Source organism: Phycisphaeraceae bacterium (assembly GCA_019636795.1).
In the GTDB taxonomy this organism is placed as follows: Bacteria; Planctomycetota; Phycisphaerae; order Phycisphaerales; family UBA1924; genus JAHBWW01.
This window is the reverse complement of sequence record JAHBWW010000004.1, coordinates 403,700-444,846: the sequence shown is the minus strand read 5'-3', so window position 1 is coordinate 444,846 and position 41,147 is coordinate 403,700. Positions and strand designations below refer to the sequence as shown.

Below are 41,147 nucleotides of genomic sequence, written 5' to 3'. Positions count from 1 at the left end.
CGTCACCGCCGCCCCGCGATCGGCCTGCACCAGCCGGTCCAGATCGTCATACGTGTAGTTCCAGTCGCGATTCGGCAGGTGCGCCCCCGGCCGCGCATCGTGCTTCGAAATCCGATTCGAGGACGCGTCGTAGGCATACACCTCGGCCACAATCGGAGGAATGTTCGGCACCGCCGCGTTGCTCGCGTGCTCGTCGAACCCGCCGTCCACCCACATCTGCCGCAGCACGCGGCCGTGACGGTCGAACCCGGGATACACCCCGCTCTCGCGCTCACCATTGAGATGGACCGTGCGGTCAAGCCCGAAATCCGGCACGGCATAGTCCACCACAGCAAAGATGCCCATCCCCACATAGTCGTACAGCACAATGTCCTCGACGCTGGTGTCGTCGTCGATATCCATGCGCAGTTTCGCGATGCGGCTGACGCGGTCGCCAATGGTGCCCGAGCCGTAGCCATAGAAGACCGTGGGCGCGCCGTCGCTCGCTGGATATCCGAGTGATGCGAGACGACTGTAGTTGCCGTTCTCCCAGTCGGCCTGGTCATAGTCGTATGTCACCACGCGCGTGTCGCCGGTGGGCGTGCCGCTCGATTCGGTCACGGCGCTGTTGTGGTCCTGGAACACCTTCTCCACCTGCCACAGCCCGTTGTAGGTGAACTTGACGCCGTTGATCGCCGTAGTGCCGGACGTATCTGAATAGGTCGTCACTTCCCTGAGCCTCCCGAGCGGGTCGTACGAGACCCCGAGGCGCCGTGCCCAGCCGCTGATGCCGCTCCCGAGCGTGTCGGCGATGTCCGCCGTGACGCGCCCGATGGCATCGCGCTCGTAGACATGAATCGTCCCGTTCTGATCCTTGACACCGCGCAACTCACCCAGCCGGTTGTAGCCGTAGAACACCTTGTAAGCGTCCGTGGTTCCCGGCTCGCCGGTCGATTCATCGGGATAATGCACTTCCCTGAGGAGCGAACGACTGGCGATCAGGGAATCAATCGCCCCGGGACTGGCGGCGTTGGTTGTGCCGTAAACATATCGAGTGACCTGGACTTCCTCGATCGTGTCGTAGCCGTCCTGCACGGCGAGATGCGCAACCTGCTTAACAACGTTGCCGACCCCGTCGTACACATACGAAGTCACCCGATTGGTGTCCATCCTGGCATGATCCAGCCCGTCAGACACAGTCCACCGCCCGTTGCCCGAATCCCAGGTGATCTCGAGTTCGGGATCGGATTCCGGATCGAAGTTCTCGATGCTCGCAGCCGTGCGCCCAAGATCATCCCGAAGCAGCCGCGTTACCTTACCGGCCGGATCCACAGCGTCAAGCATCATGCCGCGCGTGTCATATGTGACCGATTCGATCAGCCACTCCGGGTTCGTCGCGCGATCCGGCAGCGATGTCAGCAACTCCGGCGCTTCGCCGCTGATCTCGAACAGATCGTTGGCAGTGTTGGTGCCGTACTGCACCGTACCGATTCTGCGCAGCGCATCGTCGTACACAAACCCCGTGTACATGGCAACAGCGCTGTTCTCATCCAGAGCCCCGGTGCCGCTGGTGTCATCGTGCCGGCGCAGGAAACGGGACACCCCGGTGACGCGCCCGGCGGGCGAGTACTGGTACTCGGTCTGCTCGATGATGTGATCGCCCGCGACATCCACAGCGTCCGCATAATTTCCCGATGCGCCCGGCAACTCGTCGTCGGCCCGGTCGGTGACATACACGACCGTGGCCCTGCCGTGCGCGTCATAGGCTCGCTTGACCGCAGGCCCGTTGGCACCCCACTGCGCAATCACCCGACCCTGATCGTCGAACCAGGTGTTCGATTCAAGAAAGTCCGGCGAGCCGGCCGCGGGATTGATCGCCGTACGCTCCTTATAGACAAGCCCCCGCTGACTGTACATGCGCACCATGTACGAACCCCGGTCCGTATTCGTCGTCGCGGGGTCGATTTCATCCAGTGCGTGCGCATGCCCGGCCGCGTAGGTCGCCTGGACGATGAGCCGATCGAGGTTGTCGTACTTGAAGACCTGATCGGGAGTGTTTGCGCCGCTTGGCGCTTCGACCGCGATCAAACGATCGCGATGGTCGAAATACTGCTTCGTATCTCGGAAAGTAGACCCGTTTTCGTGCTGCCGCACAAGCGTCAGGCTGCCGTTGCCGACCCCCGAAGTCGTGGTCTGGGCGCTGTCGTAGAAGTGCTCCAGTACAGTCACCGGATCGTATTCTGAGCCGCTTTCATCCCGGCCGACGCGCACGCGTGTGACGCGATCCATCACATCGTACTCATGCTCGGTGATCGTGCCGTTGGGATCAATTCTGCGCGCCAGGCGACCGAGACTGTCGTATGACAACGAAGTCGTATTCCACGCCCCGCCGCTGACATCTTCCCACTCTTGAATCTGTGTGACCAATCCGGCAATCGAGTGATGCACAACGCGCCGCGAGACCTCGCCTTGCGGAGCATCGGTGAGCGGAGTCTGCCCGATAGGAGTTGATTCAAACTCGTAGAGCCCAGCGAGCGGGTCGTACTCTTCCGTGGGATCGAGCGTGTAGTCGCTGCTGCGGATCGCCTGGCCGCCTGCATTCACCCAGTTCACGCTCGCCAGACTGTCAAACGAGTCATCGAGGAGGCGGTGAGGAAGATCAATCGTGGCCAGATAGAGCGTACCGCTCCGTAGCGAGTTGCATCGCATCTCTCGCCTGGTGTACCGCGCGACTCCACCAGGAGCAATGATCCGTGTTACCCGCCCGAGCAGGTCTCGATCATACACAGTGACCAGTTCGTCACTGGCATCCGAGGCTGTTCCCCAGCCATCCGTTGATAACTCCGCGTGCGACGTCGGCAGGTCATGCGCTCCGCCTTCCGATCCAAGTTCGCCGGGATCTTCAGCCATTGCGTTGCGAACGACAGCCGACAATCTCCCGGATCCTCTCATGTAACGGCGGTGCGTCAGCGTCAGTTCTTCCGGGGCCGCACCCGGGTGCGCAGACCAGACGTTGTTTCCCCTGGCGTCAAAGAGCTCATATCGCGCAACTGTGTTCTCTGTACCAGAAGGACCGTTTTCAGCCTCGATCTCGCGCTCAACTTCGGCCTTGACATAGGCCAGTGCGTTCTGTTCCGTTTCAAAGAACCCATACGAAAACGAAGTCACTTCAATGTCGTGGTCAGCTGTGCCGCCCGCCACGCGATATCTCTTGATCGTCTTGATCAAGTCGGTTCGGAAATACTGCGGCTCCTCTTCGACATGCCATTCATAGTCCTCGGACTCCACGTACTCGCGCTCTTCAATCAGGTCGTAGCCACCACTTGCCTTGCTGACCCACAGTTGAGCGCGGCGATTCTCCCCGTTGTAGCCGAACGTGTAGGCAAGACCCGCGGTTGAGTCCGCTGTGAAATCGGGGGCTTCGTCAACTTCATCGCAGGGCACATACGACGTCACTGCCGATGGAGTGTACTGAACCAGCAGATTGCCATATTCACTGTTGTCGGCTTCCTCTCCGAGATCCCAGTCCACGTAGTCCCACGCCTTCGCCCAGATGCGAGACGTCTCGCCGGATGAGTCCGCGATCGCGCGCGACACCATGTACGCGGGATACGGCTTGCCTTGCACGTTAGTGCCGCTACGAAGCCGCTCGAAGTCATAGTACCAGGTGCGATACTCCAGATAATCCCCGGTGCCATCGTCAATGCTTTCGGTAATGCGGGCTGTCATGCCCGGGCGGCTCGACCCGCCAGCCCAGTCATATGAAAAGTAGTCGTACTCCAGCTGCACACCCTGTGCCGCACCGCCGCCGCATCCGCATGAACTCTGCACCCATTGGCGAGACACACGATTCGAAGCGTTGTCGTAGTCGACAATCTTGGCGCAAAGATCGATCAACTCGATTCCCGTTCCTTCCAGATCCGTTGCATCATCCCCGACGGTGCGGAGAATGTCAGCGGCTTCCTGCATGGTCTTGATTTCAGACTCTTCAATCCCCCAGGCGTTTGCGAAGAACTCGATCTGCTCCGGCTGAATAATCATCTCGAGCTGCATCGACTGGCCGCGGGCGTTGAGACGATCGTCCAACTCAGTTCCGGCGGTTTCGGTCTCGTGATAACGGTACTGAGTGATCCTCGTTCTCCACGAGTCCTCTTCAGAGGGGTCGCCGTCAAGCAGCGTGCGATGCACCACCTCGATGAGCAGTCCGATATCCGACGCACCCACATCACCGTGAGACGCAACCCCCTGCTGGCCTGCATATCGGTACTGGCAGGTTTGCGTGAGAACCCGATGTCCCTGGGCGTCGAACCGGTAGACTTCGATCGAGCCAAGCCGGCCGCGAACCGCGGGGTTCGCCTCGGACACGATCCAATCGAACTCAACCACGGCCTCCGGAGCATCCGGCCCAAGAAGAACACCAGGCGTGCCATTGAGATAAATTGTGCTCAGGCGAATCGTCGAGGCCAAATCTCCAAACTGGCGATACTTGTAGATGCGGCGGTTTCCGTACGAGTCGCTCCACTGCGCAATATTCCTTGTTGCCTTGTTGAAATCAAGAAAGCCTCCCCCTGGCTCGGAGAGCCTGTAGACATCGACGACATCGCCATCGATCTCGATATCTTCGAGTTCGAGAATTCCCCAATGAACACGTCGCCCGCCCGGGCCCCACCCAACGATCGTCTGCATGGGATCATACTGAGGTTCAAAAGACCTGAACTTGTGCATCGGTGGACCCGAAAGATGAAGATAATCGTGCGCATCGCGCCACAGCCTGCGAAAACTTGATATCTGCCAGTTGGCTCCAACCAATCCCGGCACCGGACCCGACGAGGTATGTAGATCCGGATCGCTCGAGTAGCCACGCACGATGCGATAATCAGGCCCGGTCACGGGCACAACGACGTCAACAACCTGCTCCACCTTGTGTCCGGTAACGAGGTACACCGCAGCGGTTGTGGTGCCACCACCCTGCGGGTCATCGGGCGAGGGTTCGCCAGCGTCGGCGGGCGAATCAGGGTCCGCACCGCCGTCACCGCAATCAACTTCAGCTTCGTCGATCCCCGCGCCTCCATTGCCCCCGGAGCCGTCTGAAGTCTCACCATTCTCATCGCCGACAAGATTCTCGGGAAACTCATGGAAGGCGGGTTCAATGATTGCTCTGAGCGGGGTCGCCGGTTTGTAACCGACTGCGGCATTACCATATAAAGAGCCATCAACTTCATCTTGGACGAACGCGCACGGAATTCCAGCAAAGAGGTCGAGAGGACCCGCCACATCATTGAGCATCGGGCCGTCACAATCGCCTGAAGTCGAGGCATCAATGACGGCGTAGAATCCGTCGGGATACGGTAATGGAGCCGGAGGAGCCGGAACAGGCAGGTTCGGATCGTGGTTGTCGATTTCAATCATAGCGACATAGAGCTCAACAACATCATCTTCACCGAGATGATCCAAATTTACTATGCGCACACGAGCTCGTGTGGCTCCCATCCTCATCCATACCCAATGTGTTGGATCAACAAGTGGGTCGACCGATCCAGGGTGATAAACGTATGTATATACGGCAGAGGCACTGAGCGCTCCGCTAAGGCATGACGGGTTGGTGCCCGGGCAAGCCCATTCACTATTGTTCCATTCACTCTCAATGTACGCAGATTCCAGCCCTCTAGCCCCTCCACACGATTCGCTGCTTTGTCCTCCCTCAATCCCAGTAACTTCTCGCGAGGAATTGTCACTCTCTGACAAGCAGAGTTGATACTGGCCGGCAACAAATCTTAGTTCTTGCACATTTTCATGAAGCTCATCCAAGATTTCAAGGTAATTTGCATCATCGGCCGGACCGACCGCCAGATCCCCAGTCAAGTAATTGCTGCATACATTCCTCGCAGTGCCATTAATAATAACCTGATCTTCATAATGCCTTCCAAATGGATGCAGAGTTGGAATGATGAAGTGCATGTAGAGGGAAATACTTCCAGATAAAGGATCGCTTTCAAATGCAGCAATTGCATCATTCACCAACTCTGCCTTTTGTTCATCGCTCAGTGCTCCTTCCGCTGAATACCACCCATCTGGCGGATAAGCAGGAGCTGTCGCATCGTCGCTCGGTCGATTCAGCCAACCAATCGAGTTGGGCGCACCGTGGTAATTCGCAATCCATTCAAACCGAGCCTGAATCTGCCGCATCACCTCTTCGACAGGAAAGGCCTGAGCGAGCGCCGAGCCGCCGCAGGACACCATGGCGAGCAGCATTGTCAACAGGGTCATGTTGGTACGATTCATGGTAGTAATCCTCGTGTGGTCAGCCTTGCCTGAGCCGCAGCGTACCAGAATCCCGATGCTCGACTCAGCTTCACAACGGCGCACCGTCTTGTGCACATTTTTTCCACGCCCCTGCTAGCGGAACATCGATTGCTTGTGACGCTCGGCAGATTACGCTATGATGAGAATGAGATGAGCACCTGGTGACGGAGTGTCGTAAATGTTTAAACTCACAGGATTTATGTTGATTTTCGCGATGTTCGTCTGCACAACATCCTTGGCTGTGAATCGCCAACCGAGCTCCTCGCTGTCGACCGGTTCAGACCAAGCCCTCGTGTTGATCGAGGCGGGAATGATGCCTGAGGTTCTGGCCTCGGAAGGCATCAGTGCTACTGGAACACTCGTCATGCTTGCCGCCTTCGAGGGTTGTGACACGCTGTGCTCCGGCTTGATCGCGCTGTATGGGAGCCTATCCGAGAGCCTACAGCAGATTGCCTTGATGACGGATCGCTTAGCATCCAATCCACTTGATGAGGATGCGCAAGTCGCGCTAGCGGCGGCGGAAGCCGCACGCACTGGATTGTCACAACAACTGGTTCAAGCTCGATCACAGCTGCGCAGTCTCATCTGGTCGGAGGTTGGCCGACCCGGACCCAACGCGGCATCAACGTCGTTCCTCGCGGGCCAATCCCGATTGCCGATCGCACTGAGTGCGTATGAATGCGACAGCGCCTCCCAGGCAACTCTTCGACGGGCCCTGGTCGCTGAACGCAGGGCAACGCGCCGCGACGAATCCTTGGAGAGCAGGCATCAGGCTACGCTGCTTCAAGCCCGCTCTGATCTTGCCGTTGCCCAGGCTCAAGTGAATCTGAATGCAAATCTCAACGATGTATCCGTAGTGCTTGACTCGTGGGGGCAGGAGTAATTCGCATCAGGTTTCAACAGGTGTATGGCATGTTTGTAGTTGATGGGTGAGCACTTGATCAACGACATGCCCCCCCAATAGCGGGGCAATCTTCGCGCCCTAACCTAATTGGGGGGTTTCGAAAGAATCGTAACGCAAAGTAGTACACGGACAAAAACTGGGACATACTTGTGCTTAGCGAGCACCGCCTGTAGACTTTACAACTCATGCACACATTGATCTCAAGGTCGACTTCAGCGATGATCGCATCTTTGCCATTTTGTTTGCTGGCCGGATCGATGATCGCTGTTTCGACCGCCCATTCATATTCTCTACCCTTAAACGCCAAATACGTCCAGCCTACTCAGACTCTTCCTGCCGGTCAGGTGGATGTTGCTCGGCTGGTGGATCTTGCGGGTGCTCGGGCGGGGGTGAATATTGAGTATGATGCGTCGGTGGTGCGTGGGTCGGCGACGTTACGTTTTGAAACTGGGGTTGACGATCGCGAACTCTGGGCGCTGATGAATCGCGTTCTTACATCGCGGGGTTTGACCACGGTGCGTCTGACGGGTGAGAGGACGTACAGCGTGGTGCGGCTTGCGGATGCGGCGGGCTTTGCGCCGCTTGAGACTTTTGATGATGTGCGTGCAGCGATGGCGTCGGCCCATGCTGCGGCCGCGTTTTTGCCTGTGGGCGAGGGGCTTGCAGGGGGCCGCGACGCGAACGATGACCACGCAAGGGAACGGAACGCGAAGGAAAACGAAGGAGCTGGAGTTCTGCTCGATGGGCAGCCAGATGTTCCTGCGGGTGCTCAGACTTCCCCGCGCTCGGCGTTCAGCCCCGAGCCGGGGTTTCGCTCGATCGGGTTCGGGCTGCGGCATCGTCCGGCGCGCGAGGTTGTTGAGACATTGACTCGTCTGAGTTCCAAGCCCGGCGGCAGCGTGCAGGCGGTGGGCGAGAGCATGGTGGTGGTGAGCGATCTCTCGTCGCGGCTGGTGCAGATGTTAGAAATTGCGGCGAGGGCGGATGTTCCGTTTGCGTCGGCGCGGGTCGAGGAAGTGGCGCTCTCCAACCTCTCGGGCGTGCAGATGGCGGCGATTGTAATGCAGGTGGCGGCCAAGCGGGAACTTGCAACCGGCCAGAAGATGAAAGGCGAGGTGGTGGCGGCGGCCGATCCTCGTTCGGTGCTGCTGATCGCGACCGAAGACGATCTTAATTCTCTTCGCTTGCTCGTGACCGATCTTGATTCTCGTGAGCGGCTCGATACGGTGGGTTATACACCTTTGCATTTCGCGCCGCGTGATATTGCATCGCTGATCGAGCAGACGGTACGTCAGCCGACGGATGACCGCTGGCGGATGGTGATCAATGAGATCACAGGCAGCCTGGTTATAACAACCACACCGGCATCGCACGAACAGATCGCGGCGTTGATCGAGCGGCTGGACTCGGCACCGTCAGCCGCCCGTCGCCCGGTGCGGACGTTTGTCATCCGCAACCGTTCGGTGCTGGAGATGCGTTCGATTCTGGAGCACTTGCTGACCAGTGGCATCCTGGAAGCGGCGGCGGCCGAATCAGAACGAAGCTCAAGCGGCGTGCGTGAAGCGTCGATGCGCGATGACGGCGTGACGCTCGCGCCTCCGCCGATGGGCGGCGAGGCAGGCGTCTCGCCGACACGAGCAGCGTCAGGTTCGAGTGGGCGAACAATGCAGCAAGGTGCGGGCAGCGCGGTGATGTTGTCGGCCGACGAACATACCAACACCCTCATCGCAGCCGGTGAGCCGCGATTGCTCGCTCAGATCGAGATGTTGCTGCGCACCTTAGATGTCCGCCAGTCGCAGGTGATGCTCGATGTGCTGCTGGTGACATTGACCGAAAGTCAGTCGCGCGATCTTGGCGTGGAACTCGAGCAACTGGCGATGTCAGGCCAGACGAGCATCCGGCTGTCGTCGCTGTTTGGCCTGGGCACACGCACGAACGGTCAACTCGACGGCCCGGTGTCCGCCACGGGCTTGACGGGAGTGGTTCTGAATCCGGGCGATTTCTCGATTGTGCTGCGCGCGATCGAGAGCATCTCGGACGGGCGTTCGGTGAGTATGCCGACGCTGCTGGTGGGCAACAACCAGGTGGCGCGGCTCGATTCGGTGGTGCAACAGCCGTTTGCGAGCGTCAATGCGTCGAACACGGTCTCGACGACGTCGTTTGGCGGCACGCAGGACGCGGGCACGACGGTGACGATTGTGCCGCAGATCGCCGAGGGCGATCATCTGCTGCTCGAGTACTCGGTGTCGCTCAGCGCCTTTCTTGGTCCGGCGTCTTCGCCGACGCTGCCTCCGGCGCGACAGCAGAACCGGGTGAGCAGCGTGGCGACGATCCCCGATGGATACACCGTGGTGGTGGGCGGGATCGAGATCGAAGATGAGTCGCAGAGCGTGACGCAGGTGCCGCTGCTGGGCCGGATCCCGGTCGTGGGCGAGGCCTTCAAGAGCAGGAGCCGTGCGAGCAGCCGATCGAAGTTTTATGTGTTCATCCGCGCGAGCGTGATGCGTGAACACGATCTTGAGAGTCTGCGGCATCTGTCGGATCGGCGGGCCGACGAACTCGACCTCCAGACGGGCTGGCCGGTGGTTGAGCCCAGGGTGATCCGGTGAGCGTGGCAGCGACCAGCGACGCGCCGGCTTCGGCGGGTGGTGGTGGACCCGGCAGCGATGCCTTGTCGGCGCGGCCAAGCGATGAGTTTCTTCGCTTGATCGATCACGAGTTTGCACGCCGGCACCTGGTGCTCAGTGCGGGCAGGGCGGACGATGTCGAACTTTTGCTCTTCGCCGGCAGTACGCGACAGGCCGTGCTGCACAATGTCGGCGTCAGACTCGGATGCAAGGTCTGCACGCGCGAGTGCGGCGTCGAGGATCTCGCCATTGCGATTGACCGCGCGTACGCCTCGGAGCGCGATGAAGAACAGGCTGCCGAACGGGCGATTATCCTCGAGGCCAGCGACGATGTGACAAGCGATCTTGATGCCGCCGTGCGTGAGGCCGAGCGCGATCTCCTGAGCACGCACGGCAAGGCTCCAGCGGTGAGGCTGGTCGATCTGGTGCTGTTTGAAGCGCTGGTGCGGGGCGCGAGCGATGTGCATCTGCAGCCGCTGCGTGAACGCACCTTGGTGCGCTACCGGCTCAATGGTTCATTGCACACGATGCGTGAGCTTCCATCATCCGTCGCGGCCAGCGTGGTCAGCCGGATCAAGGTGATGGCGGGCCTTGATGTGGCCGAGCGCCGGGCGCCGCAGGATGGACGCGCGTCGGTCTCGATCGGTCGCGCGGGCGGGCGGCACGCTGCGGCCACGGGTCGGCAGGCGGACCTGCGCATCAGCACCTTGCCGAGCGTGTATGGCGAGCGTGTGGTGCTGCGTCTGCTTGATCCGGCGCGCTCGCCGCATTTGTCGAGTTTTACTGCGCTGGGCATGCCCGATGCGCTTGAGCGTGCGTATCTGGCGCAGATCGCGCGCACCAGCGGCATCGTGCTCTCGACGGGCCCGACGGGCAGCGGCAAGACCACGACGCTCTATGCGAGTCTGGCGTGGATCAGCGCGACCAACGCCGGCGGCTCGCTGCGCGGCTGCGAACTCAACATGGTCACGGTCGAAGACCCTGTCGAATACGACCTGTCGGGTGCCGGGCTTGCGATCAGCCAGACGCAGGTCGATCCGAAGAAGAATGTTACGTTTGCCACAGGTCTGCGTCACATTCTCCGGCAGGATCCCGATGTCATCATGGTCGGCGAGATTCGCGACGAAGAGACAGCCAGGATTGCGGTGCAGGCGAGTCTGACCGGGCATCTGGTGCTCTCGACCCTGCATACCAGTGATTCGGCCAGCGCGATCGCGCGATTGCTCGATCTCGGCGTCGAGCCGTTTCTGGTCTCGTCGTCGCTCAGTGCGGTGCTGGCCCAGCGTCTGGTGCGCACGGTGCACGGCGCGTGTGGCGGCCGCGGCTGCGAAGCCTGTCTGTCAACAGGCTTTGAGGGCAGAACCGGATTATTTGAACTGCTGGTGCTCGATGCGTCCCTGCGTTCGATGATCAGCGAGCGTGCCCCGGCCAATGAGATCCTGGCGCTGGCCCGCTCGCGCGGCATGCGCACGCTGCACGAGCACGGCCTGTCGCTGGTCTCTGCGGGCCTCACCACTGCCGCCGAACTCTCGCGTGTCATTGACGCTGGCGAGGAGCTTGCGACATGAGCCGGCACGAGATCGCGCCTGGGTGGAAGAGACATGTCGCGGTGTGCGGCGTTGTGCTCGTGGCGGTGTCGATCTGGTCGCTGTGGCCACTTGCAGCCGTCGAGTTTGAGATGCTCGCGCAGCAGGCGACCGAGCCGCCCGCCGCCGCAGCGCGCGAAGCACTCGATCAGGCGGCCTTTGCCGCGCCGATCTGGTATGTCGCTCCGCCGCCGGTCGCGGTAGCCGCGCCCAAGCCGCCGCCTCCACCCCCGCCACTCAAACTGCAACTGATCGCCATCATCTACGAAGGCGGCTCGCCGCGCGCGGTGCTCTATGACCCTGACCGCGATGCGATGATTTCGGTGGGCGTGGGGCAGGAGGTGGCGCGAGGCCGCGTCATCGAGTCGATCGATCCGTCCACGGTGGTCGTGCGCGACGCTGAGCGCACGGTGGCCTTGTCACTGCTCGGAGGCGGGTCATGAGCAGCGAGCGAGATGTGGTGTGGCCCACGGACCGCTGCTACTGGTCCGTCATCGAGTGGCCGGTGCGGTGCAAGGACGGCTCTGCGCCCGCCGGAGTGCTTCACGAGGCCGCAGCCGATATCCCGTGCGATGCCGACACGCTGCATGCGGTGGCGGCGTGCGACGGGCGCGGCCAGACCATTGTGTGCGCGGCTCCGACGTCAGATATCGGGCACGTCTGGTCGGACCCATCCACTCGAAACGTCATCTCGCTGCATCCTGCAGCGCTGCCCGACTGGCTTAACAGCGACCTCGATCCATCGCGTCTGAACTTCCTCGTCGGTCGGTATGCACCGCGCAGCCTCACGCGCCGGCGCACCGTCGGGCACGCTGTGTACGCCGCAGCGCTGCTTGTGTGCGCTGCAATGACGGCACTCGGGCTCGAGCGGCGTGCGCAGGCGCATCACGCCAGCGCCAACCGTGGCCAAGCTGCCATCGAGCAGATGCTCGCGCATGCCAATGTCGATGCGAAGGCGCTTGAGCGTGAACTCGTCCAGCGTCAGGATCGCCAGCAACTGGCCTCGGCTCTTGCCCTGCCAGCCGATGCTACGACGACGCTGGCGCTGGTGCTCTCAGCCTGGCCCGATGCGACCGATGCCTTTGTCGAATCGATCAATGTCGCCGAGGCCGACATCCAGATCGCTGTCTCGACCTCGGTCGATCCGGCGACTTTGCTCGAAGCGATTTCGGCCCCCGCAGGCTGGCGTCTTGAAGAGCCGCGTCTGAGCAGCGCCCGCGGCCTGTCGCGCATCGCCCTGCGCTTGCGGCCCGACGACACCCGCTCGCGCCGCGCGGAGGCTCGCCCATGACTCGCCGCATTGTCCTGATCTGGACCGTGTCGATCATGGCATCGGCCGCCATGGTGCTCAGCGCCATGCCGCGCTGGCGAAGCGCACACGAGCAGGCAAGCGCGACAAGCGCGCGCATGCAGGACATTGCCAGACATGTCGAAGCGCTGCACGCACTACCCGAGGCTGATGCGCAGTCACCGACATCCGATCGCCTTCTGGCCAATCGCATCGCCTCGATCGTTGCTCGGGCGGGCCTGACCAGCGGCACCATCATCAGCGTGTCGCCGGAATCAGAACGAGTGCTCAAGACAGTCGGCACGACCCAGGCTCTCCAACGTCGTGCCACGTTGACGCTCCAGGCACCGTCTCTGCGAGATCTCGGGCGCTTTCTCAGTCTGTGGCGCGATGAGGAGCCGCGATGGGTCATCACCGCGATCGATTTGAAGCCGCAGCGATCCGACGCGGCTCGAGGCGGCGATCTGCCGGTGCTGGCAGTGCTCACCATGACCGTGCACGACGCGCGTGAAAGCGAGATCAAGCGATGATCCACAACGTGATGTTCTGGTGTGTCTTGATCACGTTGCTGTGCGGCGGCTGCTCGACCCAGCCTCGCCCTGCTCACAGCCCCTATGCAACACCGACTGAAGCGGCCCGCAACACTGTGCTCGCGCAGAAACTCACAGCACAGGCCATCGAACAGATGGAGAAAAACCAGCAGCGGGCCGAGCAACTTCTGCGCGAGGCGCTCAGTGCCGATCTGTACTTTGGCCCCGCCCACAACAACCTCGGCATCCTGTATCTCTCGAGCGGCATGCTCTATGAGGCCGCCTCGGAGTTTGAATGGGCACGCAAGTTGATGCCCGGCCATCCCGACCCGCGCATGAACCTCGCTCTCGTCCTCGAGCGCGCTGGCCGCACCGACGAAGCCCTCGCCGCCTACGACGCCGCACTGGCCGTCTACCCGGGCCACCTCGAAACCACCCAGGCATTGGCTCGCCTCCAACTCCGCACAGGTCGCACCGACGACCGCACCCCAGGCTTCCTCGACGATATCGCCCTCCGCAGCCAAAGCGAGCAATGGCGAACCTGGGCACTCACGCAAAGGCTCAAAATGCGGGAGACCGACTGACTCGTCTCACTTGATCTTGAACTGGCTTTTCCTCTCTCACTCGCCACCAATCCCAGCCCCGACTTCGCACCCCTCGCCCACCACAATGATCAGTGGCCTCCAATCGATAAACGGCCGACCGTCTCGATGCCTCTCGCGTCCGCACTGCTCGCACGGCTCGCCGAGGTCTTTGTCAAGAACGAACGGCTCAATCGCCGTGGCCGGAAAGCCACACGCCGCACAGCCTGACTCGTGCCTCATGTTCTTCATCCTTCCTTCAAGTTTCGCTAGGCGCTTGTCAAGGCCCATGGCTTTACTCCAATCTCCGTAGGTGTCTCATCCATTGCCGCCTCGAGCGCCTCGATCCGCGCAAGCACATCGATCGCAACCACCGGCCCCAGCACGCGATCGAGGAGCAACTTCGCCGCCGCCATGTCGCCAGCCTTGGCACGCTCAATGACCGTCGCCACCACTTCACCCATGTCCTTGATCGTGACCGACTCAATCATCGCCGAGCGCAATCGCCCGACCCGCGCCGCTTGCGGATTGCCGATGGCGAATCGATTGCCCGACGCAAACCGCCCGCGCGCATCTCGCCCGCCGGAGCCGCCTCGCCCAGCATCGCCAGCAGCCACGATGCCTGTTTCAGGCGAGCTCGGCATCGCGACGGGATCAGCCTTGGCCCCGCGAGGCCGCCTCTTGGGCCCCTTTCCACCGTTAGAACCCGTTGGTGACGGTGACGGCATGGCTCAGCCTCCTCCTTTGACCACACTCGCCACCATCGCCGCGATCCCAACCCGTATCGCTTCCGGCAAGTCGGGCCAAGCGGTGATCAAACTGGCAAGTTCCCGGTCGATGTGTGGACGATTCTCAGCCTCGTTTGCCGATGGGGTGGCAGAATGGTGGGGGGCAAATGTACGATCGTCGTAAGTGCTTGCAGCGTCAGTCGCTTGCGGGGTATGGTGTCCGCCTTCCAAGCTGAATGTTGACGGTTCGAGTCCGTTCGCCCGCTTTTCTTTCGCTGCGGCGGCCCATGCGCTGCTTGCGGCGGTGCGATCGCGCTTTTATGGGTTGCCTTTGGCTGTGGCTTCGGCCTTGGCTGCGGCCCAGATTTCTTCTGCCGTCATGCCGTACTTCTCCAGCCAGTATCCGTCGCTGTAGCGGCCTGCGCGGCAGTCGGCGTTGATTGTGGTGATCGCGTCCCTGTCGATGTTGCGAACGATGTAATCCAGAAAGGTCGCTGCGGGGAAGTAGGGCTGGTCGTAGTTGGCCCGTTCCCAGTTGAGCCGGCGCCGCTTCTCGACCGGTTCGAACTGATACCAGCGGATCTGATCGGCGATTCCTTCCACCAGCCATCCCGGCGGGCGCTGCCCGCGCGGCATGCCGCGATACTGCTGGGCCACATGCACGAGTTCATGCACCACGCTGCCGACCGCTTCGGTCCTGAGGTTCGCCTTGTACCACTCGCCGGCACAATAGATATCCTGGCCGCTGGTGTGCGCCACGCCGTCCATCTGCGCGCGGAAGATGATGCGGAAGTCGTCGGGAGGCGAAAAGCCGTCGCTGGCCAACTGGGCCGTGATCTTCGGGTACCACTCGCTCACCACCGGCATGAGCGTCTCCTGCACCCATGCGCGCAGCTCGGGAACCTCGGTGGTGTCGAAGGTGATCGTGGCTGAGCCTTGAATGGTCAGCACATCGAGCGCGGCTTCGGTTTCGATGGCCTCGGGCTCGGGCACCGGCTGCGGGATCGGGCCGTCCTCGTCGGGCAGGCGCAGCACCTGGATCGAGCGGATGCTGACGATGCTCTTCGGGTCGTGCTGCTGGAACGCGAAGTGCCCGGGGCCGAACTGTCTGGCGAAGTCAAGATACTCATACAGTTCCTGCCCGTTGATCGAGACCCTGATGCGGGTCATAGCGCGGCCGCGCCAGACATCATCGCGCACGCCGATCTCATAGACAAACCACGCATCGGGCTCGACGAGCCTGGCATACACATGACACATCCCGTAGAGCGAGCCGGTGCGGATCGGGTCGGTGTGCGTGCTGGCCACCTGGGCCTCATAGCCGTCAAGGAAGCCGGGCTCGGGCGTCGTGCGAAAGTACAGCCCCGAGTTGCCGCCGTCATTGATCTTCATCTCGACGCGGTAGCGAAAGTTCCTGTACGGCCCGGTGGTCGAGACGAGCATCGACGGCTGGCCCGAGCCGACGATCGCGCCGTCGACGACGTCCCATTTGGTCTGCTCGGAGCCGACGACCCTCCATCCGTCGAGCGTGCGGCCGTCAAAGAGGCTGACCCAGCGCTGCGGCTCGCTGCTGCGGGCGGCGGCGGAGGGGACAGTGCGCGGCAGAGCGGCGAACAGGCAGATGAGACACAGGATTCGGGTGAGCATGGGTGGTCCTCCTTCTCTACCGTAGCTGGCAAAAACCTGGTGGCGGCGCGACCGCGGCGTGCTGACTCGCCGACAGCATAGCCGCTCGTGGTTGTCCACCGCGGCGCCGGGCCCGATTCTGCGACGGTATACTCGGCCACGATGAGCAAGTATCACGCGCTGCGCGACTTTCTTGTGACGTGTGCGGGCGAGGAGCTCGCCATATCCTTTGACGATCTCGAACGGGCCACCGGCATCACGCTTCCCTACGCCGCCCGTCACCATCGGCAGTGGTGGTCCAACGGCACCAACGCCCACACGCAGGCGGTGGCGTGGATGGAGGCGGGCTACAGGGTGACGGATCTGGACCTCAAGGCCGGCACCGTCCGCTTCGTGCCCGACGCTGGCGCGCCGAGTGCCGCTGGCCGCGAGCGCTTCGACCGCGTGCACCGCTATGAGCACCGCAAGTCGACTCGCTCGCGCCGCTGAGCCGCCCGCTGCGCACGGAGCCGACCACGGAGCAGGAGCGGGCCCGAAGCCGCCCCGAGGCACCGATGGCGCTGCGGCGGGCACCGGCACGCCTCCCGAAACGCGTGCTGAGATAACAATTCATCGACGCCACGCGAGTGAAGCCCGTGCTTGTGTCGCGCCAACGCGCGATTGTGTCGCGCCAACGCGCGCTTTTGTTGCGCCAACGCGCGTTATTGTCGTGTCAACGCGCGAAATTATCGTGTCAACGCGCGAAATTGTCGTGTCATCGAGCGTTTGTATCGTGTCAACGCGCGAAATTGTCGTGTCAACGCGCGGAATTGTCGTGTCAACGCGCGCTTTTATCGTGTCAACGAACGCTTTTGTCGTGTCATTGGCCGCGTGTGCAACCGTGTCGCGCGGCTCCACCGCCTCAGACCGACAAAAAGAGGCCTGACAGGCCCAATAACCGCGTTGGCCACGCGATCGCTCACACCGATAGACTCTGCCATGATGCACACTCGACTCATCGGACTGGTGGCAGCCGCTCTTGTCCTCCTTGCCGGACCTGCAGCCGGCGATGAGCCGGTCTGGACGACGATTCAGGAGCGGGCCAGCGAGCAGTTCGGCGAGGCCGGCGGGCGCGCGGCCGCGTTTCTTATGGCCCATCGCCCGCAGCGCGACGCCCAGATCGACCCGGACCTGGTGATCGAGAACATCGGCCTGGCGCTGCATGCCCGCACCACCTATCCGTGGGCCGCCGAAGTCCGCGAAGAACTTTTTTTCAACGACGTCCTGCCCTACGCGGTGCTCGATGAGACCCGCGAGCGCTGGAGGCCGCGATTGCACGAACTGGCCAGCGCGATGGTCGTCGACGCCAAGACCGCAACCGAAGCGGCCCAGGCTCTGAACCGGGAACTGTTCAAGAGCGTCAACGTCACGTACAGCACCGGCCGCCGCAAAGCCAACCAGAGCCCGCTCGAATCGATGGAACTCGGTCTTGCGTCGTGTACCGGGCTGTCGATTCTGCTCGTCGATGCCTGCCGCAGCGTGGGCATCCCCGCGCGCGTCGCGGGCATCGCCTCGTGGACCGATCGCAACGGCAACCACACCTGGGTCGAGATTCATGACGGCGAGCAGTGGCGGTTCGCGGGGGCGGCTGAGTATGACCCAAGCGGTCTTGACCGCGGCTGGTTCGCGGGCCCGGCCTCGCACGCGATCGAAGGCCACGAACTGCACGCGATCTGGGCCTCGTCGTGGCGGCGCACGGGCGACCGCTTCCCGCTGGCATGGAACATGAGCGATCGCAGTGTGCCGGGGGTCGATGTGTCGTCGCGTTACACCCGCGCGAAGGCCGCAGCGGGCACTGACAGGAGCGTGCTCACGATCCGTCTGTGGGAATCGCGCGGCGGGAAGCGGCTCGCGGCCGAAGTGACGGCGCTCGAAGCCGAAGAGGCGATTCGATCGCGCACCTTCGCCGACCCCGACGACATCAACCGCGTCGCCGAACTGGCCGACACCGGCCAGCGGCCATTGCGCATCGCGCTGGTTCATGACGGCCAGAGGCGCACGGCAGTGCTGAGCGAATCGCACGCGCCCGGTCGCGTCATCGAACTGTACTGGAATGAACTCGGTCTGTCGAAAGAGGCAGCGGTGGCGACAGCCGCGAGCGTGTGGGCCCAGCACGCCGCATCCGTGCGCGCCCAGCGCCAGGCCGAACTCGAAGCCCTGTCGCTTCGCTGTGGCGATTATGACATGCGACTCATGCGCCGCGACTTCGGCTCGGCGCCGGCGAGCGGAGCGAGCCTCTGGATCTCGATGCACGGCGGTGGGGGCGCGCCGCCCAGCGTGAACGATCAGCAATGGAGCAATCAGGTCAATCTTTACACGCTCCCTGAGGGCATCTGCATCGCCCCGCGCGCCCCGACCGACACCTGGAACCTCTGGCATCGCCCCGAGATCGACTGCCTCCTGGATCGGCTCATCGAATCGGCGATCATTGCCTGGGGTGTCGATCCTGATCGTGTGTATCTGATCGGGTACTCGGCCGGAGGCGATGGTGTCTATCAACTCGCACCGCGTCTGGCGGATCGATTCGCTGCCGCCTCGATGATGGCGGGGCATCCGAACGATTCATCGCCCCTGGGTCTGCGCAATCTCCCGTTTGGTCTGTTCATGGGGGCCGATGACGCCGCCTACAACCGCAACACGGTGGCGCAGCAATGGGCCGACCAGCTCGCTCAACTGCGTGCAGCCGACCCCGATGGCTACGAACACATGGCACGCATCTATCCTGATCTGGGACACTGGATGAACCGCAAGGATGCCGAGGCGATTCCGTGGATGGCGCAGAAAGTTCGTGATCCATGGCCCCGCTCGATCGTCTGGCGACAGGGCAATACCACGCACGAGAGGTTCTACTGGCTCGCGGTGCCGGATGAAGAGGCTGTTCGGGGGCGTGTGATTCGCGCCACAGTCGAAGGCCAGACGATCACGATCGAAAGTGATGCTGTGTCGCGCGTCGAACTGCTGCTCAGCGATGCGTTGCTGGATCTGGATGAGGTAGTCACCGTCATTCTGAACGGCCGCACCGTGCATGCAGGGCCCGTTGAGCGTACGGAGTCGGCCATTGGGCGTTCACTCAGCCTTCGTCCTGATCCGCGCATGATCGCTACCGCGGTGCTCAAGGTCGGTCTGGATGAGGATTGAACCTGCATGCGGGGCTCGGGATGGACCGCGCTTCGTGCATGCCACCCCAAACAGTTCCCTTCGTGTGATTTCGAGCCCAGTGCATTGAGATGTTGAGCCCCGCTTGCTGCGATTGTCTGTATACTGGACATCGTGCTGGCGAAAAGTCAGTGTGCGAGGGCATTGGGTGTCATGCGAACATATTCACTGGGTCTATCGTGGGTGTGGTCCGGCGTTGTGCTCATTGGAGCGAGCGCGTTGGTTGTCAGCCTTGCCGCCCGGCAGCCGGCGCCCGTTGATGCAGTTGATGCAGTTCCAACTGCCAAGCGGGTGCTTGAACCGGTGCGCTACGGTCGGGACATTCGGCCGATTCTCTCGGACCGATGTTTTCAGTGTCACGGGCCTGATGCGGGGACGCTGGCTGCGGATCTGCGCCTCGATGTGCGCGACCATGCGATCGCGGCACGCAAGGACGGCCCGCCCGCGATTGTGCCGGGCGACGCGGCAAGCAGTGAACTGTTCCGTCGCATCGCATCGAGCGATCCGATGGTCCGCATGCCTCCACCCGAGAGTCATAAAAACGCACTGACCGCGGCTGAACAGGATCTGGTGCGGCGATGGATCGATCAAGGCGCTCGCTATGAAGCGCACTGGGCCTTCGAGCCTCCGGTACGCCCGCCCGTGCCTGAGCGTGCGCAGGACTGGGGAACCACGCCGATCGACGCATTCATTCTTCAGACGCTGGAGCAGGCCGGGATCACCCCCTCGCCCGAAGCCGATCGCGTGAGCCAGTTGAGGCGGTTGTTCTTTGATCTCACAGGTCTTGCACCAACGCCCGACGAGATCGACGAGTTTCTCAGCGACCACAGGCCTGACGCATACGAGCGTTGGGTCGATCGGCTTCTGACCCGGGAGCCGTACCGCACGCGATACGCCGAACGCATGACCGCGCCGTGGCTCGATCAGGCACGCTATGCAGATACGACCGGCATCCACATGGACGCGGGACGGCAGATGTGGCTGTGGCGTGATTGGGTCCTTCACGCCTATCGCGATAACATGCCATTCGATCAGTTCGTGATTGAACAACTCGCAGGCGATCTGATCCCGGGCGCTTCGACATGGCAGGTTGTGGCCAGCGGATTCAATCGCAATCACGTCATCACCGATGAAGGCGGCGCCATCGACGAAGAGTATCTTGTCGAATACGCAGTGGATCGCGTTTCGACCGCGGGCTCGGTGCTGCTTGGGCTGACACTGGGTTGTGCACGCTGCCACGACCACAAGTTCGATCCGATCAGCATGGAGGATTTCTACTCGTTCTTCGCGTTCTTCAACTCCAACGACGAGCCCGGGCTGTATTCGCAGACGCCCGACGCCAACCGCGCTTACGAGCCGTTCATCCTTGTGCCAACTTCGGATCAGCAGGCAAGGCTTGATGCGATTACGCGTGAAATCGAGGGTTTGAAGGCGACGCTCGAGACAAGAACGCCCGAAGAGCAAGAGCAGCGCGAACGCTTCGCTGGCCAGATCCAGGAGTCTGCCGGTGTGCGCTGGTCGCCAGCGCATGTCGTGAGCGTTACTTCGAATGGCGGCGCGACGATGGATATCCTCGATGACGGCTCGATTCGCGCCTCGGGCACTTTGCCTGAGCGGGACGACTACCACGTCACAATCCGCACCAGCGGGTCAGGGCAGAGGCTCATTCTGCTCGAAGCCCTCGAAGAACCGACCGCACCCGATGGCCGCATCGGGCGGGCACACAATGGCAACGTGGTCGTCACCGGCCTGCTCGCATCATGGTCTACACCGGACAAGCCTGAATCGAAGAATGACATCACATTCTCGTGGGCTTACGCCGACTATGCGCAGGAGAACGGCAACTTCGCGGTGACAAACCTGCTCAGCCCGAACAACGCCGAGGGCTGGGCGTTGCGCGCGCACGAACGGCGGGGACCGCGTTACGCGCTGCTGCTCGCCGACGAAGATTTCGGGGTCGAAGGTGTCACCGATCTCCACCTCATCATCCGACAGCAGTCTATATACGCACAGCACACGCTCGCCCGTTTTCGCATCAGCGTCGGCACGATCAGCGACGTCGGTGCGGACATGCTCCCAAACGCGTGGGGTCGATGGCATGTCGTCGGCCCGTTCGCGGGCGATGAGCAGAACCGTGTCTGGGAGCCGGAAATCGGACCCGAACATCAAACTCGCCTCGACCTTGCCGCCACATTCGGCGAACAAGGTCTTGCGTGGCGCTTCGATGAACGACTGCGCGACGGCATTGCACTTCCTCTCTATGACGGCCGCAACATCACATATCTCGGCAGGCAGGCTTTCGCACCGACGCCGAGGTCCGTCGAAGTCTCGCTTGGCAGTGACGATGGATTTCGGCTTTATGCGAACGCGACCCAGGTCGCACAGCGACAAGTCGATCGCGGCGTCGCGCCCGATCAGGATTCAGCCACAATCCCACTGACATCAGGCGAGAACGCAGTCGTTCTCAAGATAGTCAACACCGGAGGCATTGGCGGGTTCTATTACAAGCAGGCCGAGACCGCCACCTTGCGAGGCGATCTTGTCTGGGCACTCATTCCGCACGATCGCCTCTCGGCTGAGCTTGAATCCCGTCTGGATCGTGCCTGGAGCAGCGCATTTCTGCCGCGATATCTTGAGGCCGCAGAACGTACAGCGGCGCTTGACCGCGAAAGCATCTCTATCAACGCCGTCGTCCCTCGCACCATGGTGATGAAGGAACTGCCCGAGCCTCGCCCGACATTTGTACTTAGTGCCGGGCTGTATGACAAGCCCGATCACTCTCGCCCCGTAGGTCGCCGAGTGCCCGCATCGCTTGGCGCAATGCCCGCTGACGCACCTGCCAACCGGCTGGGACTTGCCGAGTGGATCGTTTCGGACGACAACCCGCTCCTGGCTCGCGTCACCATGAACCGACTGTGGGAGCAGTTCTTCGGCACAGGTATTGTCGAAACGAGTGACGACTTCGGGCTTCAAGGCGCCTGGCCAAGCCATCCCGAATTGCTCGACTATCTCGCGGTCGAGTTTCGCGAGAGCGGCTGGGATCTTCAGCACATGATTCGCCTGATCGTCACGAGCGCGACCTATCGCCAGAGTTCCAGGGTGCGCCCGAGTCTGAAGGAACTCGACCCAGACAACAGGCTGCTTGCGTTTTTCCCGCGGCGCCGCCTTGCTGCCGAGCAGATTCGCGATCACGCTCTGTACGCTTCGGGCCTGCTGGTCGAGAAGCTCGGAGGACCATCGGTCAAGCCGTATCAGCCTCCTGGACTATGGCAGGAAGTGGCAATGCCACAATCAAATACGCGCATCTATCAGCAAGGCACCGGAGATGATCTCTGGCGGCGCAGCATCTATACCTATTGGAAGCGTGCCGTGCCGCCGCCATCAATGCTCACGTTCGATGCTCCGACACGCGAGTCGTGCGTCACACGCCGCATCCCCACCAGCACGCCGCTTCAAGCGCTCGTCCTGTGGAACGACGAACAGTTTCAGGAGGCGTATCGCGTGCTGGCGCAACGCACGCTCGCCGAGGTCGATCACGATGACGCTCGTCTCACACACCTGTTCCGTCGGTGCATCGGGCGTGCGCCAGAACCACGCGAACTGACCCTCCTGCATGATGCCTTGGAGGAATATCGTGCCCGATATCGCCAGGCACCCGACGACGCTGCCGGTGTCATTGCGGCCGGGCAGTCTTCGCGACCCGCGGATGCCGACGCTGCCGAACTTGCAGCGTGGACCATGATCGCCAGCAGCGTGTTCAACCTCTATGAATCCACGACGCAGGAGTAATGCCGGTGCATCCTCTCGAAGAACACTATCTTGACCTCACTCGGCGACGTTTCTTCAGCCTTGCCGCTCGCGGGCTGGCGGCCGGCTTGGGAGGCACGGCACTCGGCTCAATGCTCGGAGCCGAAGCCACCAAGCGCGTCATCAATCCCGGCGATCCCGCCATCAGCGACCTCTTCCCCGGCATCGGAGCTCACTTCGCACCCAAAGCCAAGCGCGTCATCTATATGCACATGGAAGGCGCTCCAAGCCAGATCGACCTCTTCGACTACAAACCGGCACTGCACGAACGCTTCAACGAAGAACTGCCCGACTCCATTCGAATGGGACAACGTCTCACCGGAATGACCAGCGGTCAGGCACGATTCCCCGTCGCACCATCCATGTTCAAGTTTGACAAGTATCGCAATAACGACAGCGGGCTCTGGATGTCCGAGCTCCTCCCACACACCGCATCCGTCGCGCACGAACTGTGTGTCGTCTACTCGATGCACACCGAAGCCATCAACCACGAACCAGGCATCACATTTTTTCAAACCGGCAGCCAGCAGCCCGGGCGTGCATCGTTCGGGTCATGGGTCAGTTATGGCTTGGGCAGTGCGAATGCCAATCTACCAACTTTTGTCGTGCTCATCACCCAGGGCGTGGGAAACATGCAGGCGCTCTCCGCGCGCTTCTGGGGCTCGGGTTTTCTGCCCAGCGAGCATCAGGGGTGCAAACTTCGCGCGGCTGAAGACCCCGTGCTGTTCCTCAAGGATCCGCATGGCGTCTCGCGCAACGATCGCCGCCGCATGCTCGATCTGGTCGGGGAACTCAACGCCCTGGAGAACGAGCGCACGCTTGACCCCGAGATCCGAACACGCATCGCTCAGTACGAAATGGCTTATCGCATGCAGATGTCCGTTCCCGATCTCACTGATTTTTCCAACGAAGATGCCGAAACTCTTGCGCTCTATGGCCCCGATGTTTCTCGCGCCGGCTCCTTCGCCGCCAACTGCCTCCTTGCACGAAGGCTCGCCGAGCGCGGAGTCCGATTCATCCAGCTCTACATGCGTGGCTGGGATCAGCACAACAATCTGCCCAACGAGTTGCGGGCCCAATGCAAGGCGGTCGATCAGCCTCAGGCCGCGCTCATCAAGGATCTTCGTCGTCGCGGGCTCCTCGATGAGACGCTCATCCTCTGGTCTGGCGAGTTCGGCCGCACCGTCTACTCGCAAGGTACGCTCACAGCCGACAACTATGGCCGCGACCATCACCCACGTTGCTTCAGCCTCTGGCTCGCGGGTGGCGGTATCAAGCCCGGCATCACCTATGGCCGAACCGACGATTACTCATACAACATCGTTGAAAACCCCATGGAAGTCCACGATCTTCACGCCACCATGCTGCACCTGCTCGGCATCGATCACGCTCGGCTGAAGTTTCGAAGCCAGGGACGCGACTTCAGACTCACAGACGTCTTCGGCAAGGTGAATCGCGACATCATCACATAAGCACGCACCACACTCATCTATCCACCATGGAAGCACTCATTCAGTTCGCCGGTCGACTCCACCCGCTCCTGCTTCACGCGCCAATCGGCTTGCTCATCGGGCTTGCTGCACTCGAGTTGATCTCACGTCTGGCCAAAAAACCGCTGACGCCGTTCGTCCGGGCCGCACTGATCTGGCTCGTTGCACTCTCTGCTGCAGCGTCGATCGCATCTGGTCTCATCCTTGCAGAAGAGGGCGGGTATGCGCGGTCAACGCTGCAACTGCACAAGTATCTTGCGATTGCGGTTGGTGTGGCAGCACTTGCCGCTGCATTGGCCAATCACTTTGCCAGGCCGCGCACCTATGGCGTGCTGCTCGCATTCGCGCTCGTGCTCCTCATGCCCGCTGGTCACATCGGTTCCACTATGACTCATGGCCCAAGATTCCTCACAGAGCCCTTTGCGACACGCCCCACAGAGCCGGTGGTTGTTCCGGTTGATCTTGAGCCGGGCCAGAGTGTGTATACGCACGTCATTGCGCCCATACTCACTGCTCGGTGCGTCGGCTGTCATGGCTCCGATCGTGACAAGGGCGGCCTGCGGCTTCACACACCCGAAGCAATCACCCTCGGCGGTGAATCGGGGCCGGTTTTCGTCGCTTCGGATCCAGGCCAGAGTGAAATACTCAAACGCATGCTCCTGCCGCTCGATCACGATGACCGCATGCCGCCCCGATCCAAGCCTCAACCAGCCCCGACAGAAGTAGCCGCGATCGAAGCGTGGATTGCCGATGGTGCTTCATTCGTTGCGACTCGCTCGCTGGCCAGTGCGATGGCGCTTGCCGAACACACCACGACGCCCGACGCACTCAGCACCGATCCAGGACCGCCTTCTGCCGCCGCGATCCACGCATTGCGCGAGCACTTCGTTCATGTCGAGCCTGTCGCGGCCAACACGAATTTTCTTGTCATTGATGCCTCGACTGCAATGCCCGCAATCAGTGATGAACGCCTTGAAGCATTGCTCATCCCTCTGCGAGAGCATGTCGCCGATCTTTCTCTCGCTCGCACCAAGGCGACCGACGCGATCATGCCTCTGCTTGCGCAGTTTCCCAACCTTGTGCGACTCGATTTCTCATCAACGAGTATTTCGAACATTGGCCTTGCGAATCTGACTGAGCACGCATCGCTCGAAACGCTGCTCATCGCGCAGTCGCCAAACGTTACTGATGAGACAATCTCGATTTTGAAAACTATCCCGCGCCTTTCTCGCGTCTACCTCTGGGGAAGTGGTATCTCAGCCCCTTTGATTGCCAAGTGGCGCCAGGATCAGCCGCAGTTGCGGATTGACGCCGGCGACGCGCCGCTGTCCGATCCGCTCGACGCTACCGCCTCGACCGATGACACATCGGCTGCGATTGCTCGTGCGGTCACCGATGCCCTCACACCCATTAATGCCATGTGCCCTGTGTCGTCCAAGCCAGTTGATCGCCGCTACGCTGTGGTGCACAATCAGCGTGTCATCGCGTTCTGCTGCGCCAACTGTCTTGATTCATTCGTCCGCGATCCCGACCGGTTCGCTCAGGCTCTCGGCCCCTGACCGCACGCTCAACTCCCGCCACGCCTGTACGGCGGAGTACACATCGTCAGCCGATCTCGCTTCGCGGATCGCATCCTTCAGCGGGCGGCAATGCGAGCCATTGATATCCTTGCCGAGCCAACTGATCTTCTGCCCAAGTTTGAACAGCGCATTCGCATCGCCACGAAACTCGCGCAGTCGATCAAAGTAGTACAGCACCGTATCGAGTTTCTCACTCTCTTCGACACGCCCTTCATCGCCAGTCGTCTGCCTGGCCCATGCCTGACGGAAAATCCAAGGCCTGGCAAACGCCCCTCGTCCAATCATCACTCCAGCACACCCCGTCTGACCAATCAACTCCATCACGTCATCAGGTGTGCGCACATCGCCATTGCCAATCACAGGCGGACCGCCCGCAGACGTGCCGTCGTACGCGCCGAACCGCTCCCCAACTGTCTCTACGACGCGCCGAATCCCATCGCGACGCACGCTCCCCTTGAACCGTTGCTCAGTCGTTCGACCGTGAACGGTTATCGCAGCAGCACCAGCCGCAATCAACTGACAAGCAAGCGCACCGGCTACATTGTGCTCCGCATCCGCGTCCGTCCAGCCCAATCGCATCTTGGCAGTCATTGGCACACTGTCCGGAATCGCCCGTCGAACTGCATCCGCAATCGCGACAGCCGTCCCTGGAATAGTCATCAACTTCGACCCGCCATCCTTCTTGCAGACCTTGTCGACAGGGCAGCCCATATTGATGTCAACGACGGTCGCACCACGATCAACGCACCATCGGGCACCATCGGCCAGCAGTGCAGGATCCGATCCGTACAACTGCATACCGATCGGCTTGTCGAAGTCGTTGGTGCGAGCCAGATCCGCGGTGGCCTCCGAACCACACAGCAGCCCCACCGGACTCAGCAAGTCAGTGCATGCCAGTCCAACGCCTCCGAGTCGCCGCACCGTCATCCGCCACGCCAGATCGCACCAGCCAGCAATCGGCGCGAGCAGCAGATTCGTCTCAAGTCGCAGTGATCCAATCTGAAGCGGTGTAGCGAGCATGGAATTTCGCGGTTCGTCGTGCCCCATCGCACTGTGGATCCTATCCCGAAGTCGATGCAAAGCCATCACCGGCTCGCAACCTCGGGCCTACGATCGGCGTTGACACCCAGCACAGGGTGCGGTGGCCGAGCGGCTGAAGGCGACGCACTTGAAATGCGTTAGACTCGTAAGGGTCTCGGGGGTTCGAATCCCTCCCGCACCGTTCATTCCTCTATTTCGGCGTCACTGGCACCCCGCACTGAACGCCCCCAGATACCCCGCGACATCGAAGAAATCAAAAACCCCATCGTCGTTGAGGTCCGCCTGTGGATGCCTCGCGCTGAACGCAGCCAGAAACGTCGAAACGTCAAAGAAGTTCAGCACTCCATCGGGTTGGAAATCCGCAATACATGCCCTCGCAGTGATCGTGTAAATCCCCGCGGGCACATTCTTGAGCGTTTCCGTCATGCCATTGGCGTATGTGATCGTCAGATTCGCGTGCGTCGCACCCGCCAGCCCGATGTGGGCCGACAACTCCGATTGCGCCAGATACGTCGACCCGCCATCAATATACCGCATCTGCGTCAGCCCTGGCGTCTGCATGACGACCTTCGTCCCGAAACCGTCGGGCGCAAGCCCCAGCACATGCCTCGTGACAAAACGCAGTGTGATCGATGTTGCTCCCGGGTTCGGCAGATCATTCCGATACAGCAGCATCGGTTGACGGGTGTTGAAGATCACGATGTCGCGTGAGCCCTTGTTGTCAAAGTCGGCCGTCAGCAATCCTCGCCCCTGGCCCGCGTGCAGGATCCCCGATTCAACAGCCCGATCAGTAAACGTCCCATCTCCGTTGTTCATGTACAACTGCGTGGGGTCCGCCTGGTTCGGTGCTTCCCAACCATTCGTAGCCACAATGTCAACTCGCCCGTCATGATCGAAGTCCGTCGCTTCCGTCCCCCAACCCCAGTATCCAAAGTTCACCCCAGCAGCAACCGAAATCTCCTCAAAAACATGTGGCGAAACCTGGCGATACAGCATGTTCCCCGATCCCGCACTCTTGTCCTCATTGATTCGGCTCGTCACGTACCAGTCGAACAACCCGTCATTGTCAAAATCACCGTACGTATTGCCCATGCCATTCTCGTCCAGGCCAGTGCCCGAACTCGCCGTAGCGTCCGTGAACGTCCCGTCCCCATTGTTGATCAGGTATCGCGACGTGAGGAAATCTGCAACCCACAGCAGATCCGGCCACCCGTCTCCATTCATATCCACAAATCGCGGCGCGTACCCCTTGACTGTGTTCATGCCGGCCGGCAACGCAATGGATGTGACATTCGTAAACGTCCCGTTGCCATTGTTGCGGAACAGCCGGTTTCCTCCTTGCCACCCGGCGACAGCCAAATCCAGATCGCCATCCCCGTCAAAGTCGCCAAACGCCGCCCCGAACGCTTCGCCCAATGACTGATGCGTCATCCGCACCCCCGCAGCCTGCGCCACATCCGTGAAGGTCCCATTCCCGTTGTTGCGCCACAGAATGTTCCGTCCGGCCGACTGCATCTGCGTGGTTCCAATCGACGTGACGTAGATATCAAGCCACCCATCGTTGTTGTAGTCGCCCACCGCAGCCCCGGTGCCCCGGTGCGTGCGACCCACCCCAGCCGAAAGCGTGACATCAGTAAACGTCCCATTCCCGTTGTTCAGGAACAGGCGATCCATGCCTCCGCCCCCGCCGATGACAAACAAATCGAGATGTCCATCGCGGTTGAAGTCGCCCACCGCGCCCCCCGGAGCCATGAACTCCATGTCCGGAAGTTGCAACGCCGTCTGGTGCACGACCGAGCACCCTGCATCGCTGGCTCGCTCAGTAAACTTCAACTGCGCACCCGCCGACGAACATACATACAGCGCAGCAATCATCCCCACACGCAAAGCACGCGCAAATGCCATCACTTCCCTCGCTTTCGATCCAGTTTTTCTTCGCAGACCCGACTCTGGCCAGAACGGCCAAGGCTGGTTCAATATACCAAGAACTGCGCCCTGCGTGCAAGCAAAACCGCCCCCGGATGGACGCGGTTCGACAAACTCAGTTCAAATTCTGATCGGGAAGCAGGCTTCTGCCGACCCTCTCAGGCCTTCGGGGCCTTGTAGAACGGCAGCGGAACCACCTGCCCCTCGATCAACGCCTTGCCCGCATCAATCTGCACTGCCTGCCCAGCCCCCGCCCGCTCAATCGGCACAAAACCCATCGCAATAGGACGCTCCAGCGTCGGGCTCAGGCACCCGCTCGTGACCTGTCCGATTTCCGCCTCACCAACCTTGATCGGCATCCCCTGCCTCGGCGTGCGTTTGCCATCGCACGCTATACCGACCAGTTTCCGTGTTACACCTTTTGCTTGAGTCGCCTCCAACGCGTCCTGCCCGATGAACCGCTCGCCGCCCCCAGCCTCGCTCTTGTCCATCGCGATCGCAAAATCAAGCCCGGTCTCCAGCGCGTTAATCTCTTCGCCCAGTTCGTGTCCATAGAGCGGCATCCCCGCCTCCAGCCGAAGCGAATCGCGCGCGCCCAGCCCGATCGGTCGCACCACCGGATGCTCAGCACTCAGGCCCGCATCCTTGAGCAGCAGTTTCAGTGCCATGCCCACAGCCTTGGCTGGCAGAATCACCTCCACGCCGTCCTCACCGGTGTATCCCGTACGGCTCACGATCAACTTCATCACCAGCAGGTTCTTCGTCGTGAACCGATACCGCTTGAGCGTCGGAATCTCCGAACTCACGCGGCTGATCAGTTCCATCACCTTTGGCCCCTGAAGTGCAACCATCGCCGTCGCCATCGTCCGATCGTCGAACTTGACCTTCCATCCGCGCCGTTCTCGCACCGCCTCGAAATGTGCCAGCAACTTCTCGCGATTCGACGCGTTGATCACCACGGTGAACTCGTCTTCCTCGTGTCGCATCACGATCACATCGTCGCGAACCCCGCCTTGCTCGTTGCACACCAGTGAATACCGGCACTGGCCCGCCTGCATGTCGCCGATCTTTCGTGTGCAACAGTGTTCAAGCAGCCGCCGCGCGTGCATGCCGCTGAAGTTCACCCGCCCCATGTGCGACACGTCGAACAACCCGCCCGACCGCCGCACTTGAAGGTGTTCTTCCTGAATGCTGCCGTAGCGAATCGGCATGCTCCAGCCCGCAAACTCGACAAAGTGGGCGCCATGCTCGGCATGAAAGTCATGAAGCGGTGATTGATGCAAGGCAGAGTCCTCCGCAAAAGGTCAGATCATCAGCGTAGGCGCGAGCACTTCAAACCGGGCTTGAGCCCCGCATCACGGTTGTCCCCGCCAAGGCCCATTGTCCAGCAGCCTCACGCCCCCGACCTCGGCACACACCAATGCCCGCATCTCCCTGCCAACCTCTTGAGCGGGCATCAACGTCACCGCATCGCGCACGGTCGCGTAGTGCACAGCATCCACGCTCCGGACAAGGGTCTCGTGCATCACACGCTCGGCTTCCTCTACACTCGCACATCGACCGCTCTCTTCGATCGCGCGATGAAGCGACAGTGCCCGCTCTCGCCCGCGAACATCAAGCCTCGAATTGCGGCTCGACATCGCGAGCCCGTCCTGCTCACGCACAATCGGACCCGCGATAATCTCAATTGCTCGGCCCTGCATCCTCACCATCGCCCGCACCACCTGCAACTGTTGCCAGTCCTTTTCTCCAAACACCGCTTGGCTCGGGCTGCAGACATCAAACAACCTCGAAACCACCTGACAAACTCCCGCAAAATGCCCCGGCCTTCCCGCGTCCTCAAGCGCAGGTTCCGTGGCCACTGGGGGTAGCGACGGCACCGGAACTCCAGCGTCCGGCGGGTACATTTCCTCCACCGATGGGCAGAACACGACATCCACGCCGGAACCGTCGAGCAGATTCAGATCGCGCTCGAGATCGCGCGGATACGCATCCAGATCCACCCGCGCATTGAACTGCGTCGGATTCACAAAAATACTCACAACCACCAGCCCGGTGTCACTCACTTCACGCGCACGATGTACCAGCGACAGGTGCCCTTCGTGCAAAGCGCCCATCGTCGGCACCAGCACGCACCCTTCGGCATTCAGTTCCTGAATCTTGCGCACAATCCGCACGCACAAGTGTTGATCGCCCGACCCGCCCGAGCAAATCGCTTCACGCCGAGGCCGACGCCGCCCACTTGGCTACAGGACCTTCCGTCGGTAGCGGGATCAGGTCCAGGTCCACAAAGTACAGCCCGTCGCAGTCATAGTCGCAGAGCACGACTCGCGCCAACAGCACCACAGGCTTCGAATCGATCAGGTGAATCATGATCCCAATGGTGCTTTCCGGATAGATCATCCGACGCGAGCGAATCACGATGTTTGATCGGCTGAGCAGGGCTGCCCGAGCAGTCCAGACCGACTTGACCCGACCTCTCTCATCAAATTCCGCAAGGTCAAGTTCGGCGCTGAAAGCCGCGCCCTTGGGTCGCCCAGGACGAGCCTTAATGACTCCCGCACCGCCACCTACGCCCGGAGGCGGGGGAACTGACGGGTACTGGTCAGAATGGCACAAAAGGCGCGAGCGCACAGGACACCCCTCCGCACTCTGTCATCGGATCGGTTGCACCCCGACTTTCGTGGGGGGAACCCTCCCCAACGTCCGAGAGCCAATTCAGTCCCGGGAATCCGTAACCTTTTGCTGCGACGTCGCACTTCCCTGTGTATCGCGTTTCGGCCGAAACAGCAGCACCCGCACCAGCCAACCGAAACACCGGGCCGCCATCCCCCGCTTGCGCGCGCCCGCTGCATGCAGCGTCCCGGTCACGAATCCTTCGAGTTCGTAGTAGTTTCGCGGAGGCCTTGCGTACAAGTCCTGTCCGCAGCTCGGGCACACATAGTCCTGAAGCGGACTCTGAAACGCACTCCCGTCAAATCCGCACGAAACACACCGCCTCCGGGACAACTCGGGAGCAGCAGCACGAGAACACACGCGACGCATGCGCCAAGACTACCGTATCCCATCGCTCGTGAGAAGAGATTTTTGCACGATTCATATGATTCTGGGACCATGCAGTGAACCCGCCAACCATCGAGCAGTGGATCACCCGTCTCGAACATGGCGCACAGATGGTCCTGCGGGAAACCCCCTTGTTCGAGGGCGCGAGTGATCCCGTTTCGGTCGCAGACTGGATTTCAAACTTCGCAGACGAACTCGGCCATCGGCGTGCGCTCGACCGCGCCGTTCTGGCTCGCCTCCTGGGGACCAGCCCCGGTCCAATGCCGGCCTTTCCGACCCCCGACATCGCTTTGTGGTGGGGACAGGACTTGCAGAGCGATTCCCGCAGGGGACCGCCGCCACAGCCCATTGTGCCGCCGGACCCGAATATGGGAATCGAACTGTGGACCGAGATTGAACTCGGGGCTTTGCATGCCGTGTGGAACCGGGTGATTGACCGGGCAGCACCCGAGTGTGGAGTGCTTGCACGCCAAGCCGTCGAATGGCATGTGAACGAACTCCAATCCGACAATGCGACTTCGCACGCTTTCGGGCTGCATGGTTTTGTGATTTGTGCGCACGAACGCAATCTGTCGGACGTCTGGTTGCACGCTGACATGATGGTGCACAGCACGATGCTGGGTACGGGAAAACCGGATCGGTTTTCTGCGTGCCTCATGCTCGACGCGGCACGGGGGCTGAGGCGATACCTCGAAGCGCTCTAAGCGCGGGTCTGAGGCACCGACTGGCGAGGGCGGATCCATCGCGAAATCTCGGTGCGGCGATTGATCTCTGCCCACGCTTTGGCGTCCGATTCGTAGCGGGCACGCAGAGCGGCAGAGAGCAACCCCATGAACATGGGTTGCGGCCGCAGGGGCCGGCCGGTGAGTTCGGGATGGAACTGGGCACCGATGAAGTAGGGGTGGGTGTTGTTTGGATTGTCCTCGGAGAACTCGGGGAGTTCGAGAACCTGCATAATGGGCTGGTCGGGATGCCGACCTGAGAAAATCAACCCCTTGGCTTCGAGTCGTTCGATGTAGTGCGGGTCCACTTCGTAGCGATGACGGAAGCGTTCGTGAATGCTGGTGCGTCCTCCGAAGAGGAAGTGGGCGAGTGTGCCGGGCTGGATCTGGACATCCTGAGCACCGAGGCGCATGGTTCCGCCGAGGCCTTCAATTCGTTTCTGGTCGGGGAGCTCGCTGATGACTGCTGACGGACAGGCGGGGTCGAACTCGGTGCTGGATGCGTCAGAGATTCCAAGGACGTTTCGGGCAAACTCAATGACTGCGACCTGGAAGCCAAGACAGATGCCCAGGTATGGGAGTTTTCGCTCACGGCAGAAGCGGACACAGGCGATCTTGCCTTCGACACCGCGCCACCCGAAGCCTCCGGGGACGATGACCCCATCGAGGCCTTCTAGCGCGGTGTCAACGTTGCGAAGGTCTATGTCTGTGGTCTCGATCCAGCGTTGTTCAACGCGGCACTGGAGGTGTGCTGAGCAGTGTTCGAGTGCCTTTTCGATCGAGGCATACGCGTCGCGGAGGGCAGCGTACTTGCCGGTGATGCCAATCGAGATGGTGTGATCGCGCGGGCCAGTCAGTTTGCTGATGAACCGGCTCCAGCGTTCGCGGGCGACATCCTCGTGGCGGTTGTCAACGCGATCGTGGAGACTGAGGACGGAGAGAATCTCGCGGTCGAGGCCTTCGGCGCGGAGTTCGTCAGGGATGGTGTAGATGCTGTCGCGGTCGTGCATGCTGAAGACACGACGCAGCGGCACGTTACTGAACATCGCGATTTTCTCGCGGACTTTCTGCTGAACCGGGTTTGACGCGCGGCAGGCGATCATGTGTGGCTGAATGCCGGCTTCGAGAAGTCGCTTGATCCCGAGTTGAGCGGCTTTGGATTTCTGCTCGCCGAGACTCTTGGGCTCGATGACGTAGGTCAGGGCGACAAAGCAGCATGAACCTGGACCTTCCTCGAAAGCCAGTTCGCGCAGGGCTTCAATGTAAAAGCCGTTTTCGTAGTCGCCAACAGTGCCCCCGACTTCGACAAAGATGACATCGGCGGGCTGGTTGCCGTCGCCTCGGAGCGCGAGTTCGCGGAGTTTGCGCTTCACTTCACCCGTCACATGCGGAATCATCTGGACATCGCGCCCGAGATAGACGCCCTGCCGCTCACGATCGAGGATTTCGCTGAAAATTCGGCCTGAGGTGACGAAGTTCCGCCTGGAGAGATTCTGATCGAGCATGCGCTCGTACGTGCCCAGATCCATATCGCACTCGGTCCCGTCTTCGAGGACGAAAACCTCGCCATGGCGATAGGGGTTGAGCGTTCCAGAGTCGATGTTGAGATAGCCCTCCATTTTGATGGGGGCGACGATCAGGCCTTTGTCCTTGAGGACCTTGGCGACGCTGGATGCAAAAATGCCCTTGCCCAGGCCTGACATGACCGTGCCCAGGACGATGATGTACTTGTGAAACCCTTTGCGGTAGCCATCGGGAACTGGGGAATAGAACTCGGTATAGGGAGAGGATTCTCCCGCCGCGGCAAGCATGGCCTGAGCGTCAACCTCGGCTTCAGGCTCATCGGCGGGTACGCCATGGGCAAACCGGTTCGGCTTGCTGTACGGTGGTTGATTCTGATTGGCAGCGTCTTCAGACGTTGGGGGCATGTCCAATCGTATCAGACTCGCGCCATCGCTCCAATGCAAGCGGCCAAAGTTGTGGATGATTGTGCCCGTGGGGCTGGGTGTGTACCCTCTGGGCGTTACGAATTTCATCTGCGGAGGATGGGTTGATGCGCGGACGTATGGCGATGCTCGGGGCCGGACTTGTGCTGGGTGTTCTTGGGACCGTGGTGATGGCCCAGGAAGAACATCAAATCACGCCTCGGCACGACCCCGGCACAGGTCGGGATCTGGCACACTGGCCCAAGGCCCGGCACTTCGACCACCTGCACATGCGGCTGGAACTGGATATCGTGTCGATCGATCCCCCGGAAATCGTGGGCCGACAGCGTCTGCGCATGACTCCGATTGGATCGGCACGCGATCGAGTGAGGCTGGATGCACAGAATCTGGATATCGTCGACGTTCGTGTAGGGTTTGGTCGATCGAGCAGGCCACGGCCAGCGACCTTTGAGTATGACGGGCGAGAGTTGTGGATCGATTTTCCCCATGTGGCGGAATTGGGGCAAGTCGTTGAAGTCTGGCTCGACTACAGCGTGACGCAGTTCGAGCCTGCGGGTCAGGGGCTGAGCGTGACACCCGGGGATCCGAGCGCAGCTGGCATTTCGGAGCGGCTGCCAGTGCTTTATAGCCAGGGGCAGGCCGAGTACAACAGCCAGTGGTTTGCCTGTCACGACTTCCCGAATGAGCGACTCGCGACCGAACTGATCGTGACGGTCGACGACGCGTTCAGCGTTGTTTCTAACGGGGCTTTGGTTGAAGAGCGGGCGATCGGCAAGGGACGAAAGCGCTGGCATTGGGACCAGCGGGAGCCTCACCCGGCGTACCTGGTGACGCTGGTGGTCGGGGCTTTTGAGCGGGTTGACCTCGGCGGGCCTGAATCTGCAAGGCCCGGGCTGCCGATGGCGGTGTGGACACCGATCGGGACGAGCGAGAATGTCCGAGGAGGCTTTGGTGAGACGCCAGCCATGATGGCGTTTTTTGAAGAACTCTTCGATCATCCTTATCCATGGGTGAAGTACGATCAGGTGAGCGTGCGCGGGTTCGACATCGGGGCGATGGAAAACACAACGGCGTCAACGTTCTATGGCGAATCGGCCTACCAAAACGCTGACGAACTGCGTGATATCGTCGCCCATGAACTAGCGCACCAGTGGTTCGGGAATCTGGTGACATGCAAATCGTGGGAGCATCTGTGGCTCAACGAAGGCTTTGCGATGATCTGCGAAGCGTACTGGCGCGAGCATCTGGCGGGCGATGACCCCGATGCCCGGCGGGCAGCCTATCTCGAAACAGTGGCTGGTTCGATGTACGCACTCGACGCCGACAACAACGCTTACGCCCCTCAATATCCGGCCATGCAATGCAATCACTATCTTGATGGCGAGCATCTGTTCTACAAAACCGACAATGTGTATTCCAAGGGCATGCTCGTGTTGCACATGCTGCGGATGCGGCTAGGAGATGAGGCGTTCTTCGGCGGGGTTCGGGAGTATCTCAAGGAGCATCGATTCGGCGAGGTCGAAACCAGCGACCTGCGGCGGGCGCTGGAACGGGCTTCGGGGCAGAGTCTGGAACATTTCTTCTGGCAGTGGTGCGAGAGGCCTGGGATCCCGAGGCTGGATGTTGCCGTGGACGTTGATGACAGACGCGTTGAGGTGCGCGTGGAACAGAAACAGCGAATCGACACAGACAATCCGCATTATGTGTTCGATATGCCGATTGTGATGTCATTCGAGGATGGGCAGAGCGCGATTGAGTTCGTGCGCGTGCGCGGGGGTACCGCTGAGGCTACGTTTGAGGCGAGCAGCCGCGTGTTGAGCGTAGAGATTGACCCGGAGATGACGGTGGCAGCGGCGTATCGTGTGACCAAGTCGATCGGGATGCTCGAACATGAAGCCCGGCATGGTCGAACAGCGTGGTCGCGGGCCAAAGCGATCGAATCGCTGGCCAGCAGCGACGAAGCATCGCAACAGATCATCGAACGTATCGCGACACACGAAGACGGGTTCATCGGGCACCTGGCGCGATGGGCATTGGAAACGAACACCGACTCGAGCTTGATGGAGACTCGATGATGAAGGAACTGGACTTGGCGAAGGGGCGTCTGATCGGGGTGATGCTTGCGGGGATGCTGCTCGCGGTGCCGGCAAGCGGGGGCGAAGAGGAGTGGGGATGCTGTCGATTCGACCCGGATCATCGACCGACGCAGATGACCGAGTACGGAAGGCTGAACTTTCCGCCGCCACTGCACGCCGACTTCGAGCACATGCGGCTTTATCTGCGCATCGAAGACATGAACACGCCGAAGATGGATGCCAAGTCGCATCTGTGGTTCAGCCCAGTGAGCAATGACCTGACGGAGTTGACGCTCGATGCGCGGCTGCTGGGCATCAATAGCGTCGAGGCACCGGGATACGCAACGACGTACACCTACGACGGGGCGGTGCTGAGTGTGAAGTTTGATCCGCCGGTGCCGGTCGGCACGCGAACCGAGGTGATCACGACGTATCAGATTGTTGATCCGCCATATGGACTGACATGGACGCCGGAGTCGCCGGCGTTTCCGGGGCGAGCGGCCGAGTTGCACACGCAAGGCCAGCCTGAAACAAACAGTTACTGGTTCCCCTGTCATGACTTCCCCAACGATCGGCTCACGACAGAACTGATCGTGACAAGTCCGCAGGGGTATCAGGTGCTCTCGAACGGAAGGCTGGTCTCGAAAGATCGCGAGATTGTCCGCAAGATCGATCAAAACGGCGAACATCGCTTGCAGTGGTTCGACCAGTGGCACTGGGCGCAGGATGATGAGGCCGGTGGTGGCCATGTGCCCTATCTCGTGACTCTGGTCGTCGGCAAGTTCGACATCGTGGATGTGGGCGACAAAACACTCTCGATGCCGGTGTATGTGCCCAAAGGCCGCGGAGGCGACGCAGAGGGAACCTATGGGCGCACCATGGCGATGAACAGGCACTTCGAGTTCCTGTTCGATGAGCCTTACCCGTGGTCGAAGTATGCGCAGGTTGTTGTGTGGAACTTTGGTGCCGGCGGCATGGAGAACACAAGCGCAACGACAATGCACGATGGGGCGCTCTTTCATGCAGACGCGCTGCTTGACCATGATCTCGACGGGTTGATCAGCCACGAGCTCGCGCACCAGTGGTTCGGCGATCTGATCACGTGCAACTCGTGGGAACATATCTGGCTGAATGAAGGCTTCGCGACGTATCTCACAGCGTTGTGGTTCGAGAAGCGCGATGGGCAAGCCGGCTACCACGCCAGTATCCGCAGCAACTTCGATTCGGTCATCGGAGCGGATCGAGGGACCGCACCCGCCACGCCCGGCATGGCGAGCAAGATCTATGACCACCCTTGGGAGGTCTTCCGGCGCGGGTCGAATCCGTACCCGAAAGGTGCGAGTGTGCTGCATATGTTGCGGCGAAAACTCGGGGACCGTGTGTTCTTCAAGGCTGTCGCACAGTATGTGGATGAGTACAAGCACAAGACTGTCGAGACCGATGATTTCAGGCGTGTTCTCGAAGCCGTGAGCGGCGAGTCATTGGAGCAATTCTTCGCACAGTGGGTTTATCGGCCCGGAATTCCGAGGCTCGACATCTCCACACGCTGGGATGAGAGTACGAGTGAGTTGGTGATTTCGCTTCGCCAGACGCAAACCATCGACGAATACAACCCGGCATTCGCTTTTGAACTCCCCGTCTGGGTGCGTGTGCCCAAGCAGCGGGGATTTGGCACCGTGGAACGCCGCATTGCTATGGACTCGCGCGAGATCAGTGTTCGGTGGGCATTGGACGCCAGGCCTGACATGGTCGTCTTCGACCCCGATCTGCATGTGCTCGCCGAACTGAAGATCACGCAGGCGGATTCGCTCTGGCTCGAACAACTGGCACATGGTCCGACACTCGCTGCGAAAATTCAGGCCGCGCGTGCAATGGCTCACGCCGATGGAAAGGCAGCAGGGCGACTCGCGTACGCGATCGCGCTCGACCGCAATGCGCCCGAAAGACTGCGCGTCGAGGCGGTTCGTTCGCTCGAAGCCCAAGGCGACATTTCGAGGGTGTTCTTCTTGGTTCCCGAGGGCAATCGCTTCGCCATCGACAACTACGCTGTGCGCGAGGCTGCTGCGTCGGCGCTCGGTCGTATGGGGTATGACCATGAAGTCGGCTCGACCGGCAAAGCACGCGAACAGATTGCCGCCGCCCTCACCGATCTGGCGATGTATGACACGAGCACGAAGGTGCGAGCCGCTGCTATTCGAGGGCTTGGAACCATGCGGGCGGTGTCGGCTGGAGATCTGGTGATCGGTGCTCTGGACATGGACTCGGAGCAGGATGCGGTTCGCCGCGCGGCGCTCGATGCCATTGAAGATCTGAACATCCCGGCCGCGTTGCCCGCGGTCCAACGACTCTGCGAGCCAGGCACGCATAGCCGCACAAGACCGATGGCGATTCGCACCGCCGCATCGATGTATGCTCACGATCCCGAAGGCGTCAAGGCGACACTCGCAAGGGCACTCTTCGATCGCGAGCAGCGTACGCGCGACACCGCAGCCCGCGAAATTAGCGACATCGGCGGACCCTGGGCTGTGGAACTCCTGACAAGGCGACTTGCCTCACTCAAAGATCCACTCGATCAGGGCCGCATGCAGCAATTGATCACCAAAGCAGAGAAGTAAACTGATCGATCAGGCACAAAGAGACTAAGCCAACCCCTTCGTAGCCACGCTCAGCCGAACATCTCGAGTTGTTCTTTCTCGACGACCGATTCCGTCATCGGGTGCTCGATGTCGATCGGGTACTCCCCGGTGTAGCAGGCAGCACAATAGTGCTGTGGCTCGTGCTTCATGACACTGAGCAACCCTTCGAGACTGAGGAAGTGCAGCGAATCGACGTTGAGAAAGGCGCGGATGTCTTCGATGCTGCGACGATGTGCGATGAGTTGCTCGCGTGTCGCGAAGTCGACGCCGAAGTAGCACGGATGGCGAATCGGCGGGCAGGAAATGCGCAAGTGAATCTCAGCCGCGCCCGCCTCGCGGAGCTGGGCCATCTTTTCTCGCGTCGTCGTGCCGCGCACGATCGAATCATCGACCAGCACAAGTCGACGACCCTTGACGATTTCCGAAACGACATTAAGTTTCAGCCGCACCGCCGACTTGCGCTCCTCATCGGTCGGCTTAATGAAAGTGCGTCCCACATAGCGATTGGGGACGATGCCTTCGCGATACGGCAGCCCGCTGGCACGGGCGTAACCATTGGCCGCCGATCGACCCGAGTCGGGCATGGGCATGACAAAGTCCGCCGGAACGGGTGCTTCTTCAGCAAGTTTGGCACCCATCGCCTCGCGCGCCGTCAGCACGTTCTGCCCGAAGACATCGCTCGCGGGATTCGCAAAGTACACATGCTCGAAGACGCACATCGCGCGGCGTTCGGCTGGCGGTGCAAACCGGCGACTGCTCACCCCGGTGTCATCAAGCGTCACAATCTCACCAGGCTCGATCTCGCGAACAAACGTCGCACCCATTACCACAAGCGCGACAGTTTCGCTCGCAACGACAGGTTGCCCGCTGGGCATCTTGCCAAGGACCAGAGGCCTCCATCCCCAGGGGTCCCGGGCTGCTTCGATCCGATCTGCAAAGAGCAGGACCAGACTGAACGCGCCTTGAAGCCTGCGAAGCGTGGCCGCAAGCGGGTCGGCTGACAACCGCTGCTCCGGGTGAGCCAGCAGATGGATGACGACTTCTGTATCGCTGGTGGTATGAAACAGATGCCCTTCTTCGCTGAAGCGTGCGCGGAGCGCGTCAGCATTCACCAGATTCCCATTGTGCGCCACCGCTACTTGTCCATCGATGAACGATTCGAGTAGCGGCTGGGCGTTGCATGAGAGCGATCCGCCCGAGGTCGAATACCGATTGTGCCCGATGGCTCCCGCTCCGCCAAAAGCCGACAAGCGGGTAATCGTCGCTCCATCAAAGACGTCCGAAACCAGACCCATGCCGGTATGCGCAGTCAGTTTCTGCCCGTTCGAAACGGCGATCCCGGCCGATTCCTGCCCGCGGTGCTGTTGTGCGTAGAGCCCCAGATAGGTCAGATGGGCCGCTTGCGGATGATTCCAGATTCCGATGACTCCGCACTTTTCCTTGGGTGCCGAGTCGGAGGCGAACATGGGCAAGGAAATCGGTGTCTGCATGGGTATTCCGGTGGCTGCATTCGC

At 61.1% G+C, this 41,147-nt stretch carries 26 protein-coding genes and 1 tRNA gene; 16 read left to right on the top strand and 11 right to left on the bottom strand.

Features of this window, described 5'->3' with window-relative positions:
- A partial coding sequence (locus KF757_10835; GenBank protein MBX3323476.1) for an RHS repeat protein occupies positions 1 to 5,433 on the bottom strand: 5,433 nt, incomplete at its 3' end.
- 1,159 nt (positions 5,434 to 6,592) lie between these two features.
- Between KF757_10835 and KF757_10830 the strand changes: the two genes are divergently transcribed.
- The 7 genes from KF757_10830 to KF757_10800 all read left to right on the top strand — a co-directional run bounded on the left by KF757_10830 (position 6,593) and on the right by KF757_10800 (position 13,801).
- Complete coding sequence (locus tag KF757_10830) at positions 6,593 to 7,165, top strand: hypothetical protein (GenBank protein ID MBX3323475.1); 573 nt, start codon at positions 6,593 to 6,595, stop codon at positions 7,163 to 7,165.
- Between the two features lie 239 nt (positions 7,166 to 7,404).
- A complete protein-coding gene (locus KF757_10825) occupies positions 7,405 to 9,795 on the top strand; it encodes a hypothetical protein (GenBank protein MBX3323474.1) in 2,391 nt (796 codons plus the stop codon).
- Complete coding sequence (locus KF757_10820; GenBank protein MBX3323473.1) at positions 9,792 to 11,381, top strand: type II/IV secretion system protein; 1,590 nt, start codon at positions 9,792 to 9,794, stop codon at positions 11,379 to 11,381. The genes KF757_10825 and KF757_10820 overlap by 4 nt, the downstream gene beginning before the upstream one ends.
- Complete coding sequence (locus tag KF757_10815; GenBank protein MBX3323472.1) at positions 11,378 to 11,842, top strand: hypothetical protein; 465 nt, start codon at positions 11,378 to 11,380, stop codon at positions 11,840 to 11,842. The genes KF757_10820 and KF757_10815 overlap by 4 nt, the downstream gene beginning before the upstream one ends.
- Positions 11,839 to 12,690: a hypothetical protein gene (locus KF757_10810; protein MBX3323471.1), complete on the top strand. Its 852-nt coding sequence runs from the start codon at positions 11,839 to 11,841 to the stop codon at positions 12,688 to 12,690. The genes KF757_10815 and KF757_10810 overlap by 4 nt, the downstream gene beginning before the upstream one ends.
- Positions 12,687 to 13,217 (top strand): hypothetical protein, encoded by a 531-nt coding sequence (locus KF757_10805; protein ID MBX3323470.1) that lies wholly within the window; start codon positions 12,687 to 12,689, stop codon positions 13,215 to 13,217. The genes KF757_10810 and KF757_10805 overlap by 4 nt, the downstream gene beginning before the upstream one ends.
- Positions 13,214 to 13,801 carry a tetratricopeptide repeat protein gene (locus KF757_10800; GenBank protein ID MBX3323469.1) on the top strand — a complete coding sequence of 196 codons (588 nt, stop codon included), beginning with the start codon at positions 13,214 to 13,216 and terminating at the stop codon, positions 13,799 to 13,801. Before KF757_10805 ends, KF757_10800 begins: the two co-directional genes overlap by 4 nt.
- 36 nt (positions 13,802 to 13,837) lie before the next feature.
- Here the strand turns inward: KF757_10800 and KF757_10795 are convergent, their stop codons facing one another.
- The 3 genes from KF757_10795 to KF757_10785 form a co-directional block, all read right to left on the bottom strand.
- Positions 13,838 to 14,041 carry a hypothetical protein gene (locus tag KF757_10795; GenBank protein ID MBX3323468.1) on the bottom strand — a complete coding sequence of 68 codons (204 nt, stop codon included), beginning with the start codon at positions 14,039 to 14,041 and terminating at the stop codon, positions 13,838 to 13,840.
- Positions 14,042 to 14,067: 26 nt separating this feature from the next.
- Positions 14,068 to 14,526 (bottom strand): hypothetical protein, encoded by a 459-nt coding sequence (locus KF757_10790; protein MBX3323467.1) that lies wholly within the window; start codon positions 14,524 to 14,526, stop codon positions 14,068 to 14,070.
- A 318-nt stretch (positions 14,527 to 14,844) separates the two neighbouring features.
- A complete protein-coding gene (locus KF757_10785; GenBank protein MBX3323466.1) occupies positions 14,845 to 16,173 on the bottom strand; it encodes a DUF1080 domain-containing protein in 1,329 nt (442 codons plus the stop codon).
- A 141-nt stretch (positions 16,174 to 16,314) separates the two neighbouring features.
- Between KF757_10785 and KF757_10780 the strand changes: the two genes are divergently transcribed.
- The 5 genes from KF757_10780 to KF757_10760 all read left to right on the top strand — a co-directional run bounded on the left by KF757_10780 (position 16,315) and on the right by KF757_10760 (position 26,203).
- Complete coding sequence (locus KF757_10780) at positions 16,315 to 16,641, top strand: hypothetical protein (protein ID MBX3323465.1); 327 nt, start codon at positions 16,315 to 16,317, stop codon at positions 16,639 to 16,641.
- Positions 16,642 to 17,130: 489 nt separating this feature from the next.
- Positions 17,131 to 19,329: a hypothetical protein gene (locus tag KF757_10775; GenBank protein ID MBX3323464.1), complete on the top strand. Its 2,199-nt coding sequence runs from the start codon at positions 17,131 to 17,133 to the stop codon at positions 19,327 to 19,329.
- Between the two features lie 171 nt (positions 19,330 to 19,500).
- A complete protein-coding gene (locus tag KF757_10770) occupies positions 19,501 to 23,136 on the top strand; it encodes a PSD1 domain-containing protein (GenBank protein ID MBX3323463.1) in 3,636 nt (1,211 codons plus the stop codon).
- Positions 23,136 to 24,626 (top strand): DUF1501 domain-containing protein, encoded by a 1,491-nt coding sequence (locus tag KF757_10765; protein MBX3323462.1) that lies wholly within the window; start codon positions 23,136 to 23,138, stop codon positions 24,624 to 24,626. The genes KF757_10770 and KF757_10765 overlap by 1 nt, the downstream gene beginning before the upstream one ends.
- A 26-nt stretch (positions 24,627 to 24,652) precedes the next feature.
- Positions 24,653 to 26,203 (top strand): hypothetical protein, encoded by a 1,551-nt coding sequence (locus tag KF757_10760; GenBank protein ID MBX3323461.1) that lies wholly within the window; start codon positions 24,653 to 24,655, stop codon positions 26,201 to 26,203.
- On the opposite strand, the gene KF757_10755 is transcribed toward KF757_10760, so the two are convergent.
- A complete protein-coding gene (locus tag KF757_10755; protein MBX3323460.1) occupies positions 26,156 to 27,271 on the bottom strand; it encodes a tRNA-dihydrouridine synthase family protein in 1,116 nt (371 codons plus the stop codon). The two genes, KF757_10760 and KF757_10755, sit on opposite strands and share 48 nt — an antisense overlap.
- An 88-nt stretch (positions 27,272 to 27,359) precedes the next feature.
- Here KF757_10755 and KF757_10750 point away from each other — a divergent pair.
- Positions 27,360 to 27,446: transfer RNA gene (locus tag KF757_10750), tRNA-Ser, on the top strand.
- Between the two features lie 20 nt (positions 27,447 to 27,466).
- Here the strand turns inward: KF757_10750 and KF757_10745 are convergent.
- The 4 genes from KF757_10745 to KF757_10730 all read right to left on the bottom strand — a co-directional run bounded on the left by KF757_10745 (position 27,467) and on the right by KF757_10730 (position 31,825).
- Positions 27,467 to 29,170 carry a CRTAC1 family protein gene (locus tag KF757_10745; GenBank protein ID MBX3323459.1) on the bottom strand — a complete coding sequence of 568 codons (1,704 nt, stop codon included), beginning with the start codon at positions 29,168 to 29,170 and terminating at the stop codon, positions 27,467 to 27,469.
- Positions 29,171 to 29,349: 179 nt separating this feature from the next.
- Complete coding sequence (gcvT, locus tag KF757_10740; GenBank protein MBX3323458.1) at positions 29,350 to 30,474, bottom strand: glycine cleavage system aminomethyltransferase GcvT; 1,125 nt, start codon at positions 30,472 to 30,474, stop codon at positions 29,350 to 29,352.
- Positions 30,475 to 30,546: 72 nt separating this feature from the next.
- Entirely contained in the window at positions 30,547 to 31,368 is an 822-nt protein-coding gene (panC, locus tag KF757_10735; protein ID MBX3323457.1) for a pantoate--beta-alanine ligase, read from the bottom strand.
- A 40-nt stretch (positions 31,369 to 31,408) separates the two neighbouring features.
- Entirely contained in the window at positions 31,409 to 31,825 is a 417-nt protein-coding gene (locus KF757_10730) for a hypothetical protein (GenBank protein MBX3323456.1), read from the bottom strand.
- Positions 31,826 to 32,310: 485 nt separating this feature from the next.
- Here KF757_10730 and KF757_10725 point away from each other — a divergent pair, with 485 nt between their 5' ends.
- The gene (locus tag KF757_10725) at positions 32,311 to 32,958 is read left to right on the top strand and encodes a hypothetical protein (GenBank protein MBX3323455.1); all 648 of its coding nucleotides are present in this window, start codon (positions 32,311 to 32,313) and stop codon (positions 32,956 to 32,958) included.
- On the opposite strand, the gene KF757_10720 is transcribed toward KF757_10725, so the two are convergent.
- Entirely contained in the window at positions 32,955 to 34,904 is a 1,950-nt protein-coding gene (locus KF757_10720) for a CTP synthase (protein ID MBX3323454.1), read from the bottom strand. The genes KF757_10725 and KF757_10720 overlap by 4 nt on opposite strands.
- Before the next feature lie 125 nt (positions 34,905 to 35,029).
- On the opposite strand from KF757_10720, the gene KF757_10715 reads away from it, so the two are divergent.
- Complete coding sequence (locus tag KF757_10715) at positions 35,030 to 36,997, top strand: M1 family metallopeptidase (GenBank protein ID MBX3323453.1); 1,968 nt, start codon at positions 35,030 to 35,032, stop codon at positions 36,995 to 36,997.
- A complete protein-coding gene (locus KF757_10710; GenBank protein MBX3323452.1) occupies positions 36,994 to 39,612 on the top strand; it encodes a HEAT repeat domain-containing protein in 2,619 nt (872 codons plus the stop codon). Before KF757_10715 ends, KF757_10710 begins: the two co-directional genes overlap by 4 nt.
- A 50-nt stretch (positions 39,613 to 39,662) precedes the next feature.
- Here the strand turns inward: KF757_10710 and KF757_10705 are convergent, their stop codons facing one another.
- On the bottom strand, positions 39,663 to 41,099 hold the full coding sequence (locus tag KF757_10705; GenBank protein MBX3323451.1) for an amidophosphoribosyltransferase: 1,437 nt from the start codon (positions 41,097 to 41,099) through the stop codon (positions 39,663 to 39,665).
- Between the last annotated feature and the right edge of the window lie 48 nt (positions 41,100 to 41,147).

What these genes read in the sequence shown, in the direction of transcription:
- KF757_10715 (MBX3323453.1), top strand. Translation starts at nt 35,030, where the DNA reads ATGCGCGGACGTATGGCGATGCTCGGGGCCGGACTTGTGCTGGGTGTT.
- KF757_10830 (MBX3323475.1), top strand. Translation starts at nt 6,593, where the DNA reads ATGATGCCTGAGGTTCTGGCCTCGGAAGGCATCAGTGCTACTGGAACA.
- KF757_10780 (MBX3323465.1), top strand. Translation starts at nt 16,315, where the DNA reads ATGAGCAAGTATCACGCGCTGCGCGACTTTCTTGTGACGTGTGCGGGC.
- KF757_10710 (MBX3323452.1), top strand. Translation starts at nt 36,994, where the DNA reads ATGATGAAGGAACTGGACTTGGCGAAGGGGCGTCTGATCGGGGTGATG.
- KF757_10815 (MBX3323472.1), top strand. Translation starts at nt 11,378, where the DNA reads ATGAGCCGGCACGAGATCGCGCCTGGGTGGAAGAGACATGTCGCGGTG.
- KF757_10790 (MBX3323467.1), bottom strand. Translation starts at nt 14,526, where the DNA reads ATGCCGTCACCGTCACCAACGGGTTCTAACGGTGGAAAGGGGCCCAAG.
- KF757_10760 (MBX3323461.1), top strand. Translation starts at nt 24,653, where the DNA reads ATGGAAGCACTCATTCAGTTCGCCGGTCGACTCCACCCGCTCCTGCTT.
- KF757_10770 (MBX3323463.1), top strand. Translation starts at nt 19,501, where the DNA reads ATGCGAACATATTCACTGGGTCTATCGTGGGTGTGGTCCGGCGTTGTG.
- KF757_10810 (MBX3323471.1), top strand. Translation starts at nt 11,839, where the DNA reads ATGAGCAGCGAGCGAGATGTGGTGTGGCCCACGGACCGCTGCTACTGG.
- KF757_10755 (MBX3323460.1), bottom strand. Translation starts at nt 27,271, where the DNA reads ATGGGGCACGACGAACCGCGAAATTCCATGCTCGCTACACCGCTTCAG.
- KF757_10795 (MBX3323468.1), bottom strand. Translation starts at nt 14,041, where the DNA reads ATGAGGCACGAGTCAGGCTGTGCGGCGTGTGGCTTTCCGGCCACGGCG.
- KF757_10825 (MBX3323474.1), top strand. Translation starts at nt 7,405, where the DNA reads ATGATCGCATCTTTGCCATTTTGTTTGCTGGCCGGATCGATGATCGCT.
- KF757_10800 (MBX3323469.1), top strand. Translation starts at nt 13,214, where the DNA reads ATGATCCACAACGTGATGTTCTGGTGTGTCTTGATCACGTTGCTGTGC.
- KF757_10775 (MBX3323464.1), top strand. Translation starts at nt 17,131, where the DNA reads ATGATGCACACTCGACTCATCGGACTGGTGGCAGCCGCTCTTGTCCTC.
- KF757_10705 (MBX3323451.1), bottom strand. Translation starts at nt 41,099, where the DNA reads ATGTTCGCCTCCGACTCGGCACCCAAGGAAAAGTGCGGAGTCATCGGA.
- KF757_10720 (MBX3323454.1), bottom strand. Translation starts at nt 34,904, where the DNA reads ATGCCCCCAACGTCTGAAGACGCTGCCAATCAGAATCAACCACCGTAC.
- KF757_10785 (MBX3323466.1), bottom strand. Translation starts at nt 16,173, where the DNA reads ATGCTCACCCGAATCCTGTGTCTCATCTGCCTGTTCGCCGCTCTGCCG.
- KF757_10745 (MBX3323459.1), bottom strand. Translation starts at nt 29,170, where the DNA reads ATGGCATTTGCGCGTGCTTTGCGTGTGGGGATGATTGCTGCGCTGTAT.
- KF757_10805 (MBX3323470.1), top strand. Translation starts at nt 12,687, where the DNA reads ATGACTCGCCGCATTGTCCTGATCTGGACCGTGTCGATCATGGCATCG.
- KF757_10765 (MBX3323462.1), top strand. Translation starts at nt 23,136, where the DNA reads ATGCCGGTGCATCCTCTCGAAGAACACTATCTTGACCTCACTCGGCGA.